The organism is Kluyvera sp. CHPC 1.251 (assembly GCF_036759945.1).
GTDB classification, from domain to species: domain Bacteria; phylum Pseudomonadota; class Gammaproteobacteria; order Enterobacterales; family Enterobacteriaceae; genus Kluyvera; species Kluyvera sichuanensis.
On record NZ_JAPKIC010000015.1, the window covers coordinates 48,044 to 99,202 of the forward strand.

The following is a 51,159-nucleotide window of genomic DNA, read 5'->3' on the forward strand; positions in this document are numbered from 1 at the left end:
AACTGGTTTGGGACCAGTGGGTCGGAGGTTCGAATCCTCTCTCGCCGACCAATTTTAGACCCTGCAGAGCAGGGTTTTTTATTCAAGACTTAACGTCATGAATAAAAACCGAATTGAACGATAATTCAAAAAGCAGTATTTCGGCGAGTAGCGCAGCTTGGTAGCGCAACTGGTTTGGGACCAGTGGGTCGGAGGTTCGAATCCTCTCTCGCCGACCAATTTTGAACCCCGCTTCGGCGGGGTTTTTTGTTTTCTGCAATCCTGCTCACGCCCCGTCGCAATAAACGCCGCTCTCTTCTTTCTACGTAGCTGTACTATTCCCCCTTCCATAATGGACGACGTTTTACTCAGGAAGGAGTGAATATGCTGCAACAGGTTCCGACGCGTGCGTTTCACGCGATGGCGAAACCGAGCGGTTCAGCGTGTAACCTGAACTGTACCTACTGTTTCTATCTCGAAAAACACGCGCTTTATCCCCTTCAGCCTACGACGCATATGGACGATGCCACGCTTGAAGCCTACGTGCGCCACTATATTGCCGCTAGCGAACCTCAGGATGAAGTCGTCTTCACCTGGCAGGGCGGAGAGCCTACGCTGCTGGGGCTGGACTTCTATCGCCGCGCGGTGGCGCTGCAGCACACTTACGGCGCAGGGCGGCGGATTAGCAATAGCTTCCAGACCAACGGCGTACTGCTGGATGACGAGTGGTGCGCGTTTCTGGCTCAGCACCATTTTCTGGTTGGGCTTTCGCTGGACGGCCCGGCGGAAATTCACAATCTCTACCGGGTGACGAAGGGGGGGCGGCCCACGCATAAGCTGGTGATGCGCGCGCTGAAGCTGCTGCAAAAGCACGGCGTTGAGTACAACGTGCTGGCCTGCGTGAATCGACAGAGCGCGTGCGAGCCGCAGCGGGTTTACGATTTTTTGCGCGATGCAGGCGTCACCTTCATTCAGTTTCTGCCGGTGGTTGAACGCCTTGCCGACGATACCGCCGCCCGGGCTGGTCTATCGCTGCATGCCCCCGGTGAGATGAAAGGTTCTCTCACGCCATGGTCCGTTCGCCCTGAAGCGTATGGCGACTTCCTGATTGCGATATTCGATCGCTGGCGTCAGCGCGATGTCGGCCGCGTTTTTGTGATGAACATTGAATGGGCGTTCGCAAGCTTTGTCGGTGCGCCCGGCACGGTTTGCCACCATCAGCCGACCTGCGGGCGTTCACTGGCGATAGAGCATAACGGCGATGTTTATGCCTGCGACCACTACGTGTACCCGGAATACCGCCGAGGTAATCTGCATCACGATACTTTCGCGAGCATGGTGGACTCGTTGGTGCAGGTCGAATTTGGCAAGGAAAAATACAGCACGTTGCCAACACAGTGCCGCGAGTGTGCCGTGCTGAAAGCCTGCTGGGGAGGCTGCCCGAAGCACCGCTTTATGCCGACCACGTCCGGTGAGCCGGCGCTTAATTATCTCTGTGCCGGGTTCCAGCGCTATTTTGGCTATCTGCCGCCTTACCTGAAAGCGATGGCCGACCTGCTGGCGAACGGCCGCCCGGTGAGCGACATCATGAAGGTGCATCTGGTGAGGGCAAAGCAGTAGGGCGATAAAAAGCCCGCTTCCGGATGGAGGCGGGCGGCTTGACCTTACAGCTTAATTTGTACCTTCGGCGGGTACTTCTGCAGGATCTTCATGTAGTCATGAATTTCAGTCTGCAGCGGTACGCCCATTGGAATGTGGCGCACGCCGATAGCATCGCTTTCCTGCGGGTCGGTGTAGAGATTAAAGACCGCGGTACCGGCCGTCTGCATGATGGCGCCGGAGAAACCGCCCTGGTAGCCGCTTTGGGTAAAGGCATACGGCTGCTGGATAACCAGATGATATTTAAATTCATCCATACGTACGGCGGACAGCTGGCCGTTCAGGAAGTAATGTTCTGCTTTACGGTTAGACTGACCGTTGGTGCCGAGGAAGAATGAAGACTGGTCGACGCCATCGATAAAGGTGGTTGTCGGCACCAGCTTAGCGACTTCGGCCCCGCCTTTCCCGGCCAGCGCCAGCGCGGTAGGGAACAGATCCGCCAGATCGACAATGCCGTCAGATTTACGCGGCTGGATCATCCCTTTCCAGTAGACGAAGGTCGGTACGCGAACGCCGCCTTCCCAGGTTGAGCCTTTCGCACCGCGGAACGGCGTACGGCCATGCGGTGGGACTTCAGCTTCCGGGCCATTGTCGGAGGTAAAGACAATCAGCGTATTTTCCAGCTGGCCATTTTTCTCCAGCGCGTTATACAGATTAGCGAAGACGTCGTTCATCTCCACCATGCAGTCGCCATAAGAGGTACGAGCCGGTGAGCTGCCCGCATATTTAGCGTTCGGATAGTTGTCGAAGTGACAGCCGCGCGTGCCGTAGTACAGGAAGAACGGCTTATCGCTTTTGGTCATTTTATTGAGGAACTCAACGCCGTACTGCATCCAGCGTTGATCCAGATCTTCCATATATTTCGGCGTGATATCGGCGATGGCTTCCTGCTTGCCGCCGCGAACGGCATGGACATCATCTTTACTGAACGGCAGATTTTTAATGTACTCCGCGCGGTCCGGGCTTAGCACTACTTCAGGATTAACGTGAACGTCGCGCCATTCGGTGTACATATCCGATACCGAGTTAAAGCCGCGGAAATCATCAAAGCCGACGTTTTGCGCCTGCGATCCTTCGTTTTCACCCATGTGCCATTTACCGATTGCCTGGGTCACGTACCCTTGATCGTGCAGCAGCTGCGGTAGGGTAGTCAGCCCTTCCAGCCCCCCCGGCATGCCGTACATCGGCGGCATTTGAATGCCGTGGTGAACGGAGTACTGCCCGGTCATGATGGTGGCGCGCGTCGGTGAAGAACTTGGCTGTGAATAGGCTGATGTCAGAATAAGACCCTGACTGGCGACGGCGTCAATATCCGGCGTTGGGTTGCCAACGGCAATACCGCCGCCGTTAAAGCCGACGTCCATCCAGCCGACATCATCCAGCACGAAAATAACCACGTTAGGTTTCTTCCCGGTTTTTTTGGCAATATCCGCGAGTTTTTGCTGTGTCTCTTTATTCTGTTCGGGGTGCATCATGACCGGCATCATATTTTCAGCAATGGTGGTTGCCGGTTTTACTAAATATTGATTGGGGTGATCGTAGCCGGCAAAACCTTCTCTGGCTTTGGCTACCGCAGGAGTGTCTGCCGCGTTAGCCAGCGCGGGAAGCGCTGCCAGAACAGCGATTGCCAGCAGCCTTGGGGGAAAAGATAAATCCATTATAATATCTCCATGATTTATATATTTTACTGATTTAATTTATACGCCACGATTGGGCGTAACGATCTGATGAATAAATAGAGGTGATTCTTTTATTTCAGTGAATATAAAAATGGGCCGATGCAGCGAGGGAAATTCTATACCTTATATTTTTACTCTGTAAATATAAGTCCGCTATAGAAAGGGGCAGGATCAAATATTGCGCGCTGTTTTTTTATGAATTGATATAGGGAATGAATATTATCTTGTTTATTTTCTCACTCAGGAGTGTCCTCCCCGGAGATCCTGTGACATAATGCGCCGCGTAGATGCTCATTCCACCTCTTATGTTCGCCTTTGGCCTCATAAACTCGGGAATGACGCAGAGCCGTTTACGGTGCTTATCGTCCACTGACAGATGTCGCTTTTGCCTCATCAGACACCATGGACATTACGTTGAGTGAAGCACCCATTATGTTGTCGAATTAAACCTGTTTAACGCCTGCTCCCAAAAGGAGCGGGCGTTTTTTTATGGGCACTGTGCGACAACTGCCGCATGGCGCTTCGCTTATTCGGCCTACAAAAAAAGGGGGCCATCTGGCCCCCTTGTCATTTGTGCACCGGCATTACGCGGGCGGATTATTCTGCAACGTCAGCATTAAGCCATCGCGACGCATCGCTGCCGCTTCTTCCGGCTGCTTCAGACGATCAAGCGTATCGGCAAGCCAGGCGTAGTCGAACGCGTCGGGACGTTGCTTCAGCGCAGCGCGGAACGCCAGGCTTGCTTCCTGCCACTCGCCGTGCTTCATCAGCGACTGCCCCAGCGTACTCCACAGCAGCGGGCGATCGCCCACCGTTTTGATCTGCTGGCGCAGCAGTTTTTCCATTTGCTCCGGGTTATTGGTGCGCAGCCGCGGGATCAACATCACCAGACGATCGTCATACTGGCGCTTCAGCCCATCGATAATGATCTGCTGTGCGGTGTCATGATCGTCACATTCAATCAGGTGATCGGCCATGGCGACCTGCAGGGCCACCTGATGACGGGTTTTGCGGCTCTGGTTTTTCCACCAGTCACGCAACCCTTCGCTACCCTGATCGGCACGAGCCTGGTCCATCAGGCCAATCCACGCCTGTTGTTCCAGCGCGGCACGGTGCGCGTCATCGCCAACGTGCGCTTTTGCCATGGACGGAATGATATCCAGCAGCGAGCTCCAGGCCCCGGTCTGAATATAGGCCTGCTCTGCCAGGCGCAGCACTTCAGGGTGGCGCGGTGCCACTTCCAGCAGCTTATCGATGCCATGACGCGCTGCGTGATTCTCGTGGCGGGCAAGCTGCAGGCGAACGCGGGTGATTTCGACTGGAATCAGGTCGTTGCCTGCGCTTTCAGCGGCGCGCTGGAGGTGCTGATTAGCGCGCGCTTCGTCACCACGCTGCTGCGCCGCTTCGGCTGCCAGCAGGTAATTCACCACCGGTTGCTCGGCGTGGTCGGCATTTTTCGACATCAGCTTCTCAACCTGCTGATAGTCGCCTTCTGCCAGCTTCAGCAACGCCTGTTCGGTCTGCTTACGTGCACGGCGACGCTTACGACCAACAAACCAGCCTCGCGTGTGGGCGCTGGTGCGGAAGATACGGCGCAGAACCCACTCCAGGACGAACAGCACCACCATTATCAGGATCATGATAATGACTAAGCCGGTGACGCTGGTTTCAACGTTATAGTTGTCGGTCTGAATCAGAACATAACCCTGATGGCCAGCGATCATCGGGCCGACTACCACGCCGGCAATCAGCAGTGCGAAGAGTAAGAGAACTTTTAGCATCGGTTACTCTCCTTGTGCTGGGGCAGGTGCTGGCGCTGGCTGCACGGGGGCCACAGCGGCAGGCTCTGCGGACGTGACGGCAGGCTGGGCCATCAGGTTACGCACGCGGGTTTGCATCAGTTTTTCCAGAATCGGCTGGCTTTGCAGCGTTTCCGGGATGTCCATGGAGATGCTCTGCTGGCTGAGCTTGTCGATCTCATCAAGGAACGTCTTTGTGGCGGCGTCGTCGGTGTCGTAGTAAGCGCGTACCCAGGTTGAAACGTTATCCAGCGCCTGCTTGAAGGTTTCATCCTGATGGCGCGGAATCGCCTGAGAGGCGGCGAGCAGCTGGGCGCGGATATTCTCCCGCAGGTAGATATCCTGGTTCGGCGCCAGCAGCGGAACGGCGGTTTCGTCGCGACGACGAATGGTAATAAAGCTGTCCATAAAGTTCTGCCAGCTTTTCTGCAGATTCACACGCCATTCGCTGAGCGAAGCCGACAGCTCGGTGCCGTCGTTATCCATTGGCGAATCATCGGTGTTGTTGTCTGCCAGACGCAGGTTATCCACCTGATTGGCGAGCTGATTAACTTTAAGGATGATGCCGTCGTAGTCCACCTGAGAGACGGCGGAGAGGCTGGCAATATCTTCGGTAATGGCGCGACGCGCGGCGATTAAGCTTGGGTCGTTCATATCCGCCAGGCTCGCGTCGGCACTTTTCAGCAGCGCCGCGGCGGTGGTGACGTCCTGATCGCTCCACAGCTTGCGTCCGGCCAGCTTCACGAGGAAGTCAGACTGGGCCAGCAGCCAGGTTTTCGAGTCAGTACCGGAAATGGCCGCCACTTTCTGCTGCATTTCGTCCAGCTGTTTAGCCATTTCCGCCTGCTGGGTTTTGGCTTCCTGCAGCTGGTCGGCCTGCTGTTTAAGCGTGGTTTCCAGCGCCTCTTTTTGCGCGTCCTGCGTTTTTTGCAGGGCGATAAGCTGATTGGCAAGGGTGTCGCTGGTCTGGGTCTGGTTGACGGCCTGCTGTTTGCCCCAGCCGTACAGGCCAATGCCTGCCGCTAGCGCAATGGCGATAGCAACGGCGCTGAGCGCCAGGCTGGTTTTCCCGCCGTTATTTTTCTTCTCAGCATTTTCCGGCTTACGAGCGTCGGGCTGCGGTGAGGTTTTCACCGCATCTTCGGACTCTTCAACCACGGCGGAGTTTTCTTTTTGTTCCGTCATTATGGCTTCCAATTTTGAGAGTTATTGTAGTGCGCGCAGCAGCGCATCGTTGTCTGCGCTATCGGCAACCTGAATATCCTGCCAGCCCAACTCCTGGGCCAGTTTTGCAATACGCTCACTCACCACCAGTAGCCGGCAGGTGAGCAGCCAGCGCTCCCGGTACCAGAGGGGAATCAGCGTCCAGAGTTGTTGCAGCATTTCGCCGCTGGTCACCACGAGGGTGTTGACCTCTCGCGACTGCCAGCGCATGGCCTCTTCGGCACCGTCATAGTGGATAGCGCTGCGTTGGTAGCATTCGCAAAGGGTGACGTCGGCGCCGCGGGCGCTCAGCGTTTCGGCCAGCAATTCACGCCCGCCGTTGCCGCGCAGAATCAGCGCCTTCTTTCCCGCAATAGTTTGCAATTCAGGTAATTGTAGCAACACTTCGCTGATTTCCCGATCTAATGGATAGCGAACATCGAGGCCGCTCGCCTGATGTAGCGCCAGTGCCGTAGTACGGCCAATCGCAAAATAACGGGGAGAAGTGGGCCAGCTAACGCGCTGCTGCTGAAGCTGCGCGTGGGCGAAGCTGACCGCGTGCTGCGACAGAACAAACGCTAAATCGCCTTCGCGCAGTGCGCCAAGCGCCGGCGTCAGCGCGTTCAGCTCTCGTCCGGGCGTAAATTCTATCAGCGGGAAATTCCAGGCTACTCGCCCCAGCGCGCGCAAACGGCTGACTAACTCTTCACCTTGCGGGGAGGGGCGGGTAACCAGAATGGTCATACGGCGGCATCTCCGTCATAAACGGCGGCAAGGATTGCCCGCGCGCCGTTATCCAGCAGTTCATCGGCAAGCTCAATACCCATGCGCTCGGCATCTTCCGGTTTGCCCCGACGTTCGCCGCACACCATTTCACTGCCGTCCGGCGCGCCAACCAGCGCGCGCAGCCACAGTTCGCCGTTGTTCAGCTCAGCGTAGCTGCCGATAGGCACCTGGCAGCCACCTTCCAGGCGCGTGTTCATCGCGCGCTCGGCGCGAACGCGAATGGCGGTGTCGTCGTGGTTTAATGGCGCGAGCAGGGCGCGGGTCTGTGCATCGTCCAGACGGCACTCAATGCCAACGGCACCCTGGCCGACTGCCGGGAGTGACTCTTCCGGCGACATTGGCTGGCGAATACGGTCATTCAGCTCAAGGCGTTTTAGCCCCGCGACCGCCAGAATAATGGCATCGTAGTCACCGTTGTCGAGCTTGCTCAGACGCGTGCCGACGTTGCCGCGCAGCGAGCGGATCACCAGATCCGGACGGCGTTTGGCCAACTGGCACTGACGACGCAAGCTGGAGGTGCCGACGATGCTGCCTGCCGGGAGGTCATCCATGCAGGCGTAATGATTGGAGACGAAGGCATCGCGCGGGTCGTCACGTTCGCAGATGGTCACCAGCCCAAGCCCTTCCGGGAACTCGACCGGGACATCTTTCATCGAGTGGACGGCGATGTCCGCACGGTTTTCAAGCAGCGCCAGCTCAAGCTCTTTGACGAAAAGCCCTTTACCGCCCACTTTTGCCAGCGGCGTATCGAGGATGATGTCCCCTCGCGTGACCATCGGCACGAGCGTCACCGTAAGCCCTGGATGGCAGGCCATCAGGCGTTCTTGTACATAGTGCGCTTGCCAGAGAGCGAGCGGACTTTGGCGTGTGGCAATTCTCAAAACTTTGTCTAACATGCTTGTTACCGTCGTTATCATCCATTGACCATCCTAACATTGTTGCCCTAATGATGTTAGTTTTCACGGTCTTCGTAAAAATTCTTGCTGGGAATTAAGGGGTATGCACGAAGCGTGCCTTGAGAGTCAGTAAAGGTAAGCATAAACGGGGTTGTGTTTACCGTTCATTACTGGCACTGTCTTGATCGTATGCCGAGGTTTACAGCAGCATTCAATGCTACACTTGTTGTAGTGCAACATTCTTTACGGTCAACCGGCAAGGTGTTAAATTGATCACGTTTTAAACCATTTTTTGTCCAAAATTCGATAATCACAACGGCGGACAATAAAACGGTAACGGTTCTTCTTGTTGAAATATTAAAACCTCCGTACCGCTCTGACAGGATACGTCGAGGTTTTGAACATCAGGCGATATGTCTTGTACCTCTATATTGAGACACTGAAACAGAGACTGGATGCCATCAACCAACTGCGTGTGGATCGCGCGCTTGCAGCCATGGGACCTGCTTTCCAGCAGGTTTACAGTCTACTGCCGACATTATTACATTATCATCATCCGCTGATGCCGGGTTACCTCGACGGTAACGTTCCCAAGGGCATTTGCCTCTACACGCCTGATGAAACCCAACGCCACTATCTTGATGAGCTCGAGCTGCATCGCGGTATGCCGCCGCAGACCTCTGCAAAAGGTGAACTGCCGATTACCGGCGTCTACTCGATGGGGAGTACCTCATCGGTAGGCCAGAGCTGCTCTTCCGATCTGGATATCTGGGTCTGCCACCAGTCGTGGCTCGATAATGATGAACGCCAATTGTTACAGCGCAAATGCAGCCTGCTGGAAAGCTGGGCGGCATCGCTGGGCGTTGAAGTCAGCTTCTTCCTGATCGACGAAAACCGCTTCCGTCATAATGAAAGCGGCAGCCTCGGCGGCGAAGACTGCGGTTCAACGCAGCACATTTTACTGCTCGACGAATTTTACCGCACGGCGGTCCGCCTGGCGGGCAAACGTATTCTGTGGAATATGGTGCCGGGCGAAGAAGAAGATCATTACGACGACTACGTGATGACCCTTTACGCCCAGGGCGTACTGACGCCGAACGAGTGGCTCGACCTCGGTGGATTGAGCTCGCTCTCCGCCGAAGAGTACTTTGGTGCCAGCCTCTGGCAGCTCTATAAGAGCATCGACTCGCCGTATAAAGCGGTGCTGAAAACCCTGCTGCTGGAAGCCTATTCCTGGGAATACCCGAATACGCACCTGCTGGCGAAAGACATTAAACAGCGCCTGCACGACGGCGAGATCGTCTCCTTCGGTCTCGATGCCTACTGCATGATGCTGGAGCGCGTGACCGAGTACCTGAAGGCGATTGAAGATGAAACTCGTCTCGACCTCGTGCGCCGCTGCTTCTATCTGAAGGTGTGCGAAAAGCTCAGCCGCGAACGCGCCTGCGTTGGCTGGCGTCGTGAAGTGGTTGGCCAACTGGTGAAAGAGTGGGGCTGGAGCGAAGAGCGTCTGGCGATGCTCGATAACCGCGCCAACTGGAAAATCGACCAGGTGCGTGAAGCGCACAATGAACTGCTCGACGCGATGATGCAGAGCTACCGTAACCTGATTCGCTTCGCGCGTCGCAACAACCTGAGCGTTTCCGCCAGCCCGCAGGACATCGGCGTGCTGACGCGTAAGCTGTACGCTGCGTTTGAAGCGCTGCCGGGTAAAGTCACGCTGGTGAACCCGCAGATCTCCCCGGACCTGTCCGAACCGAATCTGACCTTTATCTATGTTCCGCCGGGACGTGCCAACCGTACGGGTTGGTACCTCTACAACCGCGCGCCGAACATGGAATCAATCATCAGCCATCAGCCGCTGGAATATAACCGCTATCTGAATAAGCTGGTGGCCTGGGCCTGGTTTAACGGCCTGCTGACCTCGCGTACACGCCTGTTTATCAAGGGCAACGGCATTGTCGATCTGGCAAAACTGCAGGAGATGGTCGCTGACGTGTCGCACCACTTCCCGCTGCGTCTGCCTGCGCCAACGCCGAAAGCGCTCTACAGCCCGTGCGAAATTCGCCATCTGGCGATTATTGTTAACCTCGAATATGACCCGACGGCGGCTTTCCGCAATCAGGTGGTGCATTTCGATTTCCGCAAGCTTGATACCTTCAGCTTCGGTGAAGATCAGAAATGCCTGGTCGGCAGCGTCGACCTGCTGTATCGCAACTCGTGGAACGAAGTGCGTACGCTGCACTTCAACGGCGAGCAGGCGATGATCGAAGCGCTGAAAACCATCCTCGGTAAAATGCACCAGGATGCCGCGCCGCCGGACAGCGTTGAAGTGTTCTGTTATAGCCAACACCTGCGCGGTTTAATCCGTACCCGCGTACAGCAACTGGTGTCGGAATGCATCGAACTGCGCCTTTCCAGCACCCGTCAGGAAACCGGGCGCTTTAAAGCGCTGCGTGTCTCCGGGCAGACCTGGGGCCTGTTCTTTGAACGTTTGAACGTGTCGGTGCAGAAACTGGAAAACGCCATTGAGTTCTACGGCGCCATTTCGCATAACAAGCTACACGGGCTTTCCGTTCAGGTTGAGACAAACCATGTTGAGCTGCCGCAGGTGGTCGATGGTTTTGCCAGTGAAGGGATTATTCAGTTCTTCTTCGAAGAGTCGGGCGAGGATCAGGGCTTTAATATCTATATTCTGGACGAGAGCAACCGCGCAGAGGTGTACCACCACTGTGAAGGCAGCAAAGAAGAGCTGGTGCGTGACGTCAGTCGCTTCTACTCGTCATCACACGATCGTTTCACCTACGGCTCAAGCTTTATCAACTTCAACCTGCCGCAGTTCTACCAGATTGTGAAGGTTGATGGGCGCGCGCAGGTGATCCCGTTCCGCAGCCAGGCCATCGTGCCGCCGCCGTCCAATCAGGACAATAACAACGCGCCGTTGTTGCAGCAGTATTTCTCTTAATCATGATGCCGGATGGCGGCTCCGCCTTATCCGGCCTACTCGTTTCGTGCCGTTTGTAGGCCGGATAAGGTGTTTACACCGCCATCCGGCAATTCACCTTAGCGGAAGCTAACCTCTTCACCCGCCTGCTGCGTTGCCGCCTGCTCAAGCAGATCCCAGAACGTTTCGCCGCTGCGGTCACAAATCCACTCATCACCCTTCAGATCGAAATGGTAGCCGCCCTGTTTGGTTGCCAGCCACACCTGGTGCAATGGCTCCTGACGGTTAATAATAATTTTGCTGCCGTTTTCAAAGCTGATGGTCAGCACGCCGCCGTTGATCTCGCAGTCGATATCGCTGTCGCCGTCCCAGTCGTCCAGACGTTCTTCGATGGTCAGCCACAGGGTATCGGCGAGGCGATGAAATTCACTGTCGTTCATTGTTGTTTCCCATTATTTAGTGATGGCGGCAGTATAGCGTGAAACAAATCACGTTGCAGTCAGGTGCTTAACGCTTGCTTTTGCGCCTCCTCCTGCGATGATAGAAAATAGAAAGCATTGAACTACAGGCATCTTAAGAATGAATAAGATTTTTCGACCGCTGGCAGTGTTACTTGCATTATCTAGCCTTGCAGGCTGCGGCCTGAAGGGCCCGCTCTATTTCCCTCCGGCTGATAAAACGGCGGCTCCACCGACGCAACCCGTCACTCCTCCGATTCAGAGTAGCGCTCCGGATCGTAACGACCGTGGTGATAACGGCGGCCCGACGCAGGTTAATTACTAATATTACCGTTCTGTTCCGCGCAACTGGAGTAGATGATGCAGTTCTCTAAAATGCATGGCCTCGGCAACGATTTCATGGTCGTCGACGCGGTAACGCAGAATGTCTTTTTCTCGCCCGAGCTTATCCGCCGACTGGCGGACAGGCATCTTGGCGTGGGTTTCGATCAGCTGCTGGTCGTGGAACCGCCTTACGATCCCGATCTGGATTTTCACTACCGCATCTTCAACGCCGACGGTAGCGAAGTCTCCCAGTGCGGTAACGGTGCTCGCTGCTTCGCCCGTTTTGTGCGCCTGAAAGGGTTGACCAACAAGCGCGACATCCGCGTGAGCACCGCCAATGGTCGCATGGTTTTAAGCGTGACCGACGATGAACTGGTTCGCGTGAACATGGGCGAGCCGAACTTCGAACCGTCTCAGGTACCGTTCCGCGCTAACAAAGCGGAAAAGACCTATATCATGCGCGCCTCTGAACAGACAGTATTGTGCGGCGTGGTCTCGATGGGGAACCCGCACTGCGTGATTCAGGTCGATGATGTCGACACCGCGGCGGTAGAAACGCTTGGCCCGGTGATGGAAAGTCATGAACGTTTTCCAGAACGCGCTAACATTGGTTTTATGCAGGTAGTGAAGCGGGACCACATCCGTCTGCGCGTTTACGAACGCGGTGCGGGTGAAACTCAGGCCTGCGGCAGCGGCGCATGTGCGGCGGTTGCCGTCGGCATCCAGCAGGGCTTGCTGGCGGAAGAGGTGCGCGTGGAACTGCCGGGCGGGCGACTTGATATCGCCTGGAAAGGCCCGGGCCAACCGTTGTTTATGACTGGCCCGGCGGCACATGTCTATGACGGATTTATTCACTTATGAAACACGTCGGGGAAGAACAGCAGGACGCTCTCACCACGCTGAATGATGGCGCGGTCGTGGACTATCTGTTGCAACATCCTGAATTCTTTATTCGTAATGCCGCAGTGGTTGAGCAAATGCGCGTCCCGCACCCGGTGCGGGGCATGGTCTCTCTGGTGGAGTGGCACATGGCGCGTTCGCGCAACTACATTGCCATGCTGGAAGAGAACATGAGCCAGCTGATGGAACAGGCGACGGCGAACGAAAGCCTGTTTTACCGCCTGTTGCATCTGCAAAACCGGCTGGCCTGCGCGGAAAGTCTGGACGATCTCCTGCTGCGCTTCCATCGCTGGGCGCGTGAGCTGGGGCTGGCAGGCGCATCGCTGCGGCTGTTCTCCGACCGCTGGCGTCTTGGCGCACCTTCCAGACACACCGATCTGGTGCTTTCCCGTCAGGCCTTTGAGCCGCTGCGCATTCAGCGCTTAGGTCAGGCCAACCACTATCTTGGCCCCCTTAACGGCCCCGAACTGCTGCTGGTGCTTCCTGAGGCGAAAGCCGTAGGATCGGTCGCGATGTCGATGATGGGCAGCGACGGCGATTTAGGTGTGATCCTCTTTAGCAGCCGCGACCCGCACCACTATCAGCCGGGGCAGGGTACGCAGCTGCTGCAGGAAATCGCCCTGATGCTGCCGGGCTTGCTGGAACGTTGGATCGAGCGCGTATGACCGACACCGGGCTAGGGCTAGCCGTTACCCGCTTTCTGCGCTATCTCGGCGTAGAACGCCAGCTTAGCCCCATCACACTTCTCAACTATCAGCGTCAGCTTGATGCCATTATTGAACTGGCCGAAGGGATGGGCCTGCAGAATTGGCAACAATGTGATGCTGCGATGGTGCGCAGCGTGGCGACCCGCAGCCGCCGCAAAGGGCTGGGTGCTGCAAGTCTGGCGCTACGCCTGTCGGCGCTGCGCAGCTTCTTTGACTGGATGGTGGGTCAGGGTGAGCTGCCGGCTAACCCGGCAAAAGGTATTGCCGCGCCGAAAGCGCCGCGCCATCTGCCAAAAAATATCGACGTTGATGACGTTAACCGTCTGCTTGATATCGATCTCAATGACCCGCTGGCGGTGCGCGATCGCGCCATGCTGGAGGTGATGTACGGCGCGGGGTTACGTCTTTCTGAACTGGTGAATCTGGATATTAAACATCTGGATCTCGATACCGGCGAAGTGTGGGTGATGGGGAAAGGCAGCAAAGAGCGCCGCCTGCCGATTGGCCGTAACGCCGTGGCGTGGATCGAGCACTGGCTCGACCTGCGTGGATTGTTCGGCAGCGACGAGGACGCGCTGTTTCTCTCGAAGCTCGGTAAACGGATTTCAGCGCGAAATGTGCAAAAGCGCTTTGCCGAATGGGGTATCAAGCAGGGGCTGAACAGCCACGTGAACCCTCACAAACTGCGCCACTCATTTGCCACCCATATGCTCGAATCGAGCGGTGATCTGCGCGGCGTGCAGGAGCTGCTGGGCCACGCCAACCTGTCGACCACCCAAATCTATACCCACCTTGATTTTCAACACCTTGCATCGGTGTACGATGCGGCGCATCCGCGCGCCAAACGGGAGAAATAATGCGTTTTTATCGGCCGTTGGGCGCTATCGCTGCGCTGACGTTTGACCTTGATGACACCCTTTATGATAACCGCCCGGTGATTGACCGGACGATGCAGGAGTCGCTGACCTTTGTACGCGGTTACCATCCGGCACTGGCGAACTTCGATGCTCGTACGCTGCAGCAGTGGCGCGACGAACTGTTAAAGACGGAGCCAGAAATCTACCACGACGTCACCGAGTGGCGCTGGCGCGCGCTGGAGTCTGGTATGCGTCAGCTTGGTCTGACGGCTCAGGAAGCCAAAGCCGGTGCCGATGCGGCGATGGCGAATTTTGCCCAGTGGCGTAGCCGGATTGACGTACCGCAGGAAACCCACGACACGCTGGCGAAACTGGGTCAAAAATGGCCGCTGGTGGCGATCACCAACGGTAATGCCCAGCCGGAACTGTTCGGCCTGAGCGACTACTTCCAGTTTGTACTGCGCGCTGGCCCGGACGGGCGCTCGAAGCCGTTTGCCGATATGTACCATCTGGCGGCAGACAAGCTCAACGTACCGCTCGGCGAGATTCTGCACGTGGGCGATGACCTGACTACCGACGTGGCAGGCGCGATTCGCTGCGGCATGCAGGCCTGCTGGATCAAACCGGAAAATGCCGACCTGATGCAAACCGCAGACAGCCGTTTGTTGCCGCATGTCGAGATTTCCCGGTTGGCATCTCTGACCTCGCTGATATAATCGTAAGCAACTCTGTATAAATTCCCAGGGGTCCTACTGGGCCCTGTTGATTCCGGCGGTGCCAATGGACGTTTCTTACCTGCTCGACAGCCTCAACGATAAACAGCGCGAAGCCGTCGCGGCGGAGCGGACCAATATGCTGGTGCTCGCCGGGGCAGGCAGCGGCAAGACGCGCGTGCTGGTGCACCGCATTGCCTGGCTGCAAAGCGTCGAGAACTGCTCGCCGTACTCCATCATGGCCGTTACCTTTACCAACAAGGCGGCGGCGGAGATGCGCCACCGTATCGCTGAGCTGATGGGCACCTCGCAGGGCGGCATGTGGGTCGGGACCTTCCACGGGCTGGCGCATCGTCTGCTGCGTGCGCACCACCTGGACGCCAATCTGCCGCAGGATTTTCAGATCCTTGATAGCGAAGACCAGCTGCGCCTGCTGAAGCGCCTGATCAAGGCGATGAACCTCGACGAGAAACAGTGGCCGCCGCGCCAGGCAATGTGGTTTATCAACAGCCAGAAAGATGAAGGGCTGCGCCCTCACCATCTGCAAAGCTATGGTAACCCGGTTGAGCAGACCTGGCAGAAGGTCTATCAGGCCTACCAGGAAGCGTGTGACCGCGCGGGGCTGGTGGACTTCGCCGAGCTGCTGCTGCGCGCCCATGAGCTGTGGCTCAACAAACCGCACATCCTTCAGCACTATCGCGAACGTTTTACCAATATCCTGGTGGACGAATTCCAGGATACCAACAACATTCAGTACGCCTGGATCCGCCTGCTGGCGGGCGACACCGGTAAGGTGATGATCGTGGGCGATGACGACCAGTCGATCTACGGCTGGCGTGGGGCGCAGGTGGAAAACATCCAGCGCTTCCTCAACGATTTCCCCGGCGCAGAAACCATTCGTTTGGAGCAGAACTACCGTTCAACCAGCAATATCCTCAGCGCTGCGAACGCCCTGATTGAAAACAACAACGGGCGTCTGGGCAAAAAGCTGTGGACCGACGGTGCCGATGGCGAACCGATTTCACTCTACTGCGCGTTTAACGAATTGGATGAAGCGCGCTTCGTGGTGAACCGCATTAAGACCTGGCAGGACAACGGCGGCGCGCTGACGCAATGCGCCATCCTCTACCGCAGCAACGCCCAATCGCGCGTGCTGGAAGAGGCACTGCTGCAGGCCAGCATGCCGTATCGTATCTATGGCGGTATGCGCTTCTTTGAACGTCAGGAAATCAAAGACGCGCTCTCCTATCTGCGCCTGATTGCCAACCGTAATGACGACGCCGCGTTTGAGCGTGTGGTGAACACGCCAACGCGTGGTATCGGCGATCGTACGCTGGACGTGGTTCGTCAGACCTCACGTGACCGCCAGCTGACGCTGTGGCAGGCCTGCCGTGAGCTGCTACAGGAGAAAGCCCTTGCCGGCCGTGCGGCAAGCGCGCTGCAGCGCTTTATGGAGCTGATTGACGCGCTGGCGCAGGAAACGGCCGATATGCCGCTGCACGTGCAGACCGACCGCGTAGTGAAAGACTCCGGCCTGCGCATGATGTACGAGCAGGAAAAAGGCGAGAAGGGCCAGACGCGAATCGAGAACTTAGATGAACTGGTCACGGCAACGCGGCAGTTCAGCTACAACGAAGAAGATGAAGATTTAATGCCGCTGCAGGCGTTCCTCTCCCACGCGGCGCTGGAAGCCGGGGAAGGCCAGGCAGATACCTGGCAGGACGCGGTGCAGTTGATGACCCTACACTCGGCGAAAGGCCTGGAATTCCCGCAGGTGTTCATCGTTGGTATGGAAGAGGGGATGTTCCCAAGCCAGATGTCGCTGGATGAAGGCGGGCGTCTGGAAGAAGAGCGCCGTCTGGCCTACGTTGGCGTCACCCGTGCGATGCAGAAGCTGACGCTGACCTACGCCGAAACCCGCCGCCTGTACGGCAAAGAAGTTTACCATCGCCCGTCGCGCTTTATCGGCGAGCTGCCGGAAGCCTGTGTGGAAGAGGTTCGTCTGCGTGCGACGGTCAGCCGTCCGGTCAGCCATCAGCGGATGGGCACGCCAATGGCGGAGAACGACACCGGGTATAAACTGGGTCAGCGTGTACGCCACGCGAAGTTTGGTGAAGGCACCATCGTCAACCTGGAAGGCAGCGGTGAACATAGCCGACTGCAGGTCGCTTTCCAGGGGCAAGGAATTAAATGGCTGGTGGCCGCTTATGCCAGGTTAGAAAACGTATAACATTCAGAAAAACATAACATTTTTGTCACCTTCTGCTAGCCTTAATAAAGAGAAGGTAATTAATCTAACTTAGCGTTTCGTTGCGTGTTGACGGCGTTTTTTTGCTGGCGTAACATGCGCGCACGATTACGCTAAGAGGACAAAGCCTTGGACACACCCAGTAGATGCTGGCTCACCTTCCTGTCATTCAGGAACAACTCCTAAGGCTATCCTCTTATGCTGATAGCCTTAGCGGTTGTCAGCGACTCGTATTTCCCGTCGCATTGAGTCAGGCTGTTTAATGGTCTGAAACCCCTGTAGTTTCTGTGTGCCCACCGGCTGTCCGATAATTTTTTGCATTGGGAGTCCCGGTCATGCTGAGCGCATTTCAACTGGAAAACAATCGTTTAACGCGTCTTGAGGCGGATGAGATCGATCATCTTGCCAGCTCGGTTTGGGTGGATTTAGTCGAGCCAGATGACGACGAACGAAACCGTGTGCAAAAGGATTTGGGCCAGAACCTGGCCACGCGCCCTGAACTGGAAGACATCGAAGCATCCGCACGTTTTTTTGAAGACGAAGACGGCCTGCACATTCACTCCTTCTTCTTTTATGAAGATGCGGACGATCACGCAGGTAACTCCACCGTCGCATTCACCATCCGCGAAGGGCGTTTGTTCACCCTGCGTGAGCGTGAGCTGCCGGCATTTCGCCTCTACCGCATGCGTGCGCGTAACCAGGCGATGGCGGACGGTAACGCCTACGAGCTGCTGCTCGACCTGTTCGAAACCAAGATCGAACAGCTGGCGGACGAAATCGAAAACATCTATAGCGACCTCGAAAAGCTAAGCCGCGTCATAATGGAAGGGCATCAGGGCGATGAGTACGACGAAGCGCTCTCGACGCTGGCGGAACTGGAAGATATCGGCTGGAAAGTTCGCCTGTGTTTGATGGATACCCAGCGCGCGCTGAACTTCCTCGTGCGTAAGGCGCGTCTGCCGGCAGGCCAGCTGGAGCAGGCACGGGAGATTCTGCGAGATATCGAATCCCTGCTGCCGCACAATGAATCGCTGTTCCAGAAGGTTAACTTCCTGATGCAGGCGGCGATGGGCTTTATCAACATCGAGCAGAACCGCATCATCAAGATCTTCTCGGTGGTCTCCGTGGTCTTCCTGCCGCCGACGCTGGTGGCTTCCAGCTACGGGATGAACTTTGAGTTTATGCCGGAGCTGAAGTGGAGCTTTGGTTACCCTGGGGCAATTATCTTTATGATTCTGGCAGGGCTTGCGCCGTACCTGTACTTTAAGCGCAAGAACTGGCTGTAATAGCCGTGCCGGATGGCGCTTCGCCATCCGGCAATCCTCTAGCTCCGACGCGCCCGTCTTTGCGTATACACCGCATCCATCACGAATATCGCTAGCGCCACCCAGATAAACGCAAAGGTCACCATCTTATCTGCGCCCGGCACCTCACCGTAGAACGTCACCGCCAGCAGGAACATCAGCGTTGGGCCGATATACTGGAAGAAGCCCAGCGTCGAGAGACGCAAGCGGGTAGCCGCCCCGGTAAAGCACAGCAATGGGATAGTGGTCACCACGCCTGCGGCAATCAGCAGCAAGTTCAGCGACCACGGATTTTGACCCATATGGCTGGTGGCGCTATCGGCGATGCCGAACAGATAAATCGCCGCCACCGGCAGCAGCCAGAGCGTCTCGAACAGCATACCGGTCTGGGCATCAACGGCAATTTTCTTACGCACCAGGCCATAGAAGGCGAAGCTGAACGCCAGCCCCAGTCCAATAACCGGCAGTGAACCAAAGGTCCAGAGCTGGACCAGCACGCCGCAAATCGCTAATGCCACGGCAACCCATTGCATGCGGCGGAAGCGCTCGCCAAGGAAAATCATCCCCAGCAGAATATTCACCAGCGGGTTAATAAAGTAGCCGAGACTTGCCTCCAGCATATGGTGGTTATTGACCGACCAGATAAACAGCAGCCAGTTACCGCCAATCAGCACCGCCGACAGCGCCAGCAGGAAGACCTTCTTTGGCGTCTTCAGCAGCGTTTTAACCTGTGGCCATTGGCGGCTAAAGCTAATAAGCGCCACCATAAAGAAAAACGACCAGATAACGCGGTGGGTCAGGATCTCATCGGCAGGAACATAGTAAATCAGCTTGAAGTAGGCTGGAGCGATGCCCCAGATGAAGTAGGCGGCAAGGGCCAGAAGCACGCCCTGTCGCGTTTGTTTGGGATCCATGTGAAACATCCATTTCGAAAAAGTAACGCAATTTTACGCGATTCTGGCGGTTATCCCACCATATAAGTCGCCGTGGCGCTGGCGATATGCGTTTTCTCTTCGTTGTGCAGCTCAACGCGGGCAACGGCAACCTTATTGCCTGCGCGCAGCAGCGTGCTGGTGGCGGTAAAGCGCGAGCCGCGTCCTGGGCGCAGATAATCCACGCGCAGGTCGATGGTGCCCATTTTTGACAGGCGCTGGCGCAGTTCATCTTCATTGATGGTGTCATGACGCGCCAGCGTACTGCCCACGCAGACCAGGCCTGCCGCGACATCCAGCGCTGAGGCGATCACCCCACCGTGCAGAATGCTTTGCGCCCAGTTGCCCACCATCATCGGCTGGTTGTTAAAACTCAGCTGTGCGAACGCCTTTTCGTAGACATCCAGCTCCAGATTCAGGGCCCGGTTGAACGGCATATGGTAGACAAAGATTTCGCCAACCAGCTTGAGTGCGGCTTCCGCGGTGAGTTCTGCAGACATAGTGACCTTACATTTCATTGTTAATAAAATGTTGATTTTATGCCGATTGAATGTTGATTTCTACTTTCAGAAAGGTTTGATGAGCAAGAACAGCGTAAACAGGTAGAATACGTGTCAATTTGTTATCCATTATTTATATATATCTCAGGGGAAGTTGACTGATGCGGATCTCACTCAGTGGGTTACTGGCGCTGCTGCTGCCTGTCGCGGCGTTGGCACAGGAAGCGACAATTAAAGAGGTGCACGATGCACCGGCAGTACGCGGCAGTATTATCGCCAACCTTCTACAGGAGCATGATAACCCGTTTACGCTCTACCCCTATGAAAGCAACTACCTGCTTTACACCTGGACCAGCGACCTCAATAAAGAGGCGATTCGTTCCTACGACTGGGCCGAGAATGCGCGCAAAGATGAGGTGAAATTCCAGCTTAGCCTGGCCTTCCCGCTGTGGCGCGGCATTCTGGGGGATAACTCGGTGCTGGCCGCCTCGTACACCCAGCGTTCCTGGTGGCAGCTCTCCAACAGCGATGAGTCTTCGCCGTTCCGCGAGACCAACTATGAGCCGCAGCTTTTCCTTGGTTTTGCTACCGATTATCGCTTCGCGGGCTGGACGCTTCGCGACATTGAGATGGGCTATAACCATGATTCCAACGGTCGCTCTGACCCGACCTCCCGCAGCTGGAATCGTCTTTATACACGTCTGATGGCGCAAAACGGCAACTGGCTGGTTGAGGTGAAGCCCTGGTACGTCATTGGCGATACCGACGATAACCCGGATATCACCAAGTATATGGGCTATTACCGGCTGAAAATCGGCTACCAGCTGGGCGACGCGGTGCTCAGTGCGCAGGGGCAATATAACTGGAACACCGGCTACGGCGGCGCGGAACTGGGCGTGAGCTATCCGGTCACTAAGCACGTTCGCCTCTATACTCAGGTGTACAGCGGGTACGGCGAGTCGCTTATCGACTATAACTTTAACCAGACTCGCGTTGGGGTTGGGGTCATGCTTAACGATCTGTTTTAAGAGCAATTCCTGCGGTTTGTTGCGAGCATGGCCGAAGGAATTCGTCTAAAACGTTGCAGTTTGGCACGCGGGCGCTGAAAATAGCGCCTGTTTTTATTTAACGGTAATGGGGTCAATGTGGCACAGGCGGAAGTTTTAAATCAGGAATCGCTGGCTAAACAGGTTTTGCAAGAGACCTTTGGCTACCAGCAGTTCCGCCCTGGCCAGGAAACCATTATCGACACCGTGCTGGAAGGGCGCGACTGCCTGGTCGTGATGCCTACCGGCGGCGGTAAGTCGCTGTGTTATCAAATTCCTGCGCTGGTGCTTAACGGCCTGACGGTGGTGGTTTCACCGCTGATCTCGCTGATGAAGGACCAGGTCGATCAGCTGCTGGCGAACGGCGTGGCGGCGGCTTGTATCAACTCCACCCAAACCCGTGAACAGCAGCAAGAGGTGATGGCCGGCTGCCGTACCGGGCAGATTCGCCTGCTCTATATCGCCCCGGAACGCCTGATGCTGGATAACTTCCTTGAGCATCTGGCGCACTGGAATCCGGCGATGCTGGCGGTGGATGAGGCGCACTGTATCTCGCAGTGGGGGCACGATTTCCGCCCGGAATACGCGGCCCTTGGCCAGCTGCGTCAGCGCTTCCCCGCGCTGCCGTTTATGGCGCTTACCGCTACCGCCGATGACACTACCCGTAGCGACATTGTGCGCCTGCTGGGGCTGAACGACCCGCTGATTCAAATCAGCAGCTTCGACCGCCCGAATATCCGCTACATGCTGATGGAGAAATTTAAACCGCTCGATCAGCTGATGCGTTACGTGCAGGAGCAGCGGGGCAAATCCGGCATTATTTACTGCAATAGCCGTGCGAAGGTTGAAGATACCGCGGCTCGCCTGCAAAGCCGCGGCATCAGCGCGGCGGCTTATCATGCCGGGCTGGAAAATACCGTGCGCGCTGACGTGCAGGAAAAATTCCAGCGCGACGACCTGCAAATCGTGGTGGCCACCGTGGCCTTCGGGATGGGCATCAACAAGCCCAACGTCCGTTTTGTGGTGCACTTCGACATCCCGCGCAATATCGAATCTTACTATCAGGAAACCGGCCGTGCTGGCCGAGATGGCCTGCCAGCGGAAGCGATGCTGTTTTACGATCCGGCCGATATGGCGTGGCTGCGTCGATGCCTGGAAGAAAAGCCAGAGGGCATGCTGCTGGATATCGAGCGCCATAAGCTCAACGCGATGGGGGCGTTTGCCGAAGCGCAGACCTGCCGTCGCCTGGTGCTGCTTAACTACTTTGGCGAGGGGCGTCAGGAGCCGTGCGGCAACTGCGACATCTGCCTCGACCCACCGAAGCAGTACGACGGCGTGCAGGACGCGCAGATTGCGCTCTCCACCATTGGCCGGGTTAACCAGCGCTTTGGGATGGGCTACGTCGTCGAGGTCATTCGCGGTGCCAATAGCCAGCGTATTCGCGAATTCGGGCACGATAAGCTCAAGGTTTACGGCATGGGCCGCGACAAAAGTCATGAACACTGGGTCAGCGTCATTCGCCAGCTTATCCACTTAGGTTTTGTTACCCAGAACATTGCCCAACATTCGGCGCTCCAGCTTACCGACGCTTCCCGTCCGGTGCTGCGCGGCGAAGTGCCGCTGCAGCTTGCGGTGCCGCGTATTGTGGCGCTGAAGCCGCGCGTGATGCAGAAAGCGGCGGTGGGTAACTACGACAAGCAGCTGTTTGCTAAGCTGCGTAAGCTGCGTAAAGCCATTGCCGATGAAGAAAATATCCCGCCTTACGTCGTCTTTAACGACGCGACGCTGATTGAAATGGCAGAACAGATGCCTATCTCCCCGAGCGATATGCTCAGCGTCAACGGTGTGGGCACGCGTAAACTCGAACGCTTTGGTCGTGAATTTCTGGCGCTGATTCGCGCTCACGTCGACGGAGATGATGAGGAGTAGTCAGTTTGCGGAAAAAGTGCAAAGATGGTGACTCACTGTACTCTTTTCCGCGAATTTATCGTCCCGTTTGGTAGGTCTATCATGATTACGCTATTTCTGACCGTCGCGCTGGTGCACATCATTGCTTTGATGAGCCCGGGGCCGGACTTCTTTTTTGTCTCCCAGACCGCCGTGAGCCGCTCGCGCAAAGAAGCCATGATGGGCGTGCTGGGGATCACCTGTGGCGTGATGGTCTGGGCGGGCGTTGCGCTGCTCGGCCTGCACCTGATTATCGAAAAAATGGCGTGGCTGCACACCATCATTATGGTCGGCGGTGGTCTGTACCTGTGCTGGATGGGCTACCAGATGCTGCGCGGGGCGCTGAAGAAAGAGCCGTCTGACGCAGCGGAAGAACCGCAGGTTGAACTGGCTCAGGGCGGCCGCAGCTTTATGAAGGGTCTGCTGACGAACCTCGCCAACCCAAAAGCAATTATCTACTTTGGCTCTGTGTTCTCACTGTTTGTCGGTGATAACGTCGGTGCGGGCGAGCGCTGGGGGATCTTCCTGCTGATTATCCTCGAAACGCTGGCCTGGTTTACCGTCGTGGCGAGCCTGTTTGCGCTGCCCGCTATGCGTCGCGGCTACCAGCGCGCAGCGAAGTGGATCGACGGCGTGGCGGGCACACTGTTCGCCGGTTTCGGTATTCACCTGATTATTTCTCGCTAAGTGATTGGCCCACTCGATAACCGTATCGGGTGGGCTAATCGGTGTTTAGTGGCTAAGTTGCTGGAGTTCATCGAGGGAAAGTCCGGTGATCTCAGTGATGATGTTGCTATCAAGCCCCCGAGCTAGCATTGCTTGAGCAATATCCTGTGTTGCCGCAAGTTTGCCTTCCAGAATACCTTGTTGAATCCCTTCCTGACGGCCAATCAACTTTAACTGTTCTGCCATGGTCATAAGTTTTTCTCCATGCTGCGGCACGCGCTGTGCCAATCCATACAATAGTTTTTGAACATCCTGGGTTTGTCCGGCCTGTATCAGATAGTTTACCAGCACGGTTATTTGTTGTCCGTTCATGTGTCCCAGAATGAACAAACTGGCGAGCTTGTCTTGTAGCAACGCGATATCCCGCTGCCGGATATGCTTCTGCACCAGCGTCAGCGCCGCCATGCTGCGGTGTTGCATAATCTCATCATCAGGGATGACCGTAATGTCCACCAGCGGGAAAGGGGAGGTGTAGAGCTGACGTGCGGCGATAGGGTCACTGAACGCATCCAGCCAGTTTAGCGACCAGGGATAGGGGCTGCGTTTGCCGTGATAAAACAGAATGGGAACCACCAGCGGTAAGGTTTTATGACCGGCCTCGAGATGGCGCTGCATGGCGGCAACGGCGTAACGCAGCAGTCTGAAGGCCATATGTTTATCCGGCGTGCTCTGGTGTTCGATAAGGACGTGGATATAGCCGCGCCCGGTGGTGGTTTGCAGCGAATAGATAACATCGCTGTAGTAGGGGCGCAGATCCTCTTCGATAAAGCTCCCCGATTCCAGCCGTAGCGTCTCCAGTTTGCAGAGTTGGAGAAGCTGAGTGGGCAGATGGAGGCTAATAAAATCCCGCGCCGTATCGGCGCAGGAGAGAAAGGTTTTAAACACCGCGTCATGCGGCGTGGCTGTCTCCGCCATTGTTTATCATCCGTGAATGAAAAGTCTGGCGGCATTCTGGCACTCAGGCTATTTGTCGCGTAGCGGTAATTACAGGCTTCTTTTCGGGATGCGCCGCCGATCGCGTGATTTTGTTAGTTAGCGGCTCCCACGACAAAAATTTGCGTGCCGTATTCAGGCATGGCGCGCCGACGCCAGTAGCGCTCCCACCAGCATAAACAGCGAACCGAACACTTTATTCAACGCCTTCATCTGCTTCGGCCCTTTAATCCACGTCGAGATCCGCTGCGCCAGCGTAGCGTAGCCAATCATCACGATGATATCGACGACGATGGTTGTCACCCCAAGAATCAGGTACTGCATTATCTGCGGCTGGTGCGGCACGATAAACTGCGGGAACAGAGCGGCCAGGAACACGATGCTCTTCGGGTTGGTCAGGTTCACGAACACCGCGCGCTGGAACAGCTTGCCGCGGCTTTGGGTTTTCGCCAGCGTTTTCAGGTCGATAGAGCCTGCGGCGCGCCATTGCTGAATGCCGAGCCAGATAAGATACGCCGCCCCCGCCCACTTCACCACCTCAAAGGCCAGCAGGGATCGCGAGAAGAGGGTTCCAAGGCCCACACCAACTAGCACGATGTGAATCGCCAGACCGGTTTGCAGGCCGGTAATCGATGCCGCGGCACCGCGATAGCCGTGGTTAATGGAGGTGGTCATGGTATTGATCGCCCCTGAGCCTGGTGAAAGGCTAAGAATTATGGATGTGAGCAGGTAGGCGAACCACCATTCGAAGGTCATGAGAAACTCCCTGATTGTCTGTTTTTATGCCACAATACGCTATTGTCCTGGCGTTGTGTCAGGCGTCACAAAAAAATGATTTTCAGCGGTTAGCAGGGGTGGAAGCCCGATGTTTCAACAGCAAAAGGATTGGAATACAAGAGAAAACGCGTTTGCTGCCTTTACGACCGGCCCGCTGATGGATTTCTGGCGAGGGCGGAAGGAAGCGGAGTTTATCGGCGTTGACGGCATTCCGGTACGATTTGTTCGGTTCAGTTCACCGGCGCACGACAGCGTAATCGTGGTCTGTCCTGGGCGAATTGAGAGCTACGTGAAGTATGCCGAGCTGGCGTACGACCTGTTCCATAGCGGCTTTGATGTGCTGATTATCGACCATCGCGGTCAGGGGCGCTCCGGGCGCATGTTGTCTGACTCCCATCGCGGTCACGTGGCAAAATTTAGCGACTACGTTGACGATCTTGCGGCCTTCTGGCAGCAGCAGGTGCTGCCGGGGCACTGGCGGCAGCGATTTATTCTCGCCCACTCGATGGGCGGTGCCATCGCCACGCAGTTTTTGCAGCGTAATCCGCAAGGCTGTGATGCCATCGCGCTTTGCGCGCCGATGTTCGGTATTATTATGCGCCTGCCGGAATGGGTGGTAAGACCGCTTCTCGATTGGGCTGAGGGCCATCAGCGTCTTCGGGAAGGGTATGCAATGGGAACAGGCCGATGGCATGCGCTGCCGTTTGGCATTAATGTATTGACCCATAGTCGCGAACGCTATCGGCGTAACGTCCGTTTTTATGCCGATGAGCCCCGGTTGCGCGTGGGAGGCCCCACGTATCACTGGGTCAGAGAGGGTATTCTGGCAGGGGAGCAAATCCTCGCCGGTGCCGCAAAAGAGACGTTCCCCGTTCTGCTGATTCAGGCAGAGGAAGAACGCGTCGTTGATAATCGCATGCACGATCGTTATTGCGAAATCCGCGCCGAAGCGGGCCATCCTTGTGATGGCGGTAAGCCGCTTGTCATACAGGGCGCCTATCATGAGATCCTTTTTGAAAAGGACGCTATGCGCTCAGTCGCACTCACTGCCATCGTCGATTTTTTCCATCGACATTGTTAATTCGGCGCCAGCGGCGCACTGTTTAGAGGTTAAATTCGAATATGTACCAGGTTGTTGCGTCTGACTTAGATGGCACCTTACTCTCCCCTGACCACCACTTAACGCCGTACGCGAAAGAGACGCTGAAGCTGCTCACCGAGCGCGGCCTGAACTTCGTCTTTGCTACCGGACGTCATTACATCGACGTAGGGCAGATTCGCGATAATCTGGGGATCAAATCCTACATGATCACCTCCAACGGCGCGCGCGTGCACGATGCCGATGGGAAACAGGTTTTCGCTCATAACCTCGATCGTGATATCGCCGCCGATCTCTTCGGCATCGTGAATGACAACCCGGATATCGTCACCAACGTTTATCGTGAAGATGAATGGTTTATGAACCGTCACCGCCCGGAAGAGATGCGTTTCTTCAAGGAAGCGGTATTCAACTACACCCTGTATGAGCCGGGTATGCTGGAGCCGGAAGGGGTCAGCAAGGTGTTCTTCACCTGCAACGATCACGAAACGCTGCTGCCTTTGGAGCAGGCGATTAACGCGCGCTGGGGCGATCGCGTCAACGTCAGCTTCTCCACGCTCACCTGCCTGGAAGTGATGGCGGGCGGCGTGTCGAAAGGCCATGCGCTGGAAGCGGTGGCGAAAGCGATGGGCTATACCCTTAAAGATTGCATCGCGTTCGGCGATGGCATGAATGACGCTGAAATGCTGTCGATGGCAGGTAAAGGCTGCATCATGGCAGGCGCGCACCAGCGTCTGAAAGATCTGCATCCGGAGCTTGAAGTGATCGGCTCGAACGCCGATGACGCGGTACCGCACTTCCTGCGCGACATGTACCTGCGTTAATTATCAACAACTGACTGCTTATTGGTCAGTTGTCAACCACCAACTCCGCTACAATGAATGCTCATCTTCTTATGAGACATTCATTGTGGCGCTGCTGATTATTACCACCATCCTGTGGGCTTTCTCCTTTAGCTTTTACGGCGAGTACCTTGCCGGACACGTCGACAGCTACTTTGCGGTGCTGGTGCGCGTGGGCCTGGCGGCGCTGGTCTTCCTGCCGTTTCTTCGCACCCGCGGGCACAGTCTGAAAACCGTTGGCCTGTACATGCTGGTGGGCGCAATGCAGCTTGGCATCATGTATATGCTGAGCTTCCACGCTTATCTCTACCTGACCGTCTCCGAGCTGCTGCTGTTTACCGTCCTGACACCGCTCTACATCACGCTGATTTACGACCTGATGAGCGGACGCCGACTGCGCTGGAGCTACGCGTTTAGTGCGCTGCTGGCGGTGATTGGCGCGGGGATTATCCGCTACGACCATATCACTAACCATTTCTGGACGGGCCTTATTCTGGTGCAGCTCTCCAATATCGTCTTTGCCATCGGCATGGTGGGCTATAAGCGCCTGATGGAGACCCGGCCAATGCCGCAGCATAACGCTTTTGCCTGGTTCTACCTCGGGGCGTTTCTGGTGGCGGCGGTGGCCTGGATGCTGCTCGGCAACGCGCAGAAAATGCCGCAGACTCTGCCGCAGTGGGGGATTCTGGTATTTCTTGGCGTGGTGGCTTCGGGGATTGGCTACTTTATGTGGAACTACGGCGCCACGCAGGTGGATGCGGGCACCTTAGGTATTATGAACAACATGCATGTGCCTGCAGGGCTGCTGGTGAACCTGGCAATCTGGCATCAACAGCCCCACTGGCCGAGCTTCCTTACAGGGGCTGCGGTGATACTGGCCTCACTGTGGGTGCATCGCCATTGGGTCGCTCCGCGTTCTTCACGAACGGCAGATGATCGCAAGCGTGATTCCGCGCTGAGCGAATAAACGCATCCATTACCGGCTGACGCTGCTCGCCATCACGCACGGCGGCGTACAGTCGGCTCCACAGTCCTTCGCCCAGGGTTTTGGTCACAATCAGACCCTGGCGCTCAAAACTCTCTACTACCCAGTGCGGCAGAGCGGCAATGCCCATCCGCGCGGCGACCATCTGCACCAGCAGCAGTGTGTTATCAACGCTTTTCAGCTGTGGGCTTACGCCAGCAGGCAGCAGGAAATGACGCCAGACGTCAAGGCGCTGGCGCTGCACCGGATAAATCAACAACGTTTCTGCCGCCAAATCTTCTGGCGTGATGCGCGCTTTGGCCGCCAGCGGGTGATCCGGCGACAGTACCAGGCGCACTTCAAAATCAAACATCGGCGAGTAGTGCAGGCCGCTGCGCGGCAGGATGTCTGAGGTCAGTACCAGATCCAACTCGCCTTGCTGTAGCGCAGGCTGCGGGTCAAAGGTGACGCCGGACTTAAAGTCCATCTCAACCTGCGGCCACTGCTTGCGGAAATTCTCCAGCGCGGGCGTCAGCCACTGAATACAGCTATGGCATTCGATTGCGATACGCAGCGTGGCCTGCTGCGGTTCATGGCAGGCCTGCAACGCCTGAGTGATTTGCGGCAGCACCTGGTTTGCCAGCTGCAGCAAAATCTCCCCCTGTGGGGTAAAGCGCAGCGGCTGGCTTTTACGTACGAATAGCCGGAAGCCAAGGCGCTGTTCCAGATCGCTGAACTGGTGAGACAGGGCGGATTGGGTCTGGTGCAGCGTCGCCGCGGCGGCCGCCAGAGAACCACTGTTCCGCAACGCCTGGAGCGTTTTCAGATGTTTAATTTCGATCATGAAAGTCCTTCACTTCGGCATGAACAATTTGCGCTTGAGGAATATACAGTACCTGTCGATTATGGATGTGTAAACATCTGGACGGCTAAATACTGAAAAATCCATGAGAGGCATATGATGACTATTCAAAACCACACCCTCGGTTTCCCTCGCGTAGGGCTGCGTCGCGAGCTGAAAAAAGCGCAAGAGAGCTATTGGGCGGGTAACGCCTCCCGTGAAGACCTGCTGGCCGTTGGTCGCGAGCTGCGCGCCCGCCATTGGGATCAGCAGAAGCAGGCGGGCATCGACCTGCTGCCGGTGGGCGACTTCGCCTGGTACGATCACGTGCTGACCACCAGTCTGCTGCTGGGCAACGTCCCGGCTCGCCATCAGAACAAAGATGGCTCCGTCGATATCGATACCTTATTCCGTATTGGCCGTGGGCGCGCACCGACCGGTGAACCTGCGGCGGCGGCAGAAATGACCAAATGGTTTAACACCAACTATCACTACATGGTGCCTGAGTTCACCAAAGGCCAGCAGTTCAAGCTGACCTGGACCCAACTGCTGGACGAAGTCGACGAAGCGCTGGCGCTTGGCCACCACGTGAAGCCTGTCCTGCTGGGGCCGGTTACCTATCTGTGGTTGGGTAAAGTGAAGGGTGAGCAGTTTGACCGCCTGACCTTGCTAAATGACATTCTGCCGGTGTATCAGCAGGTGCTGGCTGAACTGGCGAAACGCGGCATTGAGTGGGTACAGATTGATGAACCTGCGCTGGTGCTGGAGCTGCCGCAGGCATGGCTGAACGCATTTAAACCGGCTTATGATGCGCTGCAGGGGCAGGTGAAGCTGCTGCTCACCACCTATTTCGAGGGCGTGACGCCGAATCTGGACACTATCGCCGCGCTGCCGGTGCAGGGGCTGCACGTTGATTTGGTGCACGGTAAAGATGACGTTGAAGTTCTGCATCAGCGCCTGCCAGCCGACTGGCTGCTCTCCGCAGGCCTGATTAACGGCCGCAACGTGTGGCGCGCCGACCTCACTGAAAAATATGCGCAGATTAAAGCGCTGGTCGGTAAACGTGAACTCTGGGTCGCCTCTTCCTGCTCTCTGCTGCATAGCCCTATCGACCTGAGCGCTGAAACTCGCCTGGATGCGGAAGTGAAGAGCTGGTTCGCCTTTGCCCTGCAAAAATGCGGTGAGCTGGCGCTGCTACGCGATGCACTGAATACCGGCAACACGGCGGCTCTGGTTGAGTGGAGCGCACCGATACAGGCGCGCCGTCACTCAACCCGCGTACACAATGCGGCAGTGGAACAGCGTCTGGCGGCGATTACCGCCAAAGACAGCCAGCGTGCTAGCGCCTACCCGGTACGCGCTGAAGCGCAGCGCGCGCGCTTTAATCTTCCGGCCTGGCCGACCACAACGATCGGTTCTTTCCCGCAAACCACCGAGATTCGCGGCCTGCGTCTGGATTTCAAAAAGGGGAATCTGGATGCGAATAACTACCGCACCGGCATTGCCGAACACATTAAGCAGGCGATCGTCGAACAGGAGCGTCTGGGGCTAGACGTGCTGGTGCACGGTGAAGCCGAGCGTAATGACATGGTGGAATACTTCGGCGAGCATCTCGACGGCTTCGTCTTCACCCAGAACGGCTGGGTTCAGAGCTACGGTTCTCGCTGCGTGAAGCCGCCAGTCGTCATTGGCGACGTGAGCCGCCCGGAAGCGATCACCGTGGAGTGGGCGAAGTATGCCCAGTCTCTGACCGACAAACCGGTGAAAGGGATGCTGACCGGCCCGGTCACGATTCTTTGCTGGTCCTTCCCGCGTGAAGATGTGACCCGTGAAACTATCGCTAAGCAGATTGCGCTGGCGCTGCGTGATGAAGTGGCGGATCTGGAAGCGGCCGGTATTGGCATCATCCAGATCGATGAACCGGCACTGCGTGAAGGTCTACCGCTGCGCCGCAGCGATTGGGCCGCCTACCTGGAGTGGGGCGTGGAAGCCTTCCGCATTAACGCCGCGGTGGCGCAGGATGATACCCAAATCCACACCCATATGTGTTACTGCGAGTTCAACGACATCATGGATTCCATTGCGGCACTGGATGCGGATGTGATCACTATCGAAACCTCCCGTTCCGATATGGAGCTGCTGGAGTCGTTCGAAGAGTTCGACTACCCGAATGAAATTGGGCCGGGCGTCTATGACATTCACTCGCCGAACGTACCGAGCGTGGAGTGGATTGAATCACTGCTGAAGAAAGCAGAGCAGCGCATTCCGGCAGAGCGCCTGTGGGTTAACCCGGACTGTGGTCTGAAAACACGTGGTTGGCCAGAAACCCGCGCGGCGTTGGCGAACATGGTCAAAGCGGCGCAGAACCTGCGTCAGGCTTAAAAAATCAAACGGAGGCTAACGCCTCCGTTTTTCTTTACCAGGGGAATTAGCTCTTTTTCCCGCCGTACTGCGCAAACCACTCCAGCATACGCTGCCAGCCATCTTTTGCTGACTCTTCATGATAGCTCGGGCGGTAATCGGCGTTGAACGCATGCCCGGCTTCCGGGTAAACCACGATCTCGGCATTTGCATTAGCCGCTCGCAGCGCATGGCGCATGGTATCAACCGACTCCAGCGGAATCCCCGTATCCTGGCCGCCGTACAGCCCGAGCACCGGGGCGCTAAGATCAACCGCGATGTCGACCGGGTTTTTCGGCATCTTCAGGGTTTTGTCACCCACCAGACGGCCATACCAGGCAACGGCGGCTTTGAGCTGCGGGTTATGTGCGGCGTATAGCCAGGTAATGCGGCCACCCCAGCAAAAGCCCGTCATCAATAAGCGGCTGGCGTCGCCGCCGTTACGTGCCGCCCAGTTGGCGACGTGATCGAGGTCGGCTAGCACCTGAGCGTCGGGGACTTTGGACACCAGGTCGCTAAACAGCGAGGGGACATCGTCATAATCGTTCGGATCGCCCTGACGGAAGTAGAGCTCTGGTGCGACCGCCAGATAGCCCTCTAACGCCAGACGGCGACAAATATCGCGGATGTGTTCGTGGACACCAAAAATCTCCTGCACTACGATGATTACCGGCAGAGGCGCATCGCTATGCTTAGGGCGAGCGTAGTACGCTGGCAGCGTATCACCCTGTGAAGGTATAGAGGTTTCTCCCGCTGAGATAGCCTCTTCAGGCGTATGAACAGTGGTTGAGGCGTGAGGTGAAGCCGCAGGGGCAAATCCAGGTTGTCTGTTGGTTGTCATGGCATTCTCCGTACCCTTTTAATGAACTCATAGCCAAATCACATTGCCTGAATGCGGCGTATTTTTGGTCAGCAGGGAGTAACAATAACTTGTTAATGTGATGTGAATCACTAATTGCATGGAATTTAATGTAATATTTTTAATTCTTAGTGATGGTAGTCACGAAAAGATGTTGTGGTCTTCTATAAAGTACATTTTTGCTTCTTCTGACAAAACTGAACCACAGAGGAGTTCTTTATGTCCAAGTCTGATGTTTTTCATCTCGGCCTCACCAAAAGCGACCTTCAGGGGGCTACACTCGCTATCGTCCCAGGTGACCCGGAACGTGTGGAAAAGATCGCCGCGCTGATGGAAAAGCCGGTAAAACTGGCATCTCACCGTGAATTTACCTCCTGGCGTGCCGAACTTGATGGCAAGTCAGTGATCGTTTGCTCTACCGGTATCGGTGGCCCATCCACCTCTATCGCCGTCGAAGAGCTGGCCCAACTGGGTATCCGCACCTTCCTGCGCGTAGGCACCACCGGCGCTATTCAGCCGCATATCAACGTCGGTGATGTTCTGGTGACCACCGCATCCGTCCGTCTGGATGGGGCGAGCCTGCACTTTGCGCCGATGGAATACCCGGCAGTCGCTGACTTTGCGTGTACTACCGCGCTGGTTGAAGCGGCGAAAGCCGTAGGCGCGACCACGCACATCGGCGTGACGGCGTCCTCTGATACCTTCTATCCGGGTCAGGAACGCTATGACACCTTCTCCGGCCGCGTAGTGAGAAACTACAAAGGTTCTATGGAAGAGTGGCAGTCTATGGGCGTGATGAACTACGAGATGGAATCCGCGACGCTGCTGACCATGTGCTCAAGCCAGGGTCTGCGTGCGGGGATGGTAGCAGGCGTTATCGTTAACCGTACCCAGCAGGAAATCCCGAACGCTGAGACGATGAAGCAGACGGAAAGCCACGCGGTGAAAATCGTGGTGGAAGCGGCACGCCGCCTGCTGTAGTTCGCTCACCCGCTCTGTAAAAGGCCGACTTGTTCGGCCTTTTTCTTTTTGCGTGGAGGCTCGCAGGAAACTGCTTTAAAACTGGACGTTTATACAGCACAATTCTATTTTGTGCAGATAACCGGTTTATGCAGGGGGCGTTGTGGATATTGCTGTGGTGATTTATGCGCTGGTCGCGCTGGTAGGCATCGTGATTGGCTGGCTGGCGGCGAGCTATCGCGTGGCACAGCAGCGAGCTGAACAGCTGGCTGAAGAGCGCGACGTGTACGGCGAATTGAGTGCAGCAAAACAGCAGATTGCCCAGAACGCCCACTGGCGGGAAGAGTGTGAACTACTCAATAACGAGCTGCGTAACCTGCGGGAAATAAACTCCTCGCTGGAGGTCGACCTGCGTGAAGTCACTACGCTGCTGGAGACCACCCGCCAGCACGGCGATGAAAAATACCGCCTGATGCTCAACAGCGAGCAGCGCCTGAGCGAGCAGTTCGAAAACCTGGCCAACCGCATCTTCGAACAGAGCAATCGCCGGGTGGAAGAACAAAACCGCCAAAGCCTGCACGGCCTGCTGACGCCGCTTCGCGAGCAGCTTGATGGTTTTCGTCGTCAGGTGCAGGAGAGCTTTGGGCAGGAGGCGCGTGAGCGTCACACGCTGGCGCATGAAATTCGTAACCTGCAGCAGCTCAACGCCCAGATGGCACAGGAAGCGGTTAACCTGACCCGTGCGCTAAAAGGCGACAATAAAACCCAGGGTAACTGGGGTGAAGTGGTACTCACGCGCGTATTAGAGGCTTCTGGCCTGCGTGAAGGGCATGAATACGAAACCCAGGTTAGCATCAATACGGATGCGAACTCCCGTATGCAGCCGGACGTTATCGTGCGCCTGCCGCACCGCAAGGACGTGGTGGTGGATGCCAAAATGACGCTGGTGGCCTACGAGCGTTACTTTAACGCTGAAGATGACTACACCCGCGAAACCGCGCTGCAGGAGCATATTGCGGCAGTGCGTAACCATATCCGCATGCTGGGTCGTAAAGATTATCAGCAGTTGCCGGGGCTGCGATCGCTGGACTACGTCCTGATGTTTATCCCCGTTGAACCTGCCTTTCTGCTGGCGCTGGACAGACAGCCTGAACTGATTAGCGAAGCGCTGAAAAACAATATTATGCTGGTCAGCCCAACCACGCTTCTGGTGGCGCTGCGGACCATCGCCAACCTATGGCGCTATGAGCATCAGAGCCGTAATGCGCAGCATATTGCTGAACGTGCGAGCCGCTTATATGACAAAATGCGCCTCTTCGTGGATGACATGTCGGCTATCGGTCAAAGCCTCGATAAAGCGCAGGAAAACTACCGACAGGCGATGAAAAAGCTCACCACCGGGCGCGGTAACCTGCTGACGCAGGCCGAGGCGTTCCGCCACCTTGGGGTGGAGGTAAAACGCGAGATTAATCCGGAACTGGTTGAACAGGCGACGGCGCAGGACGATGATTTTCGTCTGCGTGACGACACAGACACGAATGATGACAATCCGTTAGCCGCTGAACGTCGCTAAAACGCTCGCCGTACGGGTTTGGTAACGGGGTGGAATCGTAGGGCAATTGCGTCCAATCTGTTACACTCCATGAACATTTTCTTGATAAGCAGGCATAGAGATGGTTGAGGATTCACAAGAAACGACGCACTTTGGCTTTCAAACAATCGCCAAATCACAGAAAGAAAACATGGTGGCGCATGTCTTCCATTCTGTCGCCGCAAAATACGATGTGATGAATGATCTAATGTCATTCGGTATCCATCGTCTCTGGAAGCGTTTTACCATTGATTGCAGCGGCGTGCGCCGTGGACAGACGGTCCTCGATCTGGCGGGCGGCACCGGCGACCTGACGGCAAAATTCTCGCGTATGGTTGGTGAAACCGGCCGCGTGGTGCTGGCAGATATTAACGACTCGATGCTCAAAATGGGCCGTGAAAAGCTGCGTAATATCGGCGTGGTGGGTAACGTGGAGTACGTGCAGGCGAACGCTGAAGCGCTGCCGTTCCCGGACAACACCTTCGACTGCATCACCATCTCCTTTGGCCTGCGTAACGTCACCGACAAAGACAAAGCGCTGCGCTCGATGTATCGCGTACTGAAGCCGGGCGGACGTCTGTTGGTACTGGAGTTCTCCAAGCCGGTTATCGACCCGCTGAGCAAAGCTTACGATGCCTACTCATTCCACATCCTGCCGCGTATTGGCGAAATGGTGGCAAACGATGCTGAAAGCTATCGCTATCTGGCGGAATCTATTCGTATGCACCCCGATCAGGACACCCTGAAAGAGATGATGCAGAACGCCGGGCTGGAAAACGTTGAGTACTTCAACCTGACGGCAGGGATTGTCGCGCTGCATCGCGGCTATAAATTCTGATAAGCGGGGGCCATATGCCTTTAAAACCCTTAGTGACTGGCAGTATCGAAACCGCGATTAACGCGCTGTTATGGCGCGAGAAAGCATTGAAGCCTGCCCGTCAGCGTCTTATCGGAAAAGTATTACGCATTGAGCTGAAAGAGTTTTCTTCTCCGCTGGTGCTTATCTTCAGCGAGCGTCAGGTTGACGTGGTCGGCGCGTGGGACGACGAGGCAGATTGCACTGTCATCACCCGCGTCAGCGTGCTGCCTCAACTACGCAATCGTCAGCAACTGACGGCGCTTATCCGTAATAACGACCTGGAAGTGCAGGGCGATCTTCAGGTCGTGCAAAACCTGGTGTCGCTAGCGGACCTGGCGGAGTTCTCCCCTGCAGAGCTGCTGGCACCCTATACCGGCGATGTGGCGGCAGAGGGGATCAGCAAAGCGCTGCGCGGCGGGGCGAAGTTCATTCAGCACGGGCTGGCACGCCAGCAGCGCTATGTGGCGGAAACCCTGACGGAAGAGTGGCGATTAGCGCCGGGCGCGCTGGAAGTGGCCTGGTTTGCGGAAGAAACAACGGCCGTTGAGCGCGATGTTGCCGCGCTGACGAAACGGTTGGAAAAACTGGAGGGGAAATGACGCCAGGAGAATTACGGCGCCTGTATTTTATCATCCGCACCTTTTTGAGTTACGGGCTTGATGAGCTCATTCCCAAAATGCGTATCACGCTGCCGCTGCGAATTGGGCGTCGGCTGCTGTTCTGGATGCCGAATCGCCACAAGGAAAAGTCGCTAGGCGAACGTCTGCGCTTAGCGTTGCAGGAGCTTGGCCCGGTATGGATCAAGTTTGGGCAGATGCTTTCTACCCGTCGCGACCTCTTCCCATCGCAAATTGCCGATCAGCTCATTATGCTGCAAGACCGCGTGGCACCGTTCGACGGCAAGCTGGCGAAGCAGCAGATTGAAAAATCGATGGGCGATATTCCTGTTGAAAGCTGGTTTGATGATTTCAGCATCGAGCCGCTGGCTTCAGCCTCCATTGCCCAGGTGCACACTGCTCGCCTGAAAGAGAACGGCAAAGAGGTGGTCATTAAGGTTATCCGCCCGGACATTTTGCCGATTATCAAAGCGGACATGAAGCTTATCTATCGTCTGGCGCGCTGGGTACCTCGCCTGCTGCCAGACGGTCGTCGTCTGCGCCCGCTGGAAGTGGTGCGTGACTATGAAAAGACGCTTATTGATGAGCTGAACCTGCTGCGCGAAGCGGCGAACGCTATTCAACTGCGCCGCAACTTCGAAAACAGCCCGATGCTGTACGTGCCGGAGGTCTATTCAGACTACTGCCGCGTTGACATGCTGGTGATGGAGCGTATCTACGGTATTCCTGTCTCTGATGTGGAAACGCTGGAAAAGCAGAATACCAATATGAAGCTGCTGGCCGAACGCGGCGTGCAGGTCTTCTTCACCCAGGTATTCCGCGACAGCTTCTTCCATGCGGATATGCATCCGGGGAATATTTTCGTCAGCTATGAACACCCGGAAGACCCGCAGTACATCGGTATCGACTGCGGTATTGTCGGCTCGCTCAACAAGGACGATAAGCGCTATCTGGCGGAAAACTTTATCGCCTTCTTCAACCGCGACTACCGTAAAGTAGCCGAACTGCACGTCGATTCCGGCTGGGTTCCCGCGGACACCAACGTGGAAGAGTTTGAGTTTGCCATCCGCACCGTTTGCGAGCCGATTTTTGAAAAGCCGCTGGCAGAGATCTCTTTCGGCCACGTGCTGCTGAACCTGTTTAACACCGCCCGACGCTTCAATATGGAAGTCCAGCCGCAGCTGGTGTTGCTACAAAAGACATTACTTTACGTAGAAGGGGTAGGACGTCAGCTCTATCCTCAGTTAGATTTATGGAAGACGGCGAAGCCTTTCCTTGAGTCATGGCTGAAAGATCAGGTCGGTATTCCGGCGCTGGTTCGTGCCCTGAAGGACAAAGCGCCGTTCTGGATTGAAAAGATGCCGGAGCTGCCGGAGCTGGTGTATGACAGCCTTCGACAGAGCAAGCAGGTTCAGGCGAGCCTTGAGAAACTCTCGCAGAATCTGACAACGCATCACACCCGTCAGGGTCAATCGCGTTATCTCTTTGGTATAGGCGCGGTTTTACTCCTGAGCGGTACAGTATTGTTAGTGAATCGCCCGGAATGGGGCCTGACACCCGCATGGCTAATGGCCGGAGGGTTGGTGGTATGGCTCGTCGGGTGGCGGAAGACGCGCTGAATTATGCGTCGCTAAGAGGGCGCTGCATAACGTATAATGCGCGCTGATTATTTCATCATCTATCAGAGGAACTTGTATGGGTGGTATTAGTATTTGGCAGTTGCTGATTATCGTCGTTATCGTAGTTCTGCTTTTTGGGACTAAAAAGCTGAGCTCACTGGGATCCGACTTAGGTTCGTCTATCAAAGGCTTCAAGAAAGCCATGAGTGATGAAGACGACACCAAAACCAAAGCGGATCAGGATGCAGATTTCACTGCAAAATCAATCACTGATAAGCAGGAAAGTGCAAAGAAAGACGAAGCGAAACGCCACGACAACGAGCAGGTGTAATTCGTGTTTGATATTGGTTTCAGTGAACTGCTGCTGGTGTTTATTATTGGCCTCGTTGTACTGGGGCCAAAACGCTTGCCGGTAGCAGTGAAGACGGTTGTTGGCTGGATACGCGCGCTGCGCTCTCTGGCGACAACCGTACAAAACGAGCTGACGCAGGAGCTTAAACTCCAGGAATTTCAGGACAGCCTGAAAAAAGTGGAGAAAGCGAGTCTGGATAACCTGACGCCAGAACTGAAGGCCTCCATGGACGAGCTGCGTGAAGCGGCAGAGTCGATGAAGCGTTCTTACACGGCGCACGATCCTGAAAAGGCGAGCGACGAGGCCAATACCATCCATAACCCGGTGGTGAAGGAGAAGGACGCTGCGCAGCCTGAAGTGGCTGAGCCACACGTCGACGAGCGTAAAGCGTCGTCCGCTGAGGCTCCTGCGCCTGACGCCGAAGCAGTAAAGCCAGCAGAGAAAGAGAAAGCCCCTGCGGCCGCTGTTCCTGAATCATCCCCCGCATCGAGTGATAAACCGTAAACATGAGCGTAGAAGATACTCAACCGCTGATCGCTCATTTGATTGAGCTGCGCAAGCGCCTGCTCAACTGCATCATCGCGGTCATCGTGATTTTTCTGGCGTTGGTCTACTTCGCCAATGACATCTATCAGATGGTCTCTGCCCCGCTGATCAAGCAGATGCCTGCCGGCGCGACGATGATAGCCACCGACGTGGCATCCCCGTTCTTCACGCCGATTAAGCTGACCTTTATGGTCTCGCTGATCCTCTCCGCACCGGTCATTCTCTACCAGGTATGGGCGTTTGTTGCGCCTGCGCTGTACAAGCATGAACGTCGCCTGGTGGTACCGCTGCTGGTCTCCAGTACGCTGTTGTTCTATATCGGTATGGCGTTCGCCTACTTTGTGGTGTTCCCGCTGGCATTTGGCTTCCTGACGCATACCGCGCCGGAAGGGGTGCTGGTCTCGACCGATATTAAGAGCTACCTCGACTTCGTCATGTCGCTGTTCATTGCATTCGGCGTGTCGTTTGAGGTGCCGGTGGCAATTGTGCTGCTGTGCTGGGTGGGCGTGACCACGCCGGACGATCTGCGTAAAAAGCGTCCGTACGTGTTGGTTGGCGCATTCGTTGTCGGCATGTTGCTGACCCCGCCGGATGTGTTCTCGCAAACGCTGCTGGCGATTCCGATGTACTGTTTGTTTGAGGTGGGGGTCTTCTTCTCTCGCTTCTACGCTGGGAAGCGACTCACGCGTGATGAAGACGCGGAAGAAGAACAAACTGAAGAATAATCACCAACCGCCCGCCAGGGCGGTTGTCATATGGGAGTGATGATGTTTGACATTGGGGTCAATCTGACCAGTTCGCAGTTTGCTCGTGACCGTGATGACGTAGTGGCGCGCGCTCGCGACGCCGGTGTACACGGTATGCTGTTAACTGGCACTAACCTTCATGAAAGCGAAGCGGCGCAACAGCTGGCTGAACGCTTTGATTGCTGCTGGTCTACCGCCGGTGTGCATCCGCATGACGCCAGTAGCTGGTCGTCGGAAGTGGCAGAGGCTATCTATACGCTAGTCAATAAGCCGGAAGTGGTGGCGGTGGGCGAGTGTGGCCTCGATTTTAATCGTAACTTCTCTACCCCGACCGAACAGGAAGCGGCGTTTACCGCACAGCTGGCGATGGCCTCTGAACTCGGAATGCCGGTGTTTCTGCACTGCCGCGATGCGCATGACCGTTTTCTCACCCTGCTGGAACCGTGGCTCGATCATTTACCCGGTGCCGTGCTGCACTGCTTTACCGGAACGCGGGATGAGGCGCAGGCGTGTCTCGATCGTGGGTTGTCGATTGGTATTACCGGCTGGGTATGCGATGAACGTCGTGGTCTGGAACTGCGTGAGCTGCTGCCGATGATTCCGGCGGACAGGTTGCTGCTGGAGACGGATGCCCCGTACCTGCTGCCACGCGATATGACCCCGAAACCAGCTTCACGACGTAACGAACCAGCCTATGTGACGCATATTCTTGAACGGGTTGCCGGTTGGCGGGGTGAAGAGGTGCAATGGCTGGAGGCCGTCACAGACAATAACGCCAGACGGCTGTTTAATATCCACTTTTAGTTCAGGCTTTGCGGAAGTCGGTGTTTTTGACGCTCTGCTTAATTTGTTTGTTTAGCAGGTTCAGCAGCAGCATGGAGCGCGCTTCTCCGTCCGGTTCGGAAAAGATAGCCTGAAGTCCCTCGAACGCCCCTTCGGTAATGACGACGCTGTCGCCTGGGTATGGCGTTTCTGGGTCGGTAATATCGTCAGGTTGGTAGATGGACAGCTGGTGAATCACCTCAGGTGATACCGTCGCCGGCTGCGTACCAAAACGAACAAAGTGGCTGACGCCGCGAGTGGCATTGATCGTCGTCGTATGGATAACTTCGGGATCGAACTCGACGAACAGGTAGTTCGGGAACAGAGGTTCACTGACCGACGTACGCTTCCCGCGCACCATTTTTTCAAGCGTAATCATTGGCGTCAGGCAATTCACGGCCTGCCGTTCCAGATGTTCCTGAGCACGCTGAAGCTGCCCACGCTTGCAATACAGTAAATACCAGGCTTGCATAATGACTCTTCCCGAAGATTAGCGCGCAAGCATAACAAAAGTAGGGCTAAAGCGCGATGTTGAATGTCGCCGCTTTAATTTACGCTAATTTAACAAAAATACAGCATCACAGGACCATTCGCCGTATACTAAGGCGCTTACCAGGAGGCCAAGAATTACCCCATGAAATACCATGACCTACGCGACTTTCTGACATTACTTGAACAGCAAGGCGAATTAAAGCGCATTAGCCTCCCGGTTGATCCCCATCTGGAAATTACCGAAATTGCCGACCGCACGCTGCGTGCCGGTGGCCCAGCACTGCTATTTGAACATCCTAAAGGTTATGACATGCCGGTGCTGTGCAACCTGTTCGGTACGCCCAAGCGCGTTGCGATGGGGATGGGGCAGGAAGATGTCAGCGCACTGCGTGAAGTGGGTAAACTCTTAGCCTTTTTGAAAGAACCGGAGCCACCTAAAGGTTTCCGCGACCTGTTCGATAAACTGCCGCAGTTCAAGCAAGTGCTGAACATGCCGACCAAACGCCTGCGCGGCGCCCCTTGCCAGCAAAAAGTTATCTCCGGTGATGATGTTGATTTGTCCCGCATTCCGGTGATGACCTGCTGGCCGGAAGATGCCGCGCCGCTGATCACCTGGGGTCTGACGGTGACCCGTGGCCCGCATAAAGAGCGGCAGAATCTGGGCATCTATCGCCAGCAGGTGATTGGCAAAAACAAACTGATTATGCGCTGGCTGTCGCATCGCGGCGGCGCGCTGGATTTCCAGGAGTGGTGCGCGGCGCACCCGGGTGAACGCTTCCCGGTATCCGTTGCCCTTGGGGCCGACCCGGCGACTATTCTGGGGGCGGTGACGCCGGTGCCGGATACGCTCTCCGAGTATGCCTTTGCGGGCCTGCTGCGCGGTACCAAAACGGAGGTCGTGAAGTGTATATCCAACGATCTGGAAGTGCCTGCCAGCGCGGAAATCGTGCTTGAAGGGTATATCGAGATTGGCGAGATGGCACCGGAAGGCCCGTATGGCGACCATACCGGCTACTACAATGAAGTGGATAGCTTCCCGGTCTTTACCGTCACGCATATTACCCAGCGTGAAGATGCTATTTATCACTCCACCTATACCGGCCGCCCACCGGATGAACCGGCGGTGCTGGGCGTGGCACTGAACGAAGTCTTCGTGCCTATCCTGCAAAAACAGTTCCCCGAGATTGTTGATTTCTACCTGCCGCCGGAAGGGTGTTCCTATCGCCTGGCCGTCGTCACCATGAAAAAACAGTATGCGGGGCATGCAAAACGCGTAATGATGGGCGTATGGTCATTTTTACGCCAGTTTATGTACACAAAATTCGTGATTGTCTGCGATGATGACGTCAACGCACGCGACTGGAACGATGTGATATGGGCGATTACCACCCGAATGGATCCCGCACGGGATACGGTTCTGGTCGAGAACACGCCGATTGATTATCTGGATTTCGCCTCGCCGGTTTCTGGCCTGGGGTCGAAAATGGGCCTGGATGCCACCAATAAATGGCCTGGGGAAACCCAGCGCGAATGGGGCCGTCCTATCAGAAAAGATCCCGCCGTTACGGCGCGTATCGATGAAATCTGGGACGAGCTGGCCATTTTCTCCGACGATAAATGATAATGATATCCTTTGAGTTCTCCACGCCGCGGACAACGCATCCGCAGCGTGAAGTGTGATGAGGAAAAGACCCGACAGAGGGAGCGCATGACAACCTTAAGCTGTAAAGTGACCTCGGTGGACGCCATTACCGATACGGTATATCGCGTTCGTTTAGTACCCGAAGCTGACTTCTCATTTCGTGCCGGGCAGTACCTGATGGTGGTGATGGATGAGCGCGACAAACGTCCGTTCTCCATGGCCTCTACGCCGGATGAAAAGGCGTTTATTGAGCTGCATATTGGCGCGTCAGAGTTGAATCTGTACGCCATGGCGGTGATGGATCGTATCCTCAAAGAACGTGAAGTGGTTGTCGACATCCCGCACGGCGAAGCCTGGCTGCGTGAAGAAGACGATCGTCCGTTAGTACTGATTGCTGGCGGTACCGGGTTCTCTTACGTCCGTTCTATCCTGCTGACCGCGCTGGCGCAAAACCCGAATCGCGACGTGGCGATTTACTGGGGCGGCCGTGAAGAGAAGCATCTGTACGATCTCTCCGAGCTGGAAGCGCTGTCGGTGAATCACCCGAATCTGCGCGTGGTGCCGGTGGTTGAGCAGCCGGAAGAAGAGTGGCGCGGACGTTCTGGTACCGTACTGACGGCGGTGCTGCAAGATTACGGCACGCTGGCGAACCACGATATTTATATCGCCGGTCGTTTTGAAATGGCGAAGATTGCCCGCGATCTGTTCTGCAACGAACGTCAGGCGCGTGAAGACCGTCTGTTCGGCGATGCGTTTGCCTTTATCTGATAGGCAATAAAAAACCCGCCCCTGACAGGCGGGAAGAACGGCAACTAAACTTTGTTGTGTTGTAGGCCGGATAAGACGTTTGCGTCGCCATCCGGCGTAATTTGCCGGGGGCGCTGCGCTTACCCGGCCTACAATAGTGATATGCTGCGCGCCCCGGATGACGGGGCGCGTTTTTATACGCGCTCGATAACCGTCGCGATGCCCTGACCTAACCCGATGCACATGGTTGCCAGACCAAACTGGACATCCTTGCGCTCCATCAGATTCAGCAGGGTGGTGCTGATACGTGTACCGGAGCACCCCAGCGGGTGGCCCAGCGCGATTGCGCCGCCGTTAAGGTTGATCTTCTGGTCGATCTGTTCCATCAGCCCCAGATCCTTAATGCATGGCAGGATCTGCGCGGCAAACGCTTCGTTCATCTCAAACAGGTCGATATCGTTCGCGGTCAGACCGGCTTTCTTCAGCGCCAGCTTCGAGGCTGGAACCGGGCCGTAACCCATAATCGACGGATCGCAGCCGACCACCGCCATTGAACGAATACGCGCACGTGGCGTTAAGCCCAGCTCGCGTGCGCGGCTTTCGCTCATCACCAGCATGGCGGAAGCGCCGTCGGAGAGGGCGGAAGAGGTGCCTGCGGTTACCGTCCCCGTTACCGGGTCGAAGGCGGGTTTCAGCGTGGAGAGCGTCTCAACTGTGGTCTCCGGGCGAATAACTTCGTCATAGTTAAACTGCTTCAGCACGCCGTCTGCGTCATGACCACCGGTTGGGATGATTTCATTCTTAAAGGCACCCGACTGCGTGGCGGCCCAGGCACGAGCGTGGGAACGGGCGGCAAACGCATCCTGCATTTCACGGCTGATGCCGTGCATACGGGAGAGCATTTCTGCCGTCAGGCCCATCATGCCCGCCGCTTTCGCTACGTTACGGCTCATGCCTGGATGGAAATCGACACCGTGGCTCATTGGCACGTGGCCCATGTGTTCCACGCCGCCGACCAGACAGACCTGCGCGTCGCCGGTCATGATCATACGGGCCGCATCGTGCAGCGCCTGCATGGAAGAACCACACAGACGGTTCACGGTAACTGCCGGGACCGAATGGGGAATTTCCGCCAGCAGTGACGCGTTACGAGCGATGTTAAAGCCCTGCTCCAGCGTTTGCTGCACGCAGCCCCAGTAGATGTCGTCGATAGCCGCCGCTTCCAGCGCGGGGTTACGCGCCAACAGGCTACGCATCAGGTGCGCGGAGAGATCCTCAGCGCGCACGTTACGGAACGCACCGCCTTTGGAACGGCCCATCGGGGTACGAATTGCATCAACAATAACAACCTGTTCCATCGTGACTCCTTAAGCCGTTTTCAGCTCACCAGCCGGGCGGGCTGGCTCAACCGGTGGATAATACGCGTCGTTATGGCGCGCTTTGTCGCGCAGGCCGGCCGGGACTTCATACAGCGGGCCGAGGTGCTGATACTGCTGTGCCATATCGAGGTACTTCGCGCTGCCGAGCGTATCCAGCCAGCGGAATGCGCCGCCGTGGAACGGAGGGAAGCCCAGGCCGTAGACCAGCGCCATATCGGCTTCAGCCGGGCTGGCGATAATGCCTTCTTCCAGGCAGCGCACCACTTCGTTGACCATCGGGATCATCATGCGGGCAATAATCTCGTCGTCACTGAAATCGCGCTTCGGCTGGCTAACGTCTGCCAGCAGGCTATCGACCGCTGAGTCTTCTTCTTTTTTCGGTTTGCCTTTGCTGTCTTCTTTATAACGCCAGAAGCCCATGCCGTTTTTCTGGCCGTAGCGGCTTGCTTCAAACAGCGCATCGATAGCATCGCGATAATCTTTCTGCATACGCTGCGGGAAGCCGGCTGCCATGACTGCCTGTGCATGGTGCGCGGTATCAATACCGACCACGTCGAGCAGGTAAGCTGGGCCCATCGGCCAACCGAACTGTTTCTCCATCACTTTATCAACCTTGCGGAAGTCTGCGCCGTCGCGCAGCAGCTGACTGAAGCCGGCAAAGTACGGGAACAGTACGCGGTTAACGAAGAAGCCAGGGCAGTCGTTCACCACGATAGGCGTTTTGCCCATCTGGCTTGCCCAGGCGACCACTTTCGCAATGGTGCTTTCTGAGGTTTTCTTACCGCGGATGATTTCGACCAGCGGCATACGGTGCACCGGGTTGAAGAAGTGCATACCGCAGAAGTTTTCCGGGCGTTCCAGCGCATCGGCCAGTTCACCGATGGGAATGGTCGAGGTGTTAGAGGCCAGCACGGTATCCGGGCGTACTTTCTGCTCGGTTTCTGCCAGTACTGCTTTTTTCACCTTCGGGTTTTCCACGACGGCTTCAACGACCACATCAACACGGTCGAAGCCGGCATAGTCCAGCGTCGGCTGAATGGTGGAAATCACGCTTGCCAGCTTCAGACCGTTGATTTTGCCGCGCTCAAGCTGTTTGTTGAGCAGCTTGCTGGCTTCGGTCATGCCGAGGGTCAGCGATTTTTCATTAATATCCTTCATGATAACCGGCACGCCTTTCCAGGCGGACTGGTAAGCGATCCCGCCACCCATGATGCCCGCACCGAGTACGGCGGCATGTTTTGGCGGTTCGATGTGTTTGGTCAGTTTCTTAGCCTGACCTTTTACATATTGGTCGTTGAGGAAAATACCGACCAGCGCACGGGCCTCATTGGAGTGGGCCAGTGGAACAAAGCTTTTGTTTTCCAGATTGAGTGCTTCTTCGCGGCCAAAGCGTGCCGCAGCTTCAATCGTTTTCACTGCCGTGATCGGCGCCGGGTAGTGTTTACCCGCCGTCTGCATCACCATCGCTTTAGCGATAGAGAAGCTCATGGTGGCTTCAATCTTGCTGAGCTTCAGCGGCTCAAGCTTCGGTTGACGCTTGGCTTTCCAGTCGAGGTCGCCGTTAATCGCCTGACGCAGTACTGCCAGCGCGCCATCGACCAGTTTTTCCTGCTTAACGACACCATCAACCAGGCCAATCTTCAGCGCCTGCTCGGCACCGACATCTTTACCGGCGGTGATGATTTCCAGTGCGCTATCGGCACCCAGCAGACGCGGCATACGAACCGAGCCGCCAAAGCCCGGCATGATGCCCAGCTTGGTTTCCGGCAGGCCGATACGCAGATCCGGCGTCGCCAGGCGGTAGTCGGTGGCCAGCACGCATTCGCAGCCGCCGCCCAGCGCATAGCCGTTGACGGCAGAGATGGTGGGGACCGGCAAATCTTCCAGACGGTTGAAGACGCTGTTGGCGAAGTGCAGCCACTGGCTGAACTGTTCTTCTGGCACCAGGAACAGCGAAAGGAATTCGGTGATATCCGCGCCGACAATAAAGGCCGCCTTTTCAGAGCGTAGCAACAGCCCCTTCAGCTCTTTTTGTTTTTCGAGGACGTCGAGCGCCTGGCCGAGGCTGGCTACGGTTGCGGTATCTAACTTGTTAACTGAGCCAGGGGCATCGAACACCAGTTCGGCAATGCCATCTTCCAGCCAGTTGAGGTACAGGGTGTCGCCTTTGTAGAGCATGTCAGTCTCCTGAATCCAGCAAAGTGATCTGGTCATACCAGATAATCAGGAGTGTGTATTTTGTGTTAAATAAATGCAAATAAGACTTTAAATATTTGCTGGTCGGATCACGTCCGGCGGAAATCACGCAGGGTGGGAGAGGTGTGCTAATATGCGGTGACTAAAGGGTAAAAAAATCAGAAGGGTAAATAATGGACTCACTAGCCGCACTCTATAAAAATCATATTGTTACCTTACAAGAGCGGGCACGCAACGCACTCGACCGTTTCAAGCTTGATGCGCTGCTTATCCACTCTGGCGAGCTGATGAATGTTTTTCTGGATGATCACGCGTACCCATTCAAGGTCAACCCGCAGTTCAAAGCCTGGGTACCGGTTACTCAGGTGCCAAACTGCTGGCTGCTGGTCGACGGCGTCAACAAACCTAAGCTGTGGTTCTATCTGCCGGTGGACTACTGGCACAACGTTGAGCCGCTGCCGACCTCGTTCTGGACGGAAGACGTTGAGGTTATCGCGCTGCCAAAAGCGGACGGCATTGGCAGCCAACTGCCGGCTGCGCGCGGCAACATCGGTTATATCGGCCCGGTTCCGGAGCGTGCGCTGGGCTTAGGCATTGCCGCGAACAACATCAACCCGAAAGGGGTGATTGACTACCTGCACTACTATCGTGCCTATAAAACCGATTACGAGCTGGCCTGTATGCGCGAAGCGCAGAAAATGGCGGTAAATGGCCATCGTGCGGCGGAAGAAGCTTTCCGTTCCGGCATGAGCGAGTTTGATATCAATCAGGCTTACCTGACGGCCACCGGTCATCGCGATACCGATGTGCCTTACGGCAATATCGTGGCGCTGAACGAGCATGCGTCCGTGCTGCACTACACCAAGCTGGATCACCGCGCACCGTCGGAAATCCGCAGCTTCCTGCTGGATGCTGGAGCAGAATATAACGGCTATGCCGCTGACCTCACCCGCACCTGGGCGGCGCACAGCGACAACGATTTTGCGCAGCTCATTAAAGATGTGAACACTGAACAGCTTGCGCTGATTGCCACCATGAAGGCGGGCACCAGCTACGTGGATTACCACATCCAGTTCCATCAGCGTATTGCCAAACTGCTGCGTAAGCATCAGTTAGTCACCGACATGAGCGAAGAGGCGATGGTCGACAATGATCTGACCGGGCCGTTTATGCCGCACGGTATTGGTCACCCGCTGGGTCTGCAGGTGCATGACGTTGCCGGCTTTATGCAGGATGACACCGGTACGCATCTGGCCGCACCATCTAAATACCCGTACCTGCGCTGCACCCGCGTGCTGCAACCGGGCATGGTGTTGACTATCGAGCCGGGCATCTACTTTATTGAGTCTCTGCTCGCACCGTGGCGTGAAGGTCAGTTCAGCAAGCACTTCAACTGGCAGAAAATTGAAGCGCTGAAGCCATTTGGTGGCATTCGTATTGAAGATAACGTGGTTATCCACGAGAACAATATCGAAAACATGACGCGTGACCTGAAACTGGCGTAATGGAAAGCTGGCGAATACCGGCCGAGCCGGTCACCTTCGTTGAAGAGATAAAGAAGAGCCGTTTTATCACCCTGTTGGCGCACACCAACGGGGTGGAGGCGGCGAAAGCGTTCGTTGAGTCGGTTCGCGCCGAGCACCCTGATGCCCGCCACCACTGCGTGGCGTGGGTCGCGGGCAGGCCGGATGACTCGCAGCAGCTTGGCTTCTCAGACGATGGTGAACCGGCGGGAACGGCCGGTAAGCCGATGCTGGCTCAGTTGATGGGTAGCGGCGTCGGTGAAATTACCGCCGTAGTGGTTCGCTACTACGGCGGCATCTTGTTAGGCACTGGCGGGCTGGTAAAAGCCTACGGTGGCGGTGTACAGCAGGCGCTCAATCTGCTGACAACGCAGATCAAAACGCCGTTAACCGAATATACTCTGTTATGTGAATACGGGCAGCTCGCGGGTATCGAATCGCTGGTTGGGCAGTATGCCGGGCAGATTGTTGCCAGCGATTATCAGGCGTCGGTTCAGCTCCGTATCGCGCTTCCACAGGCAAAAGTGCATGATTTTTCCGCAAGACTGGCGGATTTTAGTCGTGGTTCATTGCAATTGTTAGCGATTGACGAATAATCCCCCTCCAGACTTTTTTGATTATCAAAGGACGCGCCGGAAATGCATTTTCGTGCCATTACTCGAATTGTTGGACTTCTGGTCATCTTATTCTCAGGGACAATGATCCTCCCGGGATTGGTGGCTCTGATTTACCGCGATGGCGCCGGGCGCGCATTTACTCAAACCTTTTTTGTTGCGCTGGTGATTGGTTCGCTGCTGTGGTGGCCGAACCGTCGTGAGAAGGGTGAGCTGAAATCCCGTGAGGGCTTCCTGATCGTCGTCCTATTCTGGACGGTGCTGGGCAGCGTGGGTGCGCTACCGTTTATCTTCTCCGAACAGCCAAACCTGACGGTTACCGATGCGTTCTTTGAATCGTTCTCCGGTTTAACGACCACCGGGGCGACTACGCTGGTGGGGCTGGACTCATTGCCTCACGCTATCCTCTTCTATCGACAAATGCTGCAGTGGTTCGGCGGTATGGGGATCATTGTGCTGGCGGTAGCTATCCTGCCTATCCTTGGCGTCGGTGGGATGCAGTTATATAGAGCAGAAATGCCCGGGCCGCTGAAAGACAATAAGATGCGCCCGCGAATTGCCGAAACAGCGAAAACGCTGTGGCTTATCTATGTGCTGCTGACGGTAGCCTGCGCGCTGGCGCTGTGGTTTGCCGGAATGCCCGCGTTCGATGCGATTGGACACAGCTTTGCGACTATCGCCATCGGCGGCTTCTCCACTCACGATGCCAGCGTTGGCTTCTTTAATAGTCCAACCATCAACACCATTATTGCTATCTTCCTGCTGATCTCCGGTTGTAACTACGGCCTGCACTTTTCTTTATTAAGTGGGCGCAGCCTGAAGGTGTACTGGCGTGATCCTGAATTCCGCATGTTTATTGGCGTGCAGTTGACGCTGGTGGTTATCTGTACCCTGGTGCTGTGGTTCCATGACATCTATAGCTCGGCGGTGACGACGCTGAACCAGGCGTTCTTCCAGGTGGTCTCGATGGCGACGACCGCGGGCTTCACCACCGACAGCATTGCGCGTTGGCCGCTGTTCCTGCCGGTGCTTCTTTTATGTTCGGCCTTCATCGGCGGCTGTGCGGGTTCAACGGGCGGTGGCTTGAAGGTCATTCGTATTCTGCTGCTGTTCAAGCAGGGGAACCGTGAGCTCAAGCGCCTCGTCCACCCGAATGCGGTCTATAGCATTAAGCTGGGTAACCGCGCGCTGCCGGAACGTATTCTCGAAGCAGTATGGGGGTTCTTCTCCGCCTATGCGCTGGTTTTCATTATCAGCATGCTGGCGATCATCGCCACCGGCGTGGATGACTTCTCGGCGTTCGCCTCTGTCGTGGCGACGTTGAATAACCTCGGCCCTGGGCTGGGCGTGGTGGCGGATAACTTTGCCAGCATGAACCCGGTGGCGAAGTGGATCCTGATTGCGAACATGCTGTTTGGTCGTCTTGAAGTCTTTACGCTGCTGGTGCTGTTTACCCCAACATTCTGGCGCGAATAACAGGAGTCAGCGTTGAAAACATTAATGCTCTTTTCTACCCGTGATGGTCAGACGCGTGAAATCGCAGCCTATCTCTGCTCGCAGCTGAGCGAGCAGGGTATTGATACCGCGATGGTGAACCTGAACCGTACGGAAAGTATCGATTGGCAGCTGTATGACCGGGTGGTGATTGGTGCATCTATTCGCTACGGTCATTTCCATCCTGCGCTCGACCGTTTTGTTAAAAAAAACACCGCGGCGCTGCAGGCGATACCGAGCGCGTTTTTCGCCGTGAACCTGGTGGCGCGTAAACCGGAGAAGCGTTCTCCGCAGACCAACAGCTATACGCGCAAGTTCCTGCTGCGTTCTCCGTGGCAGCCAGATGCCTGCGGCGTGTTTGCGGGCGCACTGCGATATCCTCGTTACCGCTGGTTTGACCGCATTATGATTCGCCTCATTATGAAGATGACCGGTGGTGAAACGGATACCAGTAAAGAAGTGGTGTATACCGACTGGGAGCAGGTAGCTGGTTTTGCCAAAGAAATCGCGCAACTTTCGCGCAAATAGGGCGCTAATTCGGCGCATTGCCTGGAAATTGAGCGAACGAAAAGTTTTTTCAGAATTATGCTTGCGGGATCTCAATTACTCCCTATAATGCGGCCCCACTGAGACGGAAC

Annotated in this window: 47 protein-coding genes and 1 tRNA gene; 33 read left to right on the forward strand and 15 right to left on the reverse strand. The window is 56.1% G+C overall.

The window, feature by feature from the left end; genetic code table 11:
• Positions 1–141 precede the first annotated feature (141 nt).
• Both V6940_RS21210 and V6940_RS21215 read left to right on the forward strand, forming a co-directional pair.
• Positions 142–218 (forward strand) — tRNA-Pro (locus V6940_RS21210).
• A 145-nt stretch (positions 219–363) separates the two neighbouring features.
• Positions 364–1,599, forward strand: a complete 1,236-nt coding sequence (locus V6940_RS21215) for an anaerobic sulfatase maturase (protein WP_333497210.1) — start codon at positions 364–366, stop codon at positions 1,597–1,599.
• Positions 1,600–1,643: 44 nt separating this feature from the next.
• Here V6940_RS21215 and V6940_RS21220 read toward each other — a convergent pair whose 3' ends face one another.
• The 5 genes from V6940_RS21220 to hemC all read right to left on the reverse strand — a co-directional run bounded on the left by V6940_RS21220 (position 1,644) and on the right by hemC (position 8,001).
• On the reverse strand, positions 1,644–3,296 hold the full coding sequence (locus tag V6940_RS21220; RefSeq protein WP_333497211.1) for a sulfatase-like hydrolase/transferase: 1,653 nt from the start codon (positions 3,294–3,296) through the stop codon (positions 1,644–1,646).
• Positions 3,297–3,901: 605 nt separating this feature from the next.
• Positions 3,902–5,098 (reverse strand): protoheme IX biogenesis protein HemY, encoded by a 1,197-nt coding sequence (gene hemY / locus V6940_RS21225; protein ID WP_333497212.1) that lies wholly within the window; start codon positions 5,096–5,098, stop codon positions 3,902–3,904.
• A gap of 3 nt (positions 5,099–5,101) precedes the next feature.
• On the reverse strand, positions 5,102–6,301 hold the full coding sequence (gene hemX / locus V6940_RS21230; protein WP_333497213.1) for a uroporphyrinogen-III C-methyltransferase: 1,200 nt from the start codon (positions 6,299–6,301) through the stop codon (positions 5,102–5,104).
• A 21-nt stretch (positions 6,302–6,322) separates the two neighbouring features.
• The gene (gene hemD / locus V6940_RS21235) at positions 6,323–7,063 is read right to left on the reverse strand and encodes a uroporphyrinogen-III synthase (RefSeq protein ID WP_333497214.1); all 741 of its coding nucleotides are present in this window, start codon (positions 7,061–7,063) and stop codon (positions 6,323–6,325) included.
• A complete protein-coding gene (gene hemC, locus V6940_RS21240) occupies positions 7,060–8,001 on the reverse strand; it encodes a hydroxymethylbilane synthase (protein WP_333497215.1) in 942 nt (313 codons plus the stop codon). The genes hemD and hemC overlap by 4 nt, the downstream gene beginning before the upstream one ends.
• A 418-nt stretch (positions 8,002–8,419) precedes the next feature.
• Here hemC and cyaA point away from each other — a divergent pair, with 418 nt between their 5' ends.
• Positions 8,420–10,966 carry a class I adenylate cyclase gene (gene cyaA / locus V6940_RS21245; RefSeq protein WP_333497216.1) on the forward strand — a complete coding sequence of 849 codons (2,547 nt, stop codon included), beginning with the start codon at positions 8,420–8,422 and terminating at the stop codon, positions 10,964–10,966.
• A gap of 98 nt (positions 10,967–11,064) precedes the next feature.
• On the opposite strand, the gene cyaY is transcribed toward cyaA, so the two are convergent.
• Positions 11,065–11,385, reverse strand: a complete 321-nt coding sequence (cyaY, locus tag V6940_RS21250; RefSeq protein ID WP_035896460.1) for an iron donor protein CyaY — start codon at positions 11,383–11,385, stop codon at positions 11,065–11,067.
• Positions 11,386–11,524: 139 nt separating this feature from the next.
• Here cyaY and lptM point away from each other — a divergent pair, with 139 nt between their 5' ends.
• The 8 genes from lptM to corA all read left to right on the forward strand — a co-directional run bounded on the left by lptM (position 11,525) and on the right by corA (position 18,438).
• The gene (gene lptM / locus V6940_RS21255; RefSeq protein ID WP_333497217.1) at positions 11,525–11,728 is read left to right on the forward strand and encodes an LPS translocon maturation chaperone LptM; all 204 of its coding nucleotides are present in this window, start codon (positions 11,525–11,527) and stop codon (positions 11,726–11,728) included.
• Positions 11,729–11,763: 35 nt separating this feature from the next.
• Complete coding sequence (gene dapF, locus V6940_RS21260; protein WP_185669777.1) at positions 11,764–12,588, forward strand: diaminopimelate epimerase; 825 nt, start codon at positions 11,764–11,766, stop codon at positions 12,586–12,588.
• On the forward strand, positions 12,585–13,292 hold the full coding sequence (locus tag V6940_RS21265) for a DUF484 domain-containing protein (protein WP_185669768.1): 708 nt from the start codon (positions 12,585–12,587) through the stop codon (positions 13,290–13,292). Before dapF ends, V6940_RS21265 begins: the two co-directional genes overlap by 4 nt.
• On the forward strand, positions 13,289–14,191 hold the full coding sequence (xerC, locus tag V6940_RS21270; RefSeq protein WP_333497218.1) for a tyrosine recombinase XerC: 903 nt from the start codon (positions 13,289–13,291) through the stop codon (positions 14,189–14,191). The genes V6940_RS21265 and xerC overlap by 4 nt, the downstream gene beginning before the upstream one ends.
• Positions 14,191–14,907, forward strand: a complete 717-nt coding sequence (yigB, locus tag V6940_RS21275; protein ID WP_333497219.1) for a 5-amino-6-(5-phospho-D-ribitylamino)uracil phosphatase YigB — start codon at positions 14,191–14,193, stop codon at positions 14,905–14,907. Before xerC ends, yigB begins: the two co-directional genes overlap by 1 nt.
• 64 nt (positions 14,908–14,971) lie before the next feature.
• Positions 14,972–17,134: a DNA helicase II gene (uvrD, locus tag V6940_RS21280; protein ID WP_185669765.1), complete on the forward strand. Its 2,163-nt coding sequence runs from the start codon at positions 14,972–14,974 to the stop codon at positions 17,132–17,134.
• A 147-nt stretch (positions 17,135–17,281) separates the two neighbouring features.
• Positions 17,282–17,338, forward strand: coding sequence for a YsgD/CorL family protein (gene ysgD, locus V6940_RS22810; RefSeq protein WP_368301982.1), 57 nt, complete (start codon positions 17,282–17,284; stop codon positions 17,336–17,338).
• 149 nt (positions 17,339–17,487) lie between these two features.
• Positions 17,488–18,438: a magnesium/cobalt transporter CorA gene (corA, locus tag V6940_RS21285; RefSeq protein WP_185669764.1), complete on the forward strand. Its 951-nt coding sequence runs from the start codon at positions 17,488–17,490 to the stop codon at positions 18,436–18,438.
• A gap of 38 nt (positions 18,439–18,476) precedes the next feature.
• Here corA and rarD read toward each other — a convergent pair whose 3' ends face one another.
• Positions 18,477–19,370 (reverse strand): EamA family transporter RarD, encoded by an 894-nt coding sequence (gene rarD, locus V6940_RS21290; RefSeq protein WP_333497220.1) that lies wholly within the window; start codon positions 19,368–19,370, stop codon positions 18,477–18,479.
• A 50-nt stretch (positions 19,371–19,420) separates the two neighbouring features.
• On the reverse strand, positions 19,421–19,888 hold the full coding sequence (yigI, locus tag V6940_RS21295; protein WP_220439443.1) for an acyl-CoA thioesterase YigI: 468 nt from the start codon (positions 19,886–19,888) through the stop codon (positions 19,421–19,423).
• Positions 19,889–20,049: 161 nt separating this feature from the next.
• Here yigI and pldA point away from each other — a divergent pair, with 161 nt between their 5' ends.
• The 3 genes from pldA to rhtC all read left to right on the forward strand — a co-directional run bounded on the left by pldA (position 20,050) and on the right by rhtC (position 23,568).
• Positions 20,050–20,916, forward strand: coding sequence for a phospholipase A (gene pldA, locus V6940_RS21300; protein ID WP_333497221.1), 867 nt, complete (start codon positions 20,050–20,052; stop codon positions 20,914–20,916).
• Between the two features lie 117 nt (positions 20,917–21,033).
• The gene (recQ, locus tag V6940_RS21305) at positions 21,034–22,863 is read left to right on the forward strand and encodes an ATP-dependent DNA helicase RecQ (protein ID WP_185669760.1); all 1,830 of its coding nucleotides are present in this window, start codon (positions 21,034–21,036) and stop codon (positions 22,861–22,863) included.
• Positions 22,864–22,944: 81 nt separating this feature from the next.
• Positions 22,945–23,568: a threonine export protein RhtC gene (rhtC, locus tag V6940_RS21310; protein WP_185669759.1), complete on the forward strand. Its 624-nt coding sequence runs from the start codon at positions 22,945–22,947 to the stop codon at positions 23,566–23,568.
• A gap of 45 nt (positions 23,569–23,613) precedes the next feature.
• Here rhtC and V6940_RS21315 read toward each other — a convergent pair whose 3' ends face one another.
• Positions 23,614–24,522, reverse strand: a complete 909-nt coding sequence (locus V6940_RS21315; RefSeq protein ID WP_333497222.1) for an Rpn family recombination-promoting nuclease/putative transposase — start codon at positions 24,520–24,522, stop codon at positions 23,614–23,616.
• A 153-nt stretch (positions 24,523–24,675) separates the two neighbouring features.
• The gene (rhtB, locus tag V6940_RS21320) at positions 24,676–25,296 is read right to left on the reverse strand and encodes a homoserine/homoserine lactone efflux protein (RefSeq protein ID WP_333497223.1); all 621 of its coding nucleotides are present in this window, start codon (positions 25,294–25,296) and stop codon (positions 24,676–24,678) included.
• Positions 25,297–25,405: 109 nt separating this feature from the next.
• Between rhtB and pldB the strand changes: the two genes are divergently transcribed.
• From pldB to V6940_RS21335, 3 genes are all read left to right on the forward strand, one after another.
• Positions 25,406–26,398 (forward strand): lysophospholipase L2, encoded by a 993-nt coding sequence (pldB, locus tag V6940_RS21325; protein WP_333497224.1) that lies wholly within the window; start codon positions 25,406–25,408, stop codon positions 26,396–26,398.
• A gap of 41 nt (positions 26,399–26,439) precedes the next feature.
• Positions 26,440–27,240: a sugar/pyridoxal phosphate phosphatase YigL gene (yigL, locus tag V6940_RS21330; protein ID WP_333497225.1), complete on the forward strand. Its 801-nt coding sequence runs from the start codon at positions 26,440–26,442 to the stop codon at positions 27,238–27,240.
• Positions 27,241–27,325: 85 nt separating this feature from the next.
• The gene (locus tag V6940_RS21335; RefSeq protein WP_333497226.1) at positions 27,326–28,225 is read left to right on the forward strand and encodes a carboxylate/amino acid/amine transporter; all 900 of its coding nucleotides are present in this window, start codon (positions 27,326–27,328) and stop codon (positions 28,223–28,225) included.
• Here V6940_RS21335 and metR read toward each other — a convergent pair.
• The gene (gene metR, locus V6940_RS21340; protein ID WP_333497227.1) at positions 28,113–29,066 is read right to left on the reverse strand and encodes an HTH-type transcriptional regulator MetR; all 954 of its coding nucleotides are present in this window, start codon (positions 29,064–29,066) and stop codon (positions 28,113–28,115) included. The two genes, V6940_RS21335 and metR, sit on opposite strands and share 113 nt — an antisense overlap.
• Positions 29,067–29,183: 117 nt before the next feature.
• On the opposite strand from metR, the gene metE reads away from it, so the two are divergent.
• Positions 29,184–31,445 carry a 5-methyltetrahydropteroyltriglutamate--homocysteine S-methyltransferase gene (gene metE, locus V6940_RS21345; RefSeq protein WP_333497241.1) on the forward strand — a complete coding sequence of 754 codons (2,262 nt, stop codon included), beginning with the start codon at positions 29,184–29,186 and terminating at the stop codon, positions 31,443–31,445.
• 46 nt (positions 31,446–31,491) lie between these two features.
• Here the strand turns inward: metE and V6940_RS21350 are convergent, their stop codons facing one another.
• Positions 31,492–32,304 (reverse strand): dienelactone hydrolase family protein, encoded by an 813-nt coding sequence (locus V6940_RS21350; protein ID WP_333497228.1) that lies wholly within the window; start codon positions 32,302–32,304, stop codon positions 31,492–31,494.
• A gap of 237 nt (positions 32,305–32,541) precedes the next feature.
• On the opposite strand from V6940_RS21350, the gene udp reads away from it, so the two are divergent.
• The 9 genes from udp (at position 32,542) to tatD (ending at position 40,416) form a co-directional block, all read left to right on the forward strand.
• Positions 32,542–33,303 carry a uridine phosphorylase gene (gene udp / locus V6940_RS21355; protein ID WP_185669752.1) on the forward strand — a complete coding sequence of 254 codons (762 nt, stop codon included), beginning with the start codon at positions 32,542–32,544 and terminating at the stop codon, positions 33,301–33,303.
• Positions 33,304–33,445: 142 nt separating this feature from the next.
• The gene (gene rmuC / locus V6940_RS21360) at positions 33,446–34,855 is read left to right on the forward strand and encodes a DNA recombination protein RmuC (protein ID WP_333497229.1); all 1,410 of its coding nucleotides are present in this window, start codon (positions 33,446–33,448) and stop codon (positions 34,853–34,855) included.
• Positions 34,856–34,955: 100 nt separating this feature from the next.
• Positions 34,956–35,711 carry a bifunctional demethylmenaquinone methyltransferase/2-methoxy-6-polyprenyl-1,4-benzoquinol methylase UbiE gene (ubiE, locus tag V6940_RS21365; RefSeq protein WP_185669749.1) on the forward strand — a complete coding sequence of 252 codons (756 nt, stop codon included), beginning with the start codon at positions 34,956–34,958 and terminating at the stop codon, positions 35,709–35,711.
• Positions 35,712–35,725: 14 nt separating this feature from the next.
• Positions 35,726–36,331 carry a ubiquinone biosynthesis protein UbiJ gene (gene ubiJ / locus V6940_RS21370; RefSeq protein WP_333497230.1) on the forward strand — a complete coding sequence of 202 codons (606 nt, stop codon included), beginning with the start codon at positions 35,726–35,728 and terminating at the stop codon, positions 36,329–36,331.
• Positions 36,328–37,968: a ubiquinone biosynthesis regulatory protein kinase UbiB gene (gene ubiB / locus V6940_RS21375; protein ID WP_333497231.1), complete on the forward strand. Its 1,641-nt coding sequence runs from the start codon at positions 36,328–36,330 to the stop codon at positions 37,966–37,968. The genes ubiJ and ubiB overlap by 4 nt, the downstream gene beginning before the upstream one ends.
• 76 nt (positions 37,969–38,044) lie before the next feature.
• Positions 38,045–38,299 (forward strand): Sec-independent protein translocase subunit TatA, encoded by a 255-nt coding sequence (gene tatA, locus V6940_RS21380; RefSeq protein ID WP_123651758.1) that lies wholly within the window; start codon positions 38,045–38,047, stop codon positions 38,297–38,299.
• 3 nt (positions 38,300–38,302) lie between these two features.
• On the forward strand, positions 38,303–38,824 hold the full coding sequence (tatB, locus tag V6940_RS21385; protein WP_333497232.1) for a Sec-independent protein translocase protein TatB: 522 nt from the start codon (positions 38,303–38,305) through the stop codon (positions 38,822–38,824).
• A gap of 2 nt (positions 38,825–38,826) precedes the next feature.
• The gene (gene tatC / locus V6940_RS21390) at positions 38,827–39,591 is read left to right on the forward strand and encodes a Sec-independent protein translocase subunit TatC (RefSeq protein WP_185669745.1); all 765 of its coding nucleotides are present in this window, start codon (positions 38,827–38,829) and stop codon (positions 39,589–39,591) included.
• 30 nt (positions 39,592–39,621) lie between these two features.
• On the forward strand, positions 39,622–40,416 hold the full coding sequence (gene tatD, locus V6940_RS21395) for a 3'-5' ssDNA/RNA exonuclease TatD (protein ID WP_333497233.1): 795 nt from the start codon (positions 39,622–39,624) through the stop codon (positions 40,414–40,416).
• Position 40,417: 1 nt separating this feature from the next.
• Here tatD and rfaH read toward each other — a convergent pair whose 3' ends face one another.
• Positions 40,418–40,906, reverse strand: coding sequence for a transcription/translation regulatory transformer protein RfaH (gene rfaH, locus V6940_RS21400; protein ID WP_185669743.1), 489 nt, complete (start codon positions 40,904–40,906; stop codon positions 40,418–40,420).
• Between the two features lie 162 nt (positions 40,907–41,068).
• Between rfaH and ubiD the strand changes: the two genes are divergently transcribed.
• Both ubiD and fre read left to right on the forward strand, forming a co-directional pair.
• Positions 41,069–42,547 (forward strand): 4-hydroxy-3-polyprenylbenzoate decarboxylase, encoded by a 1,479-nt coding sequence (gene ubiD / locus V6940_RS21405; RefSeq protein WP_333497234.1) that lies wholly within the window; start codon positions 41,069–41,071, stop codon positions 42,545–42,547.
• 87 nt (positions 42,548–42,634) lie between these two features.
• Positions 42,635–43,336 (forward strand): NAD(P)H-flavin reductase, encoded by a 702-nt coding sequence (gene fre / locus V6940_RS21410; RefSeq protein WP_333497235.1) that lies wholly within the window; start codon positions 42,635–42,637, stop codon positions 43,334–43,336.
• Positions 43,337–43,509: 173 nt separating this feature from the next.
• Here fre and fadA read toward each other — a convergent pair whose 3' ends face one another.
• Positions 43,510–44,673 (reverse strand): acetyl-CoA C-acyltransferase FadA, encoded by a 1,164-nt coding sequence (fadA, locus tag V6940_RS21415; protein WP_333497236.1) that lies wholly within the window; start codon positions 44,671–44,673, stop codon positions 43,510–43,512.
• Between the two features lie 9 nt (positions 44,674–44,682).
• Positions 44,683–46,872: a fatty acid oxidation complex subunit alpha FadB gene (fadB, locus tag V6940_RS21420; RefSeq protein ID WP_333497237.1), complete on the reverse strand. Its 2,190-nt coding sequence runs from the start codon at positions 46,870–46,872 to the stop codon at positions 44,683–44,685.
• Positions 46,873–47,063: 191 nt separating this feature from the next.
• On the opposite strand from fadB, the gene pepQ reads away from it, so the two are divergent.
• Genes pepQ through hemG form a run of 4 tightly spaced genes read left to right on the forward strand, consistent with a single transcriptional unit; the run spans position 47,064 to position 51,049 of the window.
• Positions 47,064–48,395 carry a Xaa-Pro dipeptidase gene (gene pepQ / locus V6940_RS21425; RefSeq protein ID WP_333497238.1) on the forward strand — a complete coding sequence of 444 codons (1,332 nt, stop codon included), beginning with the start codon at positions 47,064–47,066 and terminating at the stop codon, positions 48,393–48,395.
• On the forward strand, positions 48,395–49,009 hold the full coding sequence (locus tag V6940_RS21430) for an IMPACT family protein (protein WP_333497239.1): 615 nt from the start codon (positions 48,395–48,397) through the stop codon (positions 49,007–49,009). The genes pepQ and V6940_RS21430 overlap by 1 nt, the downstream gene beginning before the upstream one ends.
• Positions 49,010–49,051: 42 nt before the next feature.
• Positions 49,052–50,503, forward strand: a complete 1,452-nt coding sequence (gene trkH / locus V6940_RS21435; protein WP_185669736.1) for a Trk system potassium transporter TrkH — start codon at positions 49,052–49,054, stop codon at positions 50,501–50,503.
• 12 nt (positions 50,504–50,515) lie between these two features.
• Positions 50,516–51,049, forward strand: a complete 534-nt coding sequence (hemG, locus tag V6940_RS21440; RefSeq protein WP_333497240.1) for a menaquinone-dependent protoporphyrinogen IX dehydrogenase — start codon at positions 50,516–50,518, stop codon at positions 51,047–51,049.
• Positions 51,050–51,159 lie beyond the last annotated feature (110 nt).

Excerpts from the sequence above, each read along its gene's own strand:
- V6940_RS21215 (WP_333497210.1), top strand. The coding sequence starts at position 364 with ATGCTGCAACAGGTTCCGACGCGTGCGTTTCACGCGATGGCGAAACCG.
- V6940_RS21220 (WP_333497211.1), bottom strand. The coding sequence starts at position 3,296 with ATGGATTTATCTTTTCCCCCAAGGCTGCTGGCAATCGCTGTTCTGGCA.
- hemY (WP_333497212.1), bottom strand. The coding sequence starts at position 5,098 with ATGCTAAAAGTTCTCTTACTCTTCGCACTGCTGATTGCCGGCGTGGTA.
- hemX (WP_333497213.1), bottom strand. The coding sequence starts at position 6,301 with ATGACGGAACAAAAAGAAAACTCCGCCGTGGTTGAAGAGTCCGAAGAT.
- hemD (WP_333497214.1), bottom strand. The coding sequence starts at position 7,063 with ATGACCATTCTGGTTACCCGCCCCTCCCCGCAAGGTGAAGAGTTAGTC.
- hemC (WP_333497215.1), bottom strand. The coding sequence starts at position 8,001 with ATGTTAGACAAAGTTTTGAGAATTGCCACACGCCAAAGTCCGCTCGCT.
- cyaY (WP_035896460.1), bottom strand. The coding sequence starts at position 11,385 with ATGAACGACAGTGAATTTCATCGCCTCGCCGATACCCTGTGGCTGACC.
- lptM (WP_333497217.1), top strand. The coding sequence starts at position 11,525 with ATGAATAAGATTTTTCGACCGCTGGCAGTGTTACTTGCATTATCTAGC.
- dapF (WP_185669777.1), top strand. The coding sequence starts at position 11,764 with ATGCAGTTCTCTAAAATGCATGGCCTCGGCAACGATTTCATGGTCGTC.
- V6940_RS21265 (WP_185669768.1), top strand. The coding sequence starts at position 12,585 with ATGAAACACGTCGGGGAAGAACAGCAGGACGCTCTCACCACGCTGAAT.
- xerC (WP_333497218.1), top strand. The coding sequence starts at position 13,289 with ATGACCGACACCGGGCTAGGGCTAGCCGTTACCCGCTTTCTGCGCTAT.
- yigB (WP_333497219.1), top strand. The coding sequence starts at position 14,191 with ATGCGTTTTTATCGGCCGTTGGGCGCTATCGCTGCGCTGACGTTTGAC.
- uvrD (WP_185669765.1), top strand. The coding sequence starts at position 14,972 with ATGGACGTTTCTTACCTGCTCGACAGCCTCAACGATAAACAGCGCGAA.
- corA (WP_185669764.1), top strand. The coding sequence starts at position 17,488 with ATGCTGAGCGCATTTCAACTGGAAAACAATCGTTTAACGCGTCTTGAG.
- rarD (WP_333497220.1), bottom strand. The coding sequence starts at position 19,370 with ATGGATCCCAAACAAACGCGACAGGGCGTGCTTCTGGCCCTTGCCGCC.
- yigI (WP_220439443.1), bottom strand. The coding sequence starts at position 19,888 with ATGTCTGCAGAACTCACCGCGGAAGCCGCACTCAAGCTGGTTGGCGAA.
- pldA (WP_333497221.1), top strand. The coding sequence starts at position 20,050 with ATGCGGATCTCACTCAGTGGGTTACTGGCGCTGCTGCTGCCTGTCGCG.
- rhtC (WP_185669759.1), top strand. The coding sequence starts at position 22,945 with ATGATTACGCTATTTCTGACCGTCGCGCTGGTGCACATCATTGCTTTG.
- V6940_RS21315 (WP_333497222.1), bottom strand. The coding sequence starts at position 24,522 with ATGGCGGAGACAGCCACGCCGCATGACGCGGTGTTTAAAACCTTTCTC.
- rhtB (WP_333497223.1), bottom strand. The coding sequence starts at position 25,296 with ATGACCTTCGAATGGTGGTTCGCCTACCTGCTCACATCCATAATTCTT.
- pldB (WP_333497224.1), top strand. The coding sequence starts at position 25,406 with ATGTTTCAACAGCAAAAGGATTGGAATACAAGAGAAAACGCGTTTGCT.
- yigL (WP_333497225.1), top strand. The coding sequence starts at position 26,440 with ATGTACCAGGTTGTTGCGTCTGACTTAGATGGCACCTTACTCTCCCCT.
- metR (WP_333497227.1), bottom strand. The coding sequence starts at position 29,066 with ATGATCGAAATTAAACATCTGAAAACGCTCCAGGCGTTGCGGAACAGT.
- metE (WP_333497241.1), top strand. The coding sequence starts at position 29,184 with ATGACTATTCAAAACCACACCCTCGGTTTCCCTCGCGTAGGGCTGCGT.
- V6940_RS21350 (WP_333497228.1), bottom strand. The coding sequence starts at position 32,304 with ATGACAACCAACAGACAACCTGGATTTGCCCCTGCGGCTTCACCTCAC.
- udp (WP_185669752.1), top strand. The coding sequence starts at position 32,542 with ATGTCCAAGTCTGATGTTTTTCATCTCGGCCTCACCAAAAGCGACCTT.
- ubiE (WP_185669749.1), top strand. The coding sequence starts at position 34,956 with ATGGTTGAGGATTCACAAGAAACGACGCACTTTGGCTTTCAAACAATC.
- ubiJ (WP_333497230.1), top strand. The coding sequence starts at position 35,726 with ATGCCTTTAAAACCCTTAGTGACTGGCAGTATCGAAACCGCGATTAAC.
- ubiB (WP_333497231.1), top strand. The coding sequence starts at position 36,328 with ATGACGCCAGGAGAATTACGGCGCCTGTATTTTATCATCCGCACCTTT.
- tatA (WP_123651758.1), top strand. The coding sequence starts at position 38,045 with ATGGGTGGTATTAGTATTTGGCAGTTGCTGATTATCGTCGTTATCGTA.
- tatC (WP_185669745.1), top strand. The coding sequence starts at position 38,827 with ATGAGCGTAGAAGATACTCAACCGCTGATCGCTCATTTGATTGAGCTG.
- tatD (WP_333497233.1), top strand. The coding sequence starts at position 39,622 with ATGGGAGTGATGATGTTTGACATTGGGGTCAATCTGACCAGTTCGCAG.
- rfaH (WP_185669743.1), bottom strand. The coding sequence starts at position 40,906 with ATGCAAGCCTGGTATTTACTGTATTGCAAGCGTGGGCAGCTTCAGCGT.
- ubiD (WP_333497234.1), top strand. The coding sequence starts at position 41,069 with ATGAAATACCATGACCTACGCGACTTTCTGACATTACTTGAACAGCAA.
- fre (WP_333497235.1), top strand. The coding sequence starts at position 42,635 with ATGACAACCTTAAGCTGTAAAGTGACCTCGGTGGACGCCATTACCGAT.
- fadA (WP_333497236.1), bottom strand. The coding sequence starts at position 44,673 with ATGGAACAGGTTGTTATTGTTGATGCAATTCGTACCCCGATGGGCCGT.
- fadB (WP_333497237.1), bottom strand. The coding sequence starts at position 46,872 with ATGCTCTACAAAGGCGACACCCTGTACCTCAACTGGCTGGAAGATGGC.
- pepQ (WP_333497238.1), top strand. The coding sequence starts at position 47,064 with ATGGACTCACTAGCCGCACTCTATAAAAATCATATTGTTACCTTACAA.
- V6940_RS21430 (WP_333497239.1), top strand. The coding sequence starts at position 48,395 with ATGGAAAGCTGGCGAATACCGGCCGAGCCGGTCACCTTCGTTGAAGAG.
- trkH (WP_185669736.1), top strand. The coding sequence starts at position 49,052 with ATGCATTTTCGTGCCATTACTCGAATTGTTGGACTTCTGGTCATCTTA.